At 60.0% G+C, this 53,446-nt stretch carries 50 protein-coding genes, 3 pseudogenes and 12 riboswitches; of the genes and pseudogenes, 40 read left to right on the top strand and 13 right to left on the bottom strand.

The window, feature by feature from the left end; genetic code table 11:
• Positions 1 to 401 precede the first annotated feature (401 nt).
• The gene (locus tag AWB81_RS23285; protein WP_062638962.1) at positions 402 to 695 is read left to right on the top strand and encodes a hypothetical protein; all 294 of its coding nucleotides are present in this window, start codon (positions 402 to 404) and stop codon (positions 693 to 695) included.
• Positions 682 to 900, top strand: a complete 219-nt coding sequence (locus AWB81_RS23290; protein WP_062638917.1) for a DUF2964 family protein — start codon at positions 682 to 684, stop codon at positions 898 to 900. Before AWB81_RS23285 ends, AWB81_RS23290 begins: the two co-directional genes overlap by 14 nt.
• 95 nt (positions 901 to 995) lie before the next feature.
• On the opposite strand, the gene AWB81_RS23295 is transcribed toward AWB81_RS23290, so the two are convergent.
• A complete protein-coding gene (locus tag AWB81_RS23295) occupies positions 996 to 1,292 on the bottom strand; it encodes a hypothetical protein (RefSeq protein WP_087135144.1) in 297 nt (98 codons plus the stop codon).
• A 380-nt stretch (positions 1,293 to 1,672) separates the two neighbouring features.
• A complete protein-coding gene (locus AWB81_RS44845) occupies positions 1,673 to 2,503 on the bottom strand; it encodes a hypothetical protein (RefSeq protein ID WP_144444165.1) in 831 nt (276 codons plus the stop codon).
• Between the two features lie 202 nt (positions 2,504 to 2,705).
• A riboswitch (Fluoride riboswitch) is annotated at positions 2,706 to 2,775 on the bottom strand.
• 139 nt (positions 2,776 to 2,914) lie between these two features.
• A riboswitch (Fluoride riboswitch) is annotated at positions 2,915 to 2,984 on the top strand.
• A gap of 29 nt (positions 2,985 to 3,013) precedes the next feature.
• Between AWB81_RS44845 and AWB81_RS23305 the strand changes: the two genes are divergently transcribed.
• Both AWB81_RS23305 and AWB81_RS23310 read left to right on the top strand, forming a co-directional pair.
• Positions 3,014 to 3,766: a hypothetical protein gene (locus tag AWB81_RS23305; RefSeq protein WP_144444166.1), complete on the top strand. Its 753-nt coding sequence runs from the start codon at positions 3,014 to 3,016 to the stop codon at positions 3,764 to 3,766.
• A 77-nt stretch (positions 3,767 to 3,843) separates the two neighbouring features.
• The gene (locus tag AWB81_RS23310) at positions 3,844 to 4,284 is read left to right on the top strand and encodes a hypothetical protein (RefSeq protein WP_062638921.1); all 441 of its coding nucleotides are present in this window, start codon (positions 3,844 to 3,846) and stop codon (positions 4,282 to 4,284) included.
• A gap of 28 nt (positions 4,285 to 4,312) precedes the next feature.
• Here AWB81_RS23310 and crcB (AWB81_RS23315) read toward each other — a convergent pair whose 3' ends face one another.
• On the bottom strand, positions 4,313 to 4,693 hold the full coding sequence (crcB, locus tag AWB81_RS23315) for a fluoride efflux transporter CrcB (RefSeq protein WP_062638922.1): 381 nt from the start codon (positions 4,691 to 4,693) through the stop codon (positions 4,313 to 4,315).
• Between the two features lie 95 nt (positions 4,694 to 4,788).
• Positions 4,789 to 4,853, top strand: a riboswitch (Fluoride riboswitch).
• A 215-nt stretch (positions 4,854 to 5,068) separates the two neighbouring features.
• On the opposite strand from crcB (AWB81_RS23315), the gene AWB81_RS23320 reads away from it, so the two are divergent.
• From AWB81_RS23320 to AWB81_RS23365, 10 genes and pseudogenes are all read left to right on the top strand, one after another.
• Entirely contained in the window at positions 5,069 to 5,449 is a 381-nt protein-coding gene (locus AWB81_RS23320) for a DUF190 domain-containing protein (RefSeq protein ID WP_087135153.1), read from the top strand.
• A gap of 105 nt (positions 5,450 to 5,554) precedes the next feature.
• Positions 5,555 to 6,349 (top strand): 2,3-bisphosphoglycerate-dependent phosphoglycerate mutase, encoded by a 795-nt coding sequence (locus AWB81_RS23325; RefSeq protein WP_235025880.1) that lies wholly within the window; start codon positions 5,555 to 5,557, stop codon positions 6,347 to 6,349.
• A gap of 34 nt (positions 6,350 to 6,383) precedes the next feature.
• Positions 6,384 to 7,676 carry a phosphopyruvate hydratase gene (gene eno, locus AWB81_RS23330; protein ID WP_062638923.1) on the top strand — a complete coding sequence of 431 codons (1,293 nt, stop codon included), beginning with the start codon at positions 6,384 to 6,386 and terminating at the stop codon, positions 7,674 to 7,676.
• Positions 7,677 to 7,865: 189 nt separating this feature from the next.
• On the top strand, positions 7,866 to 8,240 hold the full coding sequence (locus AWB81_RS23335) for a DUF190 domain-containing protein (RefSeq protein ID WP_062638924.1): 375 nt from the start codon (positions 7,866 to 7,868) through the stop codon (positions 8,238 to 8,240).
• Positions 8,241 to 8,284: 44 nt separating this feature from the next.
• Positions 8,285 to 8,355, top strand: a riboswitch (Fluoride riboswitch).
• A 178-nt stretch (positions 8,356 to 8,533) separates the two neighbouring features.
• Positions 8,534 to 9,475 (top strand): respiratory chain complex I subunit 1 family protein, encoded by a 942-nt coding sequence (locus AWB81_RS23340; RefSeq protein WP_062638925.1) that lies wholly within the window; start codon positions 8,534 to 8,536, stop codon positions 9,473 to 9,475.
• An 85-nt stretch (positions 9,476 to 9,560) separates the two neighbouring features.
• Complete coding sequence (locus AWB81_RS23345; RefSeq protein ID WP_235025881.1) at positions 9,561 to 10,160, top strand: hydrogenase; 600 nt, start codon at positions 9,561 to 9,563, stop codon at positions 10,158 to 10,160.
• 359 nt (positions 10,161 to 10,519) lie between these two features.
• Positions 10,520 to 11,386 (top strand): annotated as a pseudogene (locus AWB81_RS48800) (proton-conducting transporter transmembrane domain-containing protein); the annotation flags it as partial.
• A gap of 305 nt (positions 11,387 to 11,691) precedes the next feature.
• Positions 11,692 to 13,182, top strand: a complete 1,491-nt coding sequence (locus AWB81_RS23355) for a hydrogenase large subunit (protein ID WP_062638928.1) — start codon at positions 11,692 to 11,694, stop codon at positions 13,180 to 13,182.
• 12 nt (positions 13,183 to 13,194) lie between these two features.
• On the top strand, positions 13,195 to 14,073 hold the full coding sequence (locus AWB81_RS23360; RefSeq protein ID WP_062638929.1) for an NADH-quinone oxidoreductase subunit B family protein: 879 nt from the start codon (positions 13,195 to 13,197) through the stop codon (positions 14,071 to 14,073).
• On the top strand, positions 14,063 to 16,054 hold the full coding sequence (locus AWB81_RS23365) for a proton-conducting transporter transmembrane domain-containing protein (protein WP_062638930.1): 1,992 nt from the start codon (positions 14,063 to 14,065) through the stop codon (positions 16,052 to 16,054). Before AWB81_RS23360 ends, AWB81_RS23365 begins: the two co-directional genes overlap by 11 nt.
• A gap of 40 nt (positions 16,055 to 16,094) precedes the next feature.
• Here AWB81_RS23365 and AWB81_RS23370 read toward each other — a convergent pair.
• Positions 16,095 to 16,510 (bottom strand): annotated as a pseudogene (locus AWB81_RS23370) (HIT family protein).
• A 75-nt stretch (positions 16,511 to 16,585) separates the two neighbouring features.
• Positions 16,586 to 16,653, top strand: a riboswitch (Fluoride riboswitch).
• Between the two features lie 76 nt (positions 16,654 to 16,729).
• Here AWB81_RS23370 and AWB81_RS23375 point away from each other — a divergent pair.
• The 3 genes from AWB81_RS23375 (at position 16,730) to AWB81_RS23385 (ending at position 18,880) form a co-directional block, all read left to right on the top strand.
• Positions 16,730 to 18,046: a voltage-gated chloride channel family protein gene (locus AWB81_RS23375; RefSeq protein ID WP_062638931.1), complete on the top strand. Its 1,317-nt coding sequence runs from the start codon at positions 16,730 to 16,732 to the stop codon at positions 18,044 to 18,046.
• 25 nt (positions 18,047 to 18,071) lie between these two features.
• Positions 18,072 to 18,416: a DUF190 domain-containing protein gene (locus AWB81_RS23380; protein WP_087135145.1), complete on the top strand. Its 345-nt coding sequence runs from the start codon at positions 18,072 to 18,074 to the stop codon at positions 18,414 to 18,416.
• 77 nt (positions 18,417 to 18,493) lie between these two features.
• Positions 18,494 to 18,880 (top strand): hypothetical protein, encoded by a 387-nt coding sequence (locus tag AWB81_RS23385; RefSeq protein WP_062638933.1) that lies wholly within the window; start codon positions 18,494 to 18,496, stop codon positions 18,878 to 18,880.
• A gap of 118 nt (positions 18,881 to 18,998) precedes the next feature.
• On the opposite strand, the gene AWB81_RS44850 is transcribed toward AWB81_RS23385, so the two are convergent.
• On the bottom strand, positions 18,999 to 19,259 hold the full coding sequence (locus AWB81_RS44850; RefSeq protein WP_144444167.1) for a hypothetical protein: 261 nt from the start codon (positions 19,257 to 19,259) through the stop codon (positions 18,999 to 19,001).
• A 256-nt stretch (positions 19,260 to 19,515) separates the two neighbouring features.
• Positions 19,516 to 19,578: riboswitch (Fluoride riboswitch) on the bottom strand.
• Between the two features lie 194 nt (positions 19,579 to 19,772).
• Positions 19,773 to 19,835, top strand: a riboswitch (Fluoride riboswitch).
• A 316-nt stretch (positions 19,836 to 20,151) separates the two neighbouring features.
• Here AWB81_RS44850 and AWB81_RS23395 point away from each other — a divergent pair.
• The 5 genes from AWB81_RS23395 to AWB81_RS23415 all read left to right on the top strand — a co-directional run bounded on the left by AWB81_RS23395 (position 20,152) and on the right by AWB81_RS23415 (position 26,864).
• A complete protein-coding gene (locus AWB81_RS23395; RefSeq protein WP_087135146.1) occupies positions 20,152 to 22,068 on the top strand; it encodes an ABC transporter ATP-binding protein in 1,917 nt (638 codons plus the stop codon).
• Positions 22,058 to 23,593, top strand: a complete 1,536-nt coding sequence (locus AWB81_RS23400; protein ID WP_062638935.1) for a MutS-related protein — start codon at positions 22,058 to 22,060, stop codon at positions 23,591 to 23,593. Before AWB81_RS23395 ends, AWB81_RS23400 begins: the two co-directional genes overlap by 11 nt.
• The gene (locus tag AWB81_RS23405) at positions 23,590 to 25,125 is read left to right on the top strand and encodes a MutS-related protein (RefSeq protein WP_062638936.1); all 1,536 of its coding nucleotides are present in this window, start codon (positions 23,590 to 23,592) and stop codon (positions 25,123 to 25,125) included. Before AWB81_RS23400 ends, AWB81_RS23405 begins: the two co-directional genes overlap by 4 nt.
• A gap of 34 nt (positions 25,126 to 25,159) precedes the next feature.
• The gene (gene cfa, locus AWB81_RS23410) at positions 25,160 to 26,359 is read left to right on the top strand and encodes a cyclopropane fatty acyl phospholipid synthase (protein WP_087135147.1); all 1,200 of its coding nucleotides are present in this window, start codon (positions 25,160 to 25,162) and stop codon (positions 26,357 to 26,359) included.
• A gap of 163 nt (positions 26,360 to 26,522) precedes the next feature.
• Positions 26,523 to 26,864 (top strand): hypothetical protein, encoded by a 342-nt coding sequence (locus AWB81_RS23415; RefSeq protein WP_062638937.1) that lies wholly within the window; start codon positions 26,523 to 26,525, stop codon positions 26,862 to 26,864.
• Between the two features lie 66 nt (positions 26,865 to 26,930).
• Here the strand turns inward: AWB81_RS23415 and crcB (AWB81_RS23420) are convergent, their stop codons facing one another.
• Positions 26,931 to 27,335: a fluoride efflux transporter CrcB gene (gene crcB / locus AWB81_RS23420; RefSeq protein WP_062638938.1), complete on the bottom strand. Its 405-nt coding sequence runs from the start codon at positions 27,333 to 27,335 to the stop codon at positions 26,931 to 26,933.
• Between the two features lie 63 nt (positions 27,336 to 27,398).
• Positions 27,399 to 27,462, bottom strand: a riboswitch (Fluoride riboswitch).
• Positions 27,463 to 27,552: 90 nt separating this feature from the next.
• A riboswitch (Fluoride riboswitch) is annotated at positions 27,553 to 27,618 on the top strand.
• Positions 27,619 to 28,147: 529 nt separating this feature from the next.
• Here crcB (AWB81_RS23420) and AWB81_RS23425 point away from each other — a divergent pair.
• The 4 genes from AWB81_RS23425 to AWB81_RS23440 all read left to right on the top strand — a co-directional run bounded on the left by AWB81_RS23425 (position 28,148) and on the right by AWB81_RS23440 (position 32,711).
• Positions 28,148 to 28,498: an inorganic diphosphatase gene (locus tag AWB81_RS23425; RefSeq protein ID WP_062638939.1), complete on the top strand. Its 351-nt coding sequence runs from the start codon at positions 28,148 to 28,150 to the stop codon at positions 28,496 to 28,498.
• A gap of 117 nt (positions 28,499 to 28,615) precedes the next feature.
• Positions 28,616 to 29,635, top strand: a complete 1,020-nt coding sequence (locus AWB81_RS23430) for an IS110 family RNA-guided transposase (RefSeq protein WP_062638940.1) — start codon at positions 28,616 to 28,618, stop codon at positions 29,633 to 29,635.
• A gap of 391 nt (positions 29,636 to 30,026) precedes the next feature.
• Entirely contained in the window at positions 30,027 to 31,595 is a 1,569-nt protein-coding gene (locus AWB81_RS23435; RefSeq protein WP_235025882.1) for a DDE-type integrase/transposase/recombinase, read from the top strand.
• A 406-nt stretch (positions 31,596 to 32,001) separates the two neighbouring features.
• A riboswitch (Fluoride riboswitch) is annotated at positions 32,002 to 32,066 on the top strand.
• A gap of 285 nt (positions 32,067 to 32,351) precedes the next feature.
• Positions 32,352 to 32,711, top strand: a complete 360-nt coding sequence (locus AWB81_RS23440; RefSeq protein WP_062638942.1) for a hypothetical protein — start codon at positions 32,352 to 32,354, stop codon at positions 32,709 to 32,711.
• A 365-nt stretch (positions 32,712 to 33,076) separates the two neighbouring features.
• Here AWB81_RS23440 and AWB81_RS23445 read toward each other — a convergent pair whose 3' ends face one another.
• The 4 genes from AWB81_RS23445 to AWB81_RS23460 all read right to left on the bottom strand — a co-directional run bounded on the left by AWB81_RS23445 (position 33,077) and on the right by AWB81_RS23460 (position 37,858).
• The gene (locus AWB81_RS23445) at positions 33,077 to 33,523 is read right to left on the bottom strand and encodes a VOC family protein (protein ID WP_062638943.1); all 447 of its coding nucleotides are present in this window, start codon (positions 33,521 to 33,523) and stop codon (positions 33,077 to 33,079) included.
• 287 nt (positions 33,524 to 33,810) lie between these two features.
• The gene (locus AWB81_RS23450) at positions 33,811 to 35,130 is read right to left on the bottom strand and encodes a hemolysin family protein (RefSeq protein WP_062638944.1); all 1,320 of its coding nucleotides are present in this window, start codon (positions 35,128 to 35,130) and stop codon (positions 33,811 to 33,813) included.
• A gap of 102 nt (positions 35,131 to 35,232) precedes the next feature.
• The gene (locus tag AWB81_RS23455) at positions 35,233 to 36,213 is read right to left on the bottom strand and encodes a hypothetical protein (RefSeq protein ID WP_144444168.1); all 981 of its coding nucleotides are present in this window, start codon (positions 36,211 to 36,213) and stop codon (positions 35,233 to 35,235) included.
• A 181-nt stretch (positions 36,214 to 36,394) separates the two neighbouring features.
• A riboswitch (Fluoride riboswitch) is annotated at positions 36,395 to 36,458 on the bottom strand.
• 68 nt (positions 36,459 to 36,526) lie between these two features.
• Positions 36,527 to 37,858, bottom strand: coding sequence for an Nramp family divalent metal transporter (locus tag AWB81_RS23460; RefSeq protein WP_062638946.1), 1,332 nt, complete (start codon positions 37,856 to 37,858; stop codon positions 36,527 to 36,529).
• 262 nt (positions 37,859 to 38,120) lie between these two features.
• Positions 38,121 to 38,186, top strand: a riboswitch (Fluoride riboswitch).
• Between the two features lie 277 nt (positions 38,187 to 38,463).
• On the opposite strand from AWB81_RS23460, the gene AWB81_RS23465 reads away from it, so the two are divergent.
• From AWB81_RS23465 to AWB81_RS23475, 3 genes and pseudogenes are all read left to right on the top strand, one after another.
• On the top strand, positions 38,464 to 38,913 hold the full coding sequence (locus AWB81_RS23465) for a host attachment protein (protein WP_159938927.1): 450 nt from the start codon (positions 38,464 to 38,466) through the stop codon (positions 38,911 to 38,913).
• 79 nt (positions 38,914 to 38,992) lie between these two features.
• Entirely contained in the window at positions 38,993 to 39,613 is a 621-nt protein-coding gene (locus AWB81_RS23470; protein ID WP_062638948.1) for a histidine phosphatase family protein, read from the top strand.
• Positions 39,614 to 39,877: 264 nt separating this feature from the next.
• Positions 39,878 to 40,102 (top strand): annotated as a pseudogene (locus tag AWB81_RS23475) (transposase); the annotation flags it as partial.
• 312 nt (positions 40,103 to 40,414) lie between these two features.
• On the opposite strand, the gene AWB81_RS23480 reads toward AWB81_RS23475, so the two are convergent.
• Entirely contained in the window at positions 40,415 to 41,629 is a 1,215-nt protein-coding gene (locus tag AWB81_RS23480) for an MFS transporter (RefSeq protein WP_062638949.1), read from the bottom strand.
• Between the two features lie 95 nt (positions 41,630 to 41,724).
• Positions 41,725 to 42,270: a Chromate resistance protein ChrB gene (locus tag AWB81_RS23485; RefSeq protein WP_062638950.1), complete on the bottom strand. Its 546-nt coding sequence runs from the start codon at positions 42,268 to 42,270 to the stop codon at positions 41,725 to 41,727.
• A gap of 221 nt (positions 42,271 to 42,491) precedes the next feature.
• Between AWB81_RS23485 and AWB81_RS46925 the strand changes: the two genes are divergently transcribed.
• Genes AWB81_RS46925 through AWB81_RS23505 form a run of 4 tightly spaced genes read left to right on the top strand, consistent with a single transcriptional unit; the run spans position 42,492 to position 45,324 of the window.
• Complete coding sequence (locus AWB81_RS46925) at positions 42,492 to 43,046, top strand: Chromate resistance protein ChrB (RefSeq protein WP_327372394.1); 555 nt, start codon at positions 42,492 to 42,494, stop codon at positions 43,044 to 43,046.
• Positions 42,985 to 43,791: an endonuclease/exonuclease/phosphatase family protein gene (locus AWB81_RS23495; protein ID WP_062638952.1), complete on the top strand. Its 807-nt coding sequence runs from the start codon at positions 42,985 to 42,987 to the stop codon at positions 43,789 to 43,791. The genes AWB81_RS46925 and AWB81_RS23495 overlap by 62 nt, the downstream gene beginning before the upstream one ends.
• Before the next feature lie 21 nt (positions 43,792 to 43,812).
• Positions 43,813 to 45,135 (top strand): MFS transporter, encoded by a 1,323-nt coding sequence (locus tag AWB81_RS23500; protein WP_235025884.1) that lies wholly within the window; start codon positions 43,813 to 43,815, stop codon positions 45,133 to 45,135.
• Positions 45,136 to 45,324: a hypothetical protein gene (locus AWB81_RS23505; protein ID WP_062638954.1), complete on the top strand. Its 189-nt coding sequence runs from the start codon at positions 45,136 to 45,138 to the stop codon at positions 45,322 to 45,324. It begins immediately after the preceding gene.
• Positions 45,325 to 45,348: 24 nt separating this feature from the next.
• On the opposite strand, the gene AWB81_RS23510 is transcribed toward AWB81_RS23505, so the two are convergent.
• Positions 45,349 to 46,452 (bottom strand): IS5 family transposase, encoded by a 1,104-nt coding sequence (locus tag AWB81_RS23510; RefSeq protein WP_062638955.1) that lies wholly within the window; start codon positions 46,450 to 46,452, stop codon positions 45,349 to 45,351.
• Positions 46,453 to 46,508: 56 nt separating this feature from the next.
• On the opposite strand from AWB81_RS23510, the gene AWB81_RS23515 reads away from it, so the two are divergent.
• The 7 genes from AWB81_RS23515 to AWB81_RS23545 all read left to right on the top strand — a co-directional run.
• The gene (locus tag AWB81_RS23515; protein ID WP_087135151.1) at positions 46,509 to 46,964 is read left to right on the top strand and encodes an inorganic phosphate transporter; all 456 of its coding nucleotides are present in this window, start codon (positions 46,509 to 46,511) and stop codon (positions 46,962 to 46,964) included.
• On the top strand, positions 46,864 to 47,445 hold the full coding sequence (locus AWB81_RS23520) for an inorganic phosphate transporter (protein WP_200822537.1): 582 nt from the start codon (positions 46,864 to 46,866) through the stop codon (positions 47,443 to 47,445). Before AWB81_RS23515 ends, AWB81_RS23520 begins: the two co-directional genes overlap by 101 nt.
• 872 nt (positions 47,446 to 48,317) lie before the next feature.
• Entirely contained in the window at positions 48,318 to 49,667 is a 1,350-nt protein-coding gene (gene nhaA, locus AWB81_RS23525) for a Na+/H+ antiporter NhaA (protein WP_062638958.1), read from the top strand.
• Positions 49,668 to 49,739: 72 nt separating this feature from the next.
• The gene (locus AWB81_RS23530) at positions 49,740 to 50,057 is read left to right on the top strand and encodes a hypothetical protein (protein ID WP_062638959.1); all 318 of its coding nucleotides are present in this window, start codon (positions 49,740 to 49,742) and stop codon (positions 50,055 to 50,057) included.
• Between the two features lie 380 nt (positions 50,058 to 50,437).
• Complete coding sequence (locus AWB81_RS23535; RefSeq protein WP_062638960.1) at positions 50,438 to 51,031, top strand: DUF6932 family protein; 594 nt, start codon at positions 50,438 to 50,440, stop codon at positions 51,029 to 51,031.
• Entirely contained in the window at positions 51,024 to 51,998 is a 975-nt protein-coding gene (locus AWB81_RS23540; protein ID WP_144444170.1) for a hypothetical protein, read from the top strand. The genes AWB81_RS23535 and AWB81_RS23540 overlap by 8 nt, the downstream gene beginning before the upstream one ends.
• 1,263 nt (positions 51,999 to 53,261) lie before the next feature.
• Positions 53,262 to 53,446: CopG family ribbon-helix-helix protein (locus AWB81_RS23545; RefSeq protein ID WP_144444171.1), on the top strand; the 185-nt coding region annotated here is incomplete at its 3' end.

Below are 53,446 nucleotides of genomic sequence, written 5' to 3' on the forward strand. Positions count from 1 at the left end.
CACGCGTTCCATTCGCCATTCGAGGTCTTCGCTGCGACACTTGCCTCAGCGAGCCAACCTCAAGGCGCTAAACATTAAACCCCTTGTTGCGCTTCGATTTGAAACCGCCCTCGAGAAGTGACGCTCTCGCCGGCCGCGCGCCTTCTCGTACTCATTTGCGCTGTCGCCCGCATTCGTCCTTGGGGCGCGTTCGCTCGCGGTTCGACCGATATGCCAATGCGATTTCGCACTGTACTTAATCTCATCTTGATGCAAGTCAACTCGTGCGGAGGAAAAACGACGAGTATGGATTCGTTGGTGCAGGCGAGACCGACATTTTAAACGGCCAGATTGCAACGCGGAAGACAAGGTGGTCGCAGAGAAGCCCCGCGTTTATGTGGAGGCGTACGATGGGAATCGGGATGCAGATCGCGTACTTCGGGTTTTCCGGCTCGGCGGAAATCGAGGCGGAGGCCAGCGTGGAACTCGTACGCCTGAACCGCTTTTCGAAGCTCATAGGGGGCTGCCGTCTCGCGATCGAAGCGTGGAACGGCCAGCCCGCACGTCGCCTATACGACGCGCGGCTTGATCTGATCACGCGGGACTACGGACTCATCCCGGTCGAGCATTGCACCGACGAAGATCCGCACGTAGCGGTTCGCGGCGCGTTCGACACAGCTGTCCAAGTCCTTGAGAAAGGCCATGGTCAGCGTTGAAGATCGTATCGCCGTTGCGGCAGCCGCCGTATTTGTTTCGTTAACTGGAGTCGCCGCGGCGATTCATGTCCTGATGTTCGACCAGAGCAGCGCCAACCGGTACGGGGAGGCGGCGATCATGATTGGCGTTGTGGGCTTCGCGGTGCTGCTGAACCTGACGCCCAAAGACGGCAGGGCCAAGAGAGGAACGTTGCGAATGGCGTAGGGTCTCAACGCGCGTTCAGAGCCTCTTTCCTCGGCAAACCAGGCCTGTTCGGCCCTAGTACAACATCACCTAAATAACTTTAATAATTAGGCACGTTAATTATCGGGTTGCAAATACGGCTCCAGGAGCGTGACGACCAGCTGTGCCATCTTGTCGAGCGACCCGGCGCCTGGCAGAGGTTCCCAACGTCCACTATGGCTGCGAAAGGCCGCGCCATAACGATTACGGCCAAGCTCGGTCAGCCGCGCCACCACGGTCGGGTCCTCATCGTCCAGACGTTTGATCAGCAGGTGACGTCCGTAGGCTTGCGTGACGATCTGCTCATGGCCGAGCAGGCCGCGCAGTTGACGCTGCAGTTCGGCAGCGTAATGTTTGGTGGGTAAAGCTGGCATGCGTGCCAATGCGGCACGCGTCTTCCTCCTGCTGTGCGTTCAGCGCACCGGAAGTGGAACCCGTGCGGGGATTGAGCCCCGCAGCAGCAACCAGTGCCTCATCGACCAAGGCTCTCGCGCAGCGTTGCGCGCTGGTCGACGGAACCGGTGGTGGAATGTGCTGGCGTTCCAGCATTCCCGACATGACGCCGCGTGCATGACTGCAATGATCTGCGACGACCGCATGGCGCGCTGCCGTGACATCCGCCGTGTGGGCGGAAAATGGCGAACACAGTACCTCGGGGTCCAACGTACGCACGCATCGGTTGAGCAGGTCATCGATCAGCCGGAACGTACAGAGGACCCGCTCGGTGTACTCAGGAGGAAAGCTGCTGCGGCGATCAACGCCCATCGGAGCCTCCGGTATTCCTTGTCGGAGGCCGCTCCGGTAATGCGATCTCCTGCTCACCGGCGCGGCCGCCGCGTGAGCGGGTGGGCTGTTCCGCGGCCGCGTCTGCGGTCAGATCACCTAAGGGACCATCAAGCAGGCTGCGCCAGCCACTGCACCAGCCTATGGCTGCGATGAGCGCGCCGCGGTCCTCAGCGGTATCGGTACCCCGCTGTTCCCAGCGAAACGAATTGTCGAAACGGTCCATGTGCGACGAGATGTTTTTTACCAACTCGCGTTGTTCTCCTGCGCACTTTCCTCCATCGGCTTCCATCGCAGCAATGAGATGGGGCCGGCACAATGCCGCGGATCCGCTTCCAGAACATATTCCACAGACATGCGGTCGCCAGCCACTCCGGTTTTCGCTCGCGAACCGCGTGGCCGAACTCATATCCCGGCCCTGATCGAGCCGTTCGCGCGGGGCATTGCCGGGGGAGTGAGGGCCGTAACCGAGATCGCAGATGTGACAGGGGCCGGTCGTACGCAGGAAGTGAAGGGCGAGACGGTCGGGAATCAGACTGTGGATTCCTTCGTCACTCAGATGCTTCGCCGCCCGGCGCATCAGCTCGCTATAGAGGATCGTGCAGCCGTGTATCAGGTGGGGACGGAAGGACGATTCAACGACGAAAAACGCGAGGCTATGACGCGCGCATAACCCCCAGTGCAGGTGCAGGCGTGCACGCACATCGGCGTCCATCAGGCTGCCCTGAATGAACCACCACAGAAAGTCGACCTCGCCGTCCGAAAGAGGCGCTCCGGTTAGTGGCTTCGCTGCGGAATTCACGCGCCACTCCGCTGAACCGGGCGCGCCGCAGCACAAACGCCTTCTCCGGCGCCCGCCATATGGCATGGCCGGTAAATGGCGACCGGAACGGTAACCAGATCAATGGTGAAATTACTGGGGAAAAACATCAGATGCCGAGCCTGCAAAAAAACGCGCAAGCCCGGACGGGGACGCCAGAAATGCGCCTACCGTTCCCCGTCCAGGGACCGTAGGCATCATCAGTCGCAGGACTGCGACGGTTGGCTCGGAGGAATGCCATCTCCGCATCAATATTCCGATTCTATGACCGTCGGCAACATTTCGCAATTGGCTTCTGTATGGTCGCCCGAAAGCGGGGCGCCGCGATCTGGCGGAGTGCAGCGTCCCCCTAAAGCGCAGAATCCCCGGTCGATATCCCTGCTAGACTGCGGGTAATTTCACGGAGATGGCATACCTCCGATCGAACCGCCGGGCACGACCGGCTGATGATGCCTACGCCAGCGCGTCCCGACGCGCCGCGTAGGCTTTTTTATGCTCGCAGGTTCCGATATGTCGCAACCATTGTTCCCGTGTCAGCCGTTTTCCGATGGTGAACTGGCGTTCTTCAGGCGGTTTATCCGGCACCCGTCCACTGGCAGCAACGGCATGCTGGACTGTGCGATCGAGCGTTGGGGTTTTTGTCAGCGCCATACGCTCGGGCTGCTTGCGGTTTGCGCCAGCATTCCGCGCGCTGGACTGAATACCGCAGGTCTGCTCTATCAGCGCACGATACAGAATGCGATTATCGTCTTGCGACGCTGCGCATCGACAGACGTCAGTTACGGTCAATCCGTTTGCAGCGAAGAGCCCTGCCCGATGTGCGAGCTCGGACTGAACGAACACTCCACCGGACTGGTCCGGCGTGAATGGCTCACGCTGCCGCACAGTCTGGAGCGGCTGCAATCGCTCCTGAACGACAGCTTCGAACACTGGTCTCCTTTCGTTTGCAGTGCGTGTGTGAGTTCTGCGACCGGGCCGTTATGTAGAACCCATGCCGATGCGGCGCTGCTCGCAGGCGGCGCACCATTTGATGTTTCCGCGCTGGAGCGGCAGCTTGTCGCGCTCCAGGCGCTGGACCGGCACCTCCTGACCTATCTGGAAACTTTCCTGCCGGAGAGTGCCGGCGTCGACACGGGGGCAGGCGTCGCGGCACTGATCGCAGCGGCAGGATGGTGTGCCGGCTGGGAGATGGTGTCACTGGCAGTAGGGTACCGACTGGTGGGCGGCGCCGTGCATGGAGCGTGAATCCCGGCGTCTGGCGGTTCGCGCGATACAAATGCGCCCCGCTTGTGCCGGAGCCAGAAAACTTCAGGAGAAGAGCAATGGATGGCGTGGAAAACAGTGTTCGACGCGCACTCGCGGCTCACTTTGTCTATCTCGACGAGTTACTTGCGAAGACGCAGGCTGCCTGTGGGATTACCCGTACCAGCAGGCTGTTTTACCGGTATGAACTGGACGTGCCGCAAGCCGGACTTGCCTCGGTGCTGGAAGGTGTCGCCCGGTTCAGGCGGCATCTGGATGCGTTTGGCACAAGATGGGGGCTTGACCTGCCGGCTCAGCAGGTGCTTTCTTCGCACGCCCTCGCAGTCGACCTCCAGTTTCTCGATATAGCGCTCGAAGAGATGTCGCCGGCGACGCTTTCGGGGTATGGCTCGCTCGGAGAGGACTTTGTTCGGGAGTTTGAATCGCTGCAGAAAACGCTGCGCGGGGAGATCGGAGGCATGACGAACGCATTGGCGCAGGCTCACCAGCCGGATACCTGACAGGTTGTCGTGTGCCATCCGGGCCAGACTAAACCGTGAGCAACGAAATGGTGAGGAGACCGAGCGTTGTCATGAGCAGCGATCCACCGACGTGAATGACGATCTCCGCGAAAGCCCAGCCGAACCGTCCCTGCTGCATGTGGGTGGTGACCTCCGCAGAAAACGTCGAGAAGGTCGAGAGTCCGCCCATCAATCCCGTGAGGACAAACAGCTTCCAGTCACCGGACACGGAAGGATGCCTGATGAAGAACGCGATGGAAGCACCGATGATGTAGCCGGCACTCAGATTCGCGACGAGGGTGCCGATCGGGAAGTCGGGGTGAACGGCATTGAGCAGCAGGCCAAGGCGCCATCGGATCAGCGATCCCGTGGCGCCACCAAGCCCAATTGCGAAAAGTGATTCGACCATCGCGGGATTGACAGACAAGGGTGTACGGAAGATCGGACGTGTCGAAAAACATGGCAGCCCGACCCTTAACGCGAGTCAGCCACACCATGCTACACTGCCTGTGTGGAGATGGCATTCCTCCCTAACCGCCGCTCAGCCGGCTGATGATGCCTACAGATTCCTGGGTCAGGATGCTGTAGGTTTGTCCCGCAGCATTCTGCTCCCCGGATTTGAAAAACCTTTTTCAGGTCTGGCTTCGATGCATCCGCCTTCCCCAGTCCGTCTTCCCCGCTCGCAAGCAGACCATGTTCGCACCCGCTCATCGCGCAGGCTTGCGATTCTTTCAGTGCGCCTTGAGTGCTGGACCTTTACCGATTTGCCACGGAGGGCGCCGACATGAAGGGCAGCCAGCTCACGCTCTATGCAGCCAACCAGAGTCATCGCAAGGGACACAAGACGATAGTCGACTGGGTGCTCGACGAGGTCGCGAAGGCGGGCATTCATGGCGCAACGGTCACGGAAGTCAGTGAAGCGATCGACGCGCAGGGCAGGTATCACGCCGCACGCTTCATTGAACTCGCCGACCAGCCGGTCGCCGTGATGGTAGCCGCGCCCGACCCGCAGATAGATGCGCTACTCGAACGCCTGCGCCCGGCAGGGGTCCGTCTTTTCTACACGCGGTGTCCGGTGGAGTTCGAGGTGCTAGGTGAGCCTCCAGCACCTGCTGGACCCGCCGAACTCGCTGAACCCTCCAGCCCTGAGGGGGGAGCCGGGTGATGTCCCGACCGATGATCCTCAGCCGCAGACGCGGTTCTTGCTCCTGCAGCAACCGCGAGAAGACGACGTCGCAGCTATCGACCACCTTTTTATCGGACCGGAAGCATGAACATGCCTGGCAATAGCGCGCCGGGGGACGTTTCGTCCGGGATACGCTCGCCGCACACCGATCGCCGGGGCGCGCTTTCTCTGGTGCTCGTACGTCACGGCGAATCGTTATGGAACCGGGAGCACCGTTTCACCGGGTGGACTGACGTTGACCTCACGACGCGTGGCGAGCAGCAGGCGCGTCGGGCGGGGGAAGCCCTCGCACAGGAAAAGTGGACGTTCGATCTGGCTTTCACCTCCCTACTGAAGCGCTCCATCCGTTCGCAATGGCTGATGCTGGAGGCCCTCGATCAGGCGTGGCTCCCCGTGTTCACCGACTGGCGTCTGAACGAGCGCCACTATGGCGATCTCACCGCTCACACCCATGATGAAGTCATTGCCCTGCATGGGTCACAACGTGTGCTGGAATGGCGCCGTTCCTTTCGCGCGCGACCCCATCCGCTCCCTGAGAATGACCCTCGTGATCCGACTGGCGACCGGCGATATGAACGCGTCGGGCGGGCCCGTCTACCCCGTACGGAGTCGCTGGCCGACACCACGGTGCGGGTATGCGAGTTCTGGGAGGAGATGCTCAAACCCTCTATCCGCTCGGGTATGCGAATACTGGTTTGCGGACACGGAAACAGCCTTCGCGCACTCGTGAAGGTGCTCGACGATATTCCCGACGCAGAGATTGCGCATCTCGATATTCCCAACGGCATCCCGCTTGTCTACTGGTTCGACGCGGACGTGCGCCCGCTTGGCCGGTGCTTTCTCGACCTCCCGCATCCGGCAGAATCCAGCATCCTTTAACCCGGCGGTCCCCCCGCCTGACGGAGTTAGAACCATGGCCAGCCAACCTGCAATTGCAGCGCTTACTGCGGACGAAGTACTCGACTCACGCGGCAATCCCACGGTCGAGGTAACCGTGACGCTCGACGATGGCACGCTCGGGCAGACTACCGTCCCGTCGGGGGCCTCCACGGGCGAATTCGAAGCGGTCGAGCTTCGCGATGGTGACGCATCGCGTTACGGTGGAAAAGGGGTGCTCAAGGCAGTTGCGAATGTCAATGGTGAGATCGCCAGTGCGCTGAGCGGCCTTGACGCCCTGGATCAGCGCAGGATCGACGAGACGCTGATCGAGCTGGATGGCACGGAATCGAAAAGCCGGCTTGGCGCAAACGCGATCCTTGGCGCATCGCTCGCCTGCGCGCGAGCGGCCGCACAGTCGCAACGACTCGCGCTTTTCCAGTACCTCGGCGGGGCGGATGCGCATGTCCTTCCCGTGCCGATGTTCAATGTCCTGAACGGTGGCAAGCATGCCGCCAACGGCCCCGACGTACAGGAATTCAAGCTGGTACCCCTCGGCGCTCCGACATTTCGCGAAGCCTACCGGTACGGCGCAGAGACCTATCACGCGCTGCGCGACGTCCTCTCGGAAATGGGCGTATCGACCAACGTCGGCGATGAAGGCGGGTTTGTGCCCCAGCTCGAATCGAACGTCGCCGCCATGGATGCGATCATGCGTGCAATCGAACGTGCCGGCTACCGGCCAGGCGAAGACATTGCAATCGGCCTGGACCCGGCCGCCAGTTCCTTTTACGAAAACAGCGCCTATCACCTGGTACGCGATAACGTCACGCTCGCGACGCCGGAGATGATCGGCTACTGGAAAGCGTGGGCCGACGCGTATCCGCTGGTTTCGCTCGAAGACCCGCTAGCCGACAGTGACTGGTCGGGCTTTGCGCTGATTACGAAGGAACTGGGTGACAGGGTGCAGATCGTTGGGGACGACCTGTTTGTCACCAACCGGAAGTTCCTCAAGCGCGGGATCGAGGAGGGCTGTTGCAACAGCATCTTGATCAAGCTCAACCAGATCGGGACCGTCACGGAGACGATGGATACCGCACAGATGGCGTTCGGCGCGGGCTACAGCTGTCTGGTATCGCACCGCTCGGGCGAAACCCCGGACACGAGCATTGCGGATCTCGCAGTGGCATTGAACTGTGGGCAGATCAAGTCAGGCGCACCGGCCCGGGGAGAGCGTGTGGCCAAATACAACCGGCTGCTCGAGATCGAAAAAATGCTTGGAGATAAGGCGGTATTCGCCGGCGCCAGGGCGTTTGCGCATCCCCGCTGAGACGGCTACAAATTGGCGCTTTACTATGGCAAACCTTTGAGTGCATTGCACAATTTACCTGTCCGGGTAAAGGTGCATTAGAATGAAATACGGTCTGGTGAGCGGGGCGTCGCAAATCGCGGCGCCCGTTTCTATCGCCTCGTGACCGTGGTCTCCAACAAGGGAGGCCGCCCGTCAGGGGAGGTTCGCATGAACGGCTTTCTACTCACGTTCTATACCGAGCAGAATAAGCGGCACGGACACAGAACGATCTGCGAATGGCTGCTGCACGAGGTGAAGGAGCTGGGTATCCATGGCGCTACGGTGATCAGTGGCAGCGAGGGTATCGGCCACGCGGGTGCGCATCACGCAGCGCATATGCTCAAACTCAATGACCAGCCGGTCCAGATCATTCTCGCCGTCACGGAAGCAGAGGCACAACGCTTGCTTGACGTCGTCAAGGCTGAACGGGTGCACGTCTTTTATACCCGTTCGCCCATCGAGTATGGCCTGCTGGGGGTAGACGATCCGCAGCATCACCCGAAGAAGTTCTCGTTGTTTCACCGCAATCCGCAGGGAACATGAGCGGAGGGTGTGCAGATCGCGACGGGTCATCTATACTCGCAATGACACCTTGCGGAGATGGCATTCCTCCCTAACCGTCGTAGAGCAATCTGCGGCTGATGATGCCTACCAGGTCCCGGATGCGCCGGGCCGGTAGGGTCGTTTTGCCGGCTTCTGACTTGATGGCATCCCGGGCGTATGAACGCCACGAGGAAGCGAAGAAAAATGGGATGTGCCATCAGTTGCCAACTGTCACGTGAACGCAACGGGAGCGGCACGACTCCGCGCGGTGATGCGGCCGAGTGCACGTAAACATGCGTGACATTCTTCTGCAGATCGCGCAGGTGGTGACCGTCATTGCGCTTTCGCCTTTGCTGCAGGGCTTCATTCTGCAATGGGAGGAGCGGATCCAGCGTTCGCGCGGGCCGGGGCTTTTCCAGCCGTACCGTGACCTCTGGAAGCTGTTTCACAAGCAGCTCGTGGTTCCGGAAACCGCGTCATGGATTTACTGGGTCGCGCCGCCTCTTGCATTTACCTGCATGCTGACGGTCCCGATCCTGATTCCGGTACTCACCGACTTTCCGCTGCCGCTCTCTGACATGGGCGACATCCTCGGTGGCGGTCTTATTCTCACTCTTGGTTCATTCGCCATCATCCTGGCGGGCCTCGATTCGGGCAGCGCCTACGGGGGCATCGGATCGTCGCGTTCGGTCATGCTCGGCATCCTTGCTGAACCTACTCTCATTCTCGTTTTTGTGGGTATCACGCTGCTCGCCAAGGCGATGCTGCCCTTCGTTGTCAATCATCTGCTGGTGCAGAATCCTTCGGTGTACTGGAGTCCGGCTCATCTGTTTCTCGTGTTCGCATTCTTCGTTCTGCTGCTGGTCGAAACCGACAGGTTGCCGATTCATTCCAGCACGCATATCGAGGTCTACATGATCGAGGAGGCCCGGATCCTTGAATATTCCGGGCCTTTGCTGGGACTGCTCAAATGGGCATCCATGATGAAGCAGTTCATCCTCTACACCATCTTCTGCAACGTACTGACACTGCCGTGGGGGCTGTCGCAACATGGCACCGCGCTGGGTGCAGCCGGCGCGGCTGCAGGGCTTTTTGCGCGGATGCTGGTCGTCGTCATTGCGGTCGTCATCGTCGAGACCGCGCAGTCGAGACTGCGCTTTTTCCGGTACCAGGAGCCACTTGCCGCATCGTTCATGCTGGCGGTGCTCGCGATCGCTGCGAACCAGTTAAGGTGAAGCCATGCTACTAGCGCATCTGAGTCCCCTCGCGGCGTCGCTTTTCAGTCTTCTGGCAATTGGTAGCCTGCTTCTCGCGTTTGTCATGCTCGGCTCGCGCTGGCTGAAGGATTATCTGCTAGCGTTCACGGCCGAGTCATGGCTGATCGCCTTACTGTCTGGCACCGTTGGCTACTACGGCAATTACCACGAGCTCTATTACATCGCCGTACTGACTGCGGTATTCCGGGGCATGCTCCTGCCTTACCTGATCTGGCGGATCATCGTGCGCCTGGAGGTCGAGCGTGAACTGCACGTCGTGCTGCAACCCAGTTCGAGTCTCGTGGCTGGCGCCCTCCTTGTGCTGTTCGCCTTTGTCATTTCGAATCACCTCGGCAATGTGCTGGGTTTTGGGGGCACTGTCGTCGTTCTGGCGCTGACCGTCATGCTGTCGATGAAGCTGATCGGCTTTCTGATGCTGGCTGTCCGGCATGAGGCAATCAGTCAGGTGCTGGGTCTGCTGATTCTCGAAAACGGGATTTTTCTGGGTTCACAGATCCTGGTGCCAGGCATGCCGATGCTGATCGAGCTCGTGCTGCTCTTCGACTTGCTGGTCATCGTCGTGTGCTTCGGCGTCCTTGTGCGATACCTTGTCGCCCAGGTCGGCAGTACAAGCAGCCGCGAACTGCGGCGCCTGGTGGGGTGACCATGACCGCTGGCTTGATCCTCGTCATGGTTGCCGCGCCTTTCATCGCAGCACTCGTCAGTGTAGTGATCCGTGTGCGTCACCTCGGCGAATATGTGAACCTGCTGGCCGCTGCGGTCTGCCTGGGTGCGGCCTTGATACTGGCGTTCACGCGCGATGGTCCGCGGGAATTCCTCCACGGCTACGTGGTGATCGACGCGCTCGGCGCGTGGACACTTGTGTGCACCGCCATCGTCTACTTTCTTGCTTCGGTCTATGCAATCGGCTACATGCGGCTGCTCGCCGAGGAGCATGAACGGCTGCCGCAGTTTTACGCACTGTTTGCTGCGTTCGCCGGAACAATGGTCTGCGGTCCGTTGATGAACAATATCGGCGTGTACTGGATCGCAATAGAACTGACGACACTGGTCAGCACCTTTCTCGTCGGATTCGAAAAAGGGCAAGAGGCGATCGAAGCGGCGTGGAAATACATCATCGTGGTCTCAGCCGGCATCAGTCTCGCGTTGCTGGGTACGGTGCTGTTCTACTGGGCCGGCAGCCTCGTGATCGGGCCAACCTACGACATCACGTGGGGCGCGCTCAGGCATGCTGCGCCACAGATGAATCCCGCGCTCGTCCAGATGGCGTTTCTCCTTGTATTGGTCGGATATGGCACGAAGGCGGGGCTTGCGCCCATGCACACGTGGTTGCCTGACGCGCACAGTGAAGGTCCGGCTCCGGTGTCAGCCATGCTCTCGGGGGCACTGCTCAATACCGCGATGCTTGGCGTCGCGCGTTTTCTGACGATCACGGACGCCGCGAGTTCGTCCCTGTTGCCGCGCACCGTTCTGGTGGGTTTCGGTGCCTTTTCCCTTTTTGTGGCTGCGCTCTTTATCGTGCGCCAGCGCGGTATCAAACGGCTGATGGCCTATTCGAGCGTCGAGCATATGGGGGTGCTCGCGATGGGTTTTGGTTTCGGTGGTCCGCTCGCGATCGCCGCCGTGCTCTATCACATGCTGAATCACTCGCTGAACAAATCGTTGATGTTCTTTGGCGCGGGCAATGTGATGCGCCTGTTCGGCACCAAGGACATCGATGAAATCCGGGGCGTCTGGACGCGCTTTCCGGTCACGGGGGCGCTGTGGCTGGCCGGCGCGGTGGCCATTACCGGGGCGCCGCCTTTCGGACTTTTCGTGAGTGAATTCACGCTGATGCGCGCAGGGCTGGCGACACCCAATGCATGGGCGGTGTTCGTGTTGCTGATCCTGCTGATTGTCATCTTCATTGGCTTTCTCAACCACTTCCGGATGATGTATTTTGCTGCGCCCAGTGTGCAAGCGCCCCCGGCTGCCTCCCGTGAGGAGGAATCAGACATTGTGGAGCGACCTCCTGCGGTGCCTGCGTCGCCTGCAGGAGATCTTCAGCCCAGCGTGTGGATGACCTTGCCCATGTGGCTCGCATTGCTGCCCGTCCTCATCTTTGGACTCTGGTGGCCGCAGGGACTCTGGCATTTCTTCGAAACAGTAGCCGCTGATCTCGCGAGGAGTGCGCCATGAATAACTGCGCCCTGCAGACCATTCCGGCCCCCCGGCTCGGCAGAACCATTGATGAACTGCTAGCCGGCGGCGGCAGGATTCAGATGGCCTACGCGTGGTTTCCGGAGCCGGGAGGAACGCCGGAGCTTCGTTATATCGCGACCATACCGGGGCAACGCGAATTCGGGGCATGGCAGGTCAGCCCAGGTGATGCGGCCGTGCCGAGTCTGGCGGGCAAGTCACCGTTGCTCGGCTGGTATGAGCGGGAAATGATGGAACTGAGCGGCCTCGAGTTTTCCGGGCACCCCCAGCCAGAAAGGCTGGTCACTGCCGGCACACCATCGCTTGACGGATTGCCGCTCGGGCCCGCAGGCGAGTCAACCCTTCACGCGCATCGCACATTGAAGGCGCCGTCCCTGCCGCAAGTCTCAGGCAAGCATGTGCAACTGCTGCCTTTTGGGCCAATCCGCGCCGACGTGCTGGAGTCCGCGCAGTTCATTTTCTATTACATCGGTGAAGGCATTCTCCACTATCAGCCGAATCTTTTTCTCAAGCATCGCGGTATGGAGAAGCAGTTTGAGTCGCAGGATGCCATGGGCGGCGTCATCGTGGCAGAACGGGTGTCGGGCGTCGGCAGCGTCGCGCATGCGCTCGCATTCGCGCAGGCGGTGGAAGATGCCTGCGCATGCGAAGTCCCGCCGCGCGCCAGATGGATTCGCGTGGTCGCGGCCGAACTCGAGCGTATCTACAATCATCTCCATTACCTCGGACATCTGTGCCACACGACAACGCTGAAGGTTGGCGAAGCTGAAGGCAAGCTGCTGGAGGAGCGGGCCAAGCAGATGAATGCTCGCGCTTCGGGTAGCCGCTTTCTGCGAAGCGTGATCTGCCCCGGTGGCGTGCGGCGGGAGCTTGACATGCTCGCCGTTGCGGAAGGGCTCGACGCATTGCACGGCGAATTCGATCGCTACATCTCGCTCATCGAGCGCACGACAAGCCATGTCGATCGCCTGATCTCTACTGCGCCACTGAGCCAGCAGCTTGCCTTCGACCAGGGTGCGTCGGGCCCCATAGAACGGGCCTCGGGCATCGATCGCGACCTCCGGCGCGATCACCCGTATGCGGCCTACGATGAACTGAAGCCGGTGGTGGCGACGCACGCAGACGGGGATGCGTTCGCCCGGATGAAGGTGCGCATTGGGGAGTTACGCGCGAGCGTGGATCTGCTCGACAGGGCGACGCAGCACGGCGTAGACAGTGGCGCGCTCATAGCGCGCTGCGAACCGCCGCCGCATGGCGAAGGCGTGGGCTGGGCCGAGTCGCCGCGCGGGACGGTTCTTTACGCCGTGCACTTCGATGCCACTGGCCGGATCGCGCGGACGAAGATCAAGTCTGCGTCCTACTCGAACTGGAATGCATTCCAGTTCACCGCGAATGACAGCAACATGATGGACTACGCAATCAACGAGGCAAGCTTCGGCTTGACCATCGCCGGTTGTGCACGATAGTCGAGGGCACGTATGTCGCTATGGACATGGTTCGGTTTGCACTCTGGCAATGCCAGCACCGAATGGCCGCTGAAGGGCGAGGATCATGGACAGACGGGTTTGCTGGGCATGCCGCGCTATGACCCGGCGAGCTGCCGTCCAGGATGCGCCGCGTGTGCAGACGTTTGCATGACTCATGCGATCTCTTTCGTCGACACGCCAGTCGCAGCTCATGATGAGGTCGTCACACAAACGATCACCGGGGCTGGACGTGATCCGGCTGGTGCCGGGCAAACGCACAGCGCACCGGAAGTGGACTGGGGGCGCTGTATCGTGTGCCAGCGCTGTACCGAAGTGTGCCCAACGGGTGCCTTTCTGCCTTCTGACGACTGGGCGGTGGGCGTCGCGCGCCGTGAGGATCTGCATTGGGTGGCACCGCGCGCACAACTGCCAGAGCCGCGCGCTGATGCCCAGGACAGACGCCCCTTTCACCGTAGCCTGCATGTGCGCCACGTCGACGCGGGCTCGTGCAATGGCTGCGAATCCGAATTGCAGGCCCTCAATAATCCCTTCTACAACCTGCACCGCCTTGGCATTTTCTTCACGGCTTCGCCGCGGTTTGCGGACGTGCTGCTGGTGACCGGCCCCGTCACGCATGCAATGAAAGGGCCGTTGCTGGAAGCCTGGCAGGCCATGCCGGAACCGAAATGGGTGATCGCGACGGGTACATGCGCGGTATCGGGCGGCGTCTCGGGTGGCAACTACGCATGCGGCAATGGACTCGACGAAGTATTGCCGGTAGATATTTATCTTCCCGGGTGTCCTCCGAACCCGGCCGCGATCATTCACGCGCTGCTGATGGTACTGCACCGGGCGGAGCAACGGATGAAAGGAGGCCGCCTTGAGCGCTGATCTCATTGCCGCCGCTGCCGTCCTGTGGGGCCTGGCAGCGCTTGTTTCACTGTTTATCCGGCTTCCTCTGGTTGCCCGCGCGCTGCTGTCGCTTGGCTGTGTGGTGGCGGTCGTCGGATGTCTGGTGGCGTTGCCGCGGGCGCTAGCCGGCGCGAGTCTCAAGATATCGCTCGCATCGGAGGTTGTTACCTTTGCACTTCCGCCGGCAGCGCTCTGGCTTTTCGGATTCGGGCTGGTTCCGGCTGCCTTCGCATGCGGGCTGGGGTCACCGCTCGGACGGCGCCCCGGAATCTGGACTGCCGGTGCGGCGTTCAGCCTGCTCGGTGCGCTAGGCGTCTTCGGTCTTCAGGACGCCATGTCGATGCTCGTCGCCTGGGAGGTGATGAGTCTCGGTGGCGCACTCATGCTTGCAGGCGAGCACGCCAGCGACGGCGACGGAAAACCGGTGCTTTTCATGCTGGCGCTCCTCGAAGTCGGTGCGGTCGCCCTGCTGTTCGGCATGCTGCTGCTCGGTCATGCGGCGGCCTCGCCGGGGTTTGACCGGTTCGAACTGAATTCGACCGCGATCCCGGGTCCGCTCGCGTGGATCGTCGGCATTGCGCTGTTGATCGGATTCGGTGCCAAGCTCGGGCTGATGCCCTTCTACGAATGGTTTCCGCGCGCCTATGGGGCGGGCAGCGGGGCGACCGGTGCGCTTTTTTCTGGTGTCGTCCTGAATGCCGCCTATTTTGCGTTAAGTCGCGGCTGGAACAGCTGGCTCGGAATGGCGACTGACAGTTCGGCTGCCGGAGGTCTGGGCATCGTTGCGATCACCATCGGCGTGATCAGCGCAATTCTGGCCATTCTTTTTGCGTTTCAGCAGGATGACTGGCGCACATTGCTCAGCTATTCGTCCGCGGAGAACGCATCGGTCGCCGTGGCCATGCTGGGTGTCACGGCACTTTTCCGAAGCGACCAGCTCAACGAACTCGCGGGTCTTGCCTGGACGGTCGCGTTGCTGCATCTGGCGGGACATTCGGTATCGAAGGGCGCGCTCTTTCTCGCGGCCGATGGCGTTCACGCGTCGTCGGATTCGTACGATATCGTCCAGCGCGGGTGGATCAAACGGGCTGGCTTCCTGTTTGGTCTGGGCGCGGTGTTCGCCGGCATGAGCCTCGCGTCCGTTCCTCCGCAGGCCGGGTTCGTCAGCGAGTGGTATGTCTTCCAGACGGTTTTTCAGGGGTTCCACCTCGCGGCATTTACCGGGCGTCTGGCGCTTGTTCTGGCGGGCGCCGGTCTTGCGCTCGCGGCAGCCGTTTCGCTCGCGACGTTTGTCAAGCTGGTCGGGCTGGGACTGCTCGGCATTAACGACGTCGATTATGTGCGGCCAATTCCGCGGCGCTGGACGGTAGCGGTCGGCGTACTCGGGATCTGCATTCTGGCCGTCGCCGTGGGCGCACCGCTCTGGCTCAACGCGCTGGCCACAGGCTCGCAGGCCATCTTCGGCGCCAACAGTCCGCATGCCATGGTGGCCGGCTGGCTGCTGGTGCCGCTCACCGACAGGTTCGCCTTCATCTCGCCATCAAAACTGATCATCGTGATGCCGTTGCTGGCGCTGCTGCCGCTGACCCTGCTATGGGCGGTCAGGCGGCGCTTTCCTGTGCGGCGCTCCGCGGTCTGGTATGGCGGCATGAAGGAGGGGCGCGACGCGGTGACGACGCCGTTGACTTTCTCGAATGCGATGCGCACGTTCTACAGTTTCATCTACCAGCCGACGATGAGCACGGAGCGCGAACACGAAGTGCGGGAATATTTCATCAAGCGACTGGTGTTCTCGCATGAGGTGACCGACATTTTTGACCGGCACCTGTTCGTGCCGGCCACCCACGTAGTCGAGTGGTGCGCAGAACGCCTGCGCGCACTGCAGTCGGGCAACCTCAACTTCTACCTTGCACTCATCGGCGCCCTGCTGATTGCGATCCTCGCCCTGACGCTTTTCTAGCCGATCACAGGCGGCTCCGGTACCGGGTCCGCATCCGGCCTCAAAGCTCCCGCCGGATTCGTTCGGCCAATGCTTCCAGGTCGGCGGCGATGGCGGGCACCTGCCCGTGCGGCCGCAACGGCACGTCTTTCCACCGCGGGATGACGTGAAAATGCACGTGTGCCACGGTCTGTCCGGCGGCTTCTCCGTTCAGTTGTGCGATCAGCAGACCGTCCGGCTGCAATGCGGCGCGAACCGCTCTCGAGACCGTCCGGACGGTACCCATGCACGCGGCGGCCGCTGCTCCGACAGATCGAAGATCATCGCCGCGGGTTCCTTCGGAATCACCAGGACATGACCGTCGGCCTGGGGCATGACGTCCATGAATGCCAGCGTATGAGCAGTCTCCATAATTCCGACGTAGGGAGCTTCATCGTGAAGAATCCGGCAAAAAATGTTCGTTGGATCGTAGGTCATAGTCAGTTTTACGCCACGCTATGGGATGTCCGTCGCAATAACATTGTTGCGCTGCGAAAATATTTTCGCTTACAATCGCTCCCCGGAGATGGCATTCCTCCGAACAACCGCCGGGTCGACCGGCTGATGATGCCTACGAGTTCCTGGGTGCGGGAGGTCGTAGGCCGTCTGTAGTGGCGTCCTGCCACCCAGGTTTGATATCTGTCAAATCTGGAAATCATGAAGCGTCTTCAATCTGTCGAGCAGTTTGCCATGGTGCCCTATCTCGGGCGATGGCTGCTACTCTCATGTCTACTCGGCGCGCTGGCTGGTTCAGCGTCGGCTTTCTTTCTCTTCTCCCTCGATCTCGCGACGGACACCCGAACTGGGCATCCCTGGCTACTCTGGCTTCTTCCCGTTGCCGGTCTGATGACAGGCTGGGTCTATCTCCGCATTGGCAAACCGGTGGAGGGTGGCAACAATCTGCTGATCGACGAGGTGCACGATCCGCAGAAGATTGTGCCCAAGCGGATGGCACCCCTAGTCCTCGCCGCCACCGTGGTCACGCACCTTTTCGGCGGCTCCGCGGGCCGCGAGGGTACCGCTGTGCAGATGGGTGGTGCACTGGCTGACCAGGTCACCCACCTCTTCGGGCTCGATAACGAGGACCGGCGCATTCTCCTGATGGGTGGCATTGCCGCCGGATTCTCCTCGGTCTTCGGCACGCCGCTGGCCGGCGCAATCTTCGGACTCGAGGTACTGGCGATCGGCCGGCTCCGTTATGACGCGCTTCTCGCCTGTCTCGCCTCGTCGGTCGTGGCCGATCAGGTATGCCGGTTGTGGGGCATCCATCACACGGTCTATTCGATCCCGTTCCTGCCGCCGGTCACAGCGCTTGGTCTGGGCTCGTCCGTTGTGGCGGGGATGCTCTTCGGCGTGGTCGGCATGCTGTTTGCCGACTCTACCCACGCATTGTCGGCGCTGATGAAACGCAAGCTCACCTGGGCGCCGATGCGTCCGTTTGTGGGCGGCGCCGTTGTTGCCATCATGGCGACGCTGCTGAATGTCCCGCAATACCTGGGTCTCGGGATTCCGACCATTGAGGCGGCGTTTCGCGGCAACCTGCCTGTGTACGACTTCGCGGGGAAATTCGCCTTCACCGTTGTTACGCTGGCCTCGGGTTTCAAGGGCGGCGAGGTAACGCCGCTGTTCTATATTGGTGCGACGCTGGGTAATGCGCTTGGTCATGTGCTGGCGTTGCCGGTTCCTGTTCTCGCAGGTCTAGGTTTCGTCGCTGTCTTCGCAGGTGCGGCCAACACGCCGATCGCCTCCACGATCATGGCGATGGAACTGTTTGGCGTGCACATTGGCGTCTACGCGGCGCTCGCGTGTGTGGTGAGTTACCTGTTCTCGGGGCATACCGGCATTTACCGCTCCCAGCGGGTGGGTCACTCAAAGCATCTGTTCCTGCCGGAAGGTATCCGCCTCGCCGATATCCCTGCACTTCGCCGTGCAAGGCGAAAAAGCGTCGCCGTCGCCGCTGCAGTGCAGTCGTAACCCATTTACGAAACCACTATCCATCATGAGCAAGCTGATCTCTTTGCGTCTCTATTTTCATCATTCGGCAAAGGCGCGCCCGACCCGGTTGTGGCACCGCGTGTCCCGTCCCAGCATGGCGCGCCACCTGCTTACCCACGCCAAGCTCGCCGGTATCGACCAGGCGCTCCTTCACCGCATACAGGCGGGATTCATCAAGGGCGACAGGATCCATCACGAGCATGTCGAACATGTGCACCATCGTTTTCCGCACTGTATCGAACTGATCGACCTGGAAACGAAGGTCCGCGATTTCTGGCATCGCCATGGCGGTGATCTCGAAGACGTCCACGCCGTGTTCCTGCCTTGCGAGAAAGCGACGGTAGCCTGAGGTCATCCGGAACAGCATATAAAAGACGGCGGCGCAGCGTGCAGGTGTTGCGCCGGAACGTCTGATGGAGACAGAAGATGTCAAACCGGGCGGGTCGTGAGAAGCGCCGGGAAGCCAGGCGTCGGCAGACTGCGATTCGTGTACAGGGGGAACTCAAGCTGCTCGGCCTGTCCGTCGCGCTCAGCACCCTGCTTGCATTCGTGCTGGCCAACGTCATGCCGGATCTGCCACACGGGCTTGCTGCATTCACGAGTTTCGGCGCATTGACGACATTGCTTGCAGCCGGCTGGATAAGGCATGACGCTGGCCGGGCATTCCGGTTCGCTGCAGAGAACCGCTATCTCGGTCTCGAAGGCAATCCTCCACGGGTCATTTCAATCGCACAGGATTGCCCGAAACGGTGGCTGGTATTGCTCCATATCGAGTTGAATCCCGGTCTGATCAGCCGTTCGCCTCTTGCATGAACGCAGAGCGGTCCGTGCGGGACCGCCCGGAGGAGACGGACGCGCATGGTCTCGATGCGCAATGGCGTCCGCGTTGAAAACAACTGTGCAGTCCTCTGTTTTCAGACTGCTACGATGATCACACGGAACTTTCATCCTCAGAGGTGACCGGTTGCCGGTCACGATCAGAAATCCATCGGTCGAGTTTCGTCCTGATCTTTTGCAAAGCAGCGCCAAGGAGGTCCAGAGAAAAGATCTCTGAATAATTCTCGAGCGGGCCAGCCGCTCCGCTCTTCATATCTCGGGTCGTGATGCGGACGTTCACCAGATCGTCATCGCGACGTGTTACATCAACGAGAACAAAATGTCCGCGATAGATACGTTGATGTCGTCCGTTCATATGACGGTGCCGTTGAAGACGGAAGTGGCGACGACCTGCTCGACTGCGCGAGCGGTCATCCGTGGCGTACGTGCCGTGCTCGTAAGTCTTTCGTGCCGGTATGAAACCGGAGGGTACCAGGCGACGCCGGGCAAGGCTGAGTTGGTCATCGCATGGTTCAGGCGGGGCGGCTTGCCAGGCAGCATGACGATATCCGGGGTACGAATTTACGGGGCCGGACGTCGGGGGCTGGAAAATAATCCTGCCTCCCGGGTCGGGACGCGTAGGCATCATCAGCCAGCAAAGGCGGTCAAGGGAGAATGCCATCTCCACGAGCATTTATTCTAGCTGCCGTCCAGATCGATCGCAAACTTCATTCGGCGCGCACGGCACTCATTGTGGGTGCCATCAGGTCCGGATTTTGCGCGCCTCACAGACATTCAGTGTTTCGGCAGAAGAGAAATCATGTGTCCGGCTCAGGCCGCAGTTTTTCAGGCGCAAAGGTTGTCGCAGGCCGGAAGCAACTATAGAATGGTTTTCAGCGGAGATGGCATTCTCCCTTAACTGCCCGTTCGGGCTAATGATGCCTACAGGCCTGGAACAGGCGCTGTGGGCTCGTCCGTCAGCTCTCTATCGCACAACGTTGCGCTCATCGCGACGCTGCGGCCTTCCAGTGTTTTCAACAGCGGCAACAACCTGAATGACGTCGGGCGTGGCGAATTTCGCCTCCGATCCGGTGACTGGATGGTTGCAGGCGCGTGACAGGCGAGAGCGGATACATGTCAACCGGTACTCAGGGCAGCGCATCGAGTTGCGGTGAGAACGCGTGCGTATTATGCGCGGCGCAGAGGGTCTGTGCCCATGGCGGCAAGCGGTCCAGCTTCCGGCTGGTTCCTACCAGAGGGGATGTCCGATGAGCGTCGGCCATATCTGGTACACGCGCTGGTCACCGGACAGGAGAAAGGCGGCTTCCGATCCGGGTGTGGAGGCGCTGGGCGCGTTCGCCCGTCGGCCAGTCAGTCTGCTGCTGCGCTACATCGCGCGGCATGGTCTATCGCATGCGCTTATCCTGTTCAGTATTGTCGCGGCAGTCGGATGTGCGCTCGCGTCCCAGTATGCGGTCAAGAGCCTGATTGACTCACTGGGCGTGGGCCGCAGTCATCCATGGCTGGTGGAACGCGCGTTCATTGTTCTGGTTGTACTGATTTTCGCGGATAACCTTTTCTGGCGGATGGGCGGCTGGATAGCGGCACGGGCATTTGTTGCGGTCACGGGAGACATCCGCGAAGATCTTTTCGCCTATCTGGTTGGTCACGCACCCACCTACTTCGCAGACAAGCAGCCGGGCATGCTGTCGAGTCGCGTGAGCGCGACCGCCAACGCTGTATATACGGCGGAGAATACCGTCGCATGGAATGCGCTTCCGCCCTGTCTCGCGGTGGTCGGCGCTATCGGCATCGTGGCTTCGGTGGATCCGTTGATGGCCGCCGCCCTCGTTGCGGTATCGCTCGCACTCGCGACCGCGCTCTTCTGGTTTGCGCATCGCGGCTCAGCGGTTCATCAGACGTTCGCCACACGTGCGGCCTCAGTGGATGGCGAACTGGTAGATGTCATCGGCAACATGGCTACTGTTCGGGCCTTTGGCGCGACGTGGCGCGAGCATCGTCGCTTTGATGCCTATATCGAACTGGAGACGACCTCGCGTCGCCGGAGTCTTCTGTACCTCGAACGGCTAAGGCTTATGCATGCGGTGGTGACCGCCATGCTCTCCGCCGGGCTGCTCGGCTGGGTCCTATGGCTCTGGAGTGACGAACGCGCGACGACCGGGGACGTCGTGCTGGTCAGCTCGCTCGGATTCACCATTCTGCATGGCACGCGTGATCTTGCCGTTTCCCTTGTTGACATCACGCAGCATGTCGCGCGACTTTCGGAAGCGGTCCGCACTATTCTTGCGCCCCGCGGCCTGCAGGAGGCAGCCGATGCTGTGGCACTCCAGGCAGAGCAGCCGGGAATCGAGTTCGACGACGTGACCTTCGCTTATCCGGGACGCCGGCCAATCCTCGACGGATTCAGCCTGCGCATAAAGGCAGGTGAACGGGTCGGGATGATCGGTCCTTCGGGCACGGGAAAGACTACGGTGCTCGCCCTGCTTCAGCGTTTCTATGAGCCGCAGCGCGGTTCGATCCGGATCGGCAGTCAGGATATCTCGAAGATGACCCTGAACAGCCTGCAGGACGCACTGGCGGTCGTTCCTCAGGACGTCTCCCTCTTTCACAGGTCGCTGCTGGAAAATCTGCGGTACGGGCAGCCCGACGCGACGGAGGAGCAGGTGCACATGGCCGCCCTTCACGCGTCGTGCGCCGATCTGATTGCCTCCATGCCGGAGGGTTTCGATACGATCGTCGGCGATCGCGGCGCGAAACTTTCCGGGGGACAGCGTCAACGCATTGCAATCGCCAGGGCGATTCTGAAAAGCGCCCCGATTCTTCTGCTGGATGAGGCAACGTCTTCGCTTGACAGTGCGTCGGAAAGTGCCATTCAGGCCGCCCTCGAACGGCTGATGCAGGGCCGCACCGTGCTCGCGATCGCGCATCGCGTGTCCACGCTTCAGAATTTCGACCGGATAGTTGTGGTTCATCGGGGCCGCGTCATCGACGAAGGCAGTCCGGCTGAGCTCGCGTCACGGCCCGGCATGTACCACGACGTGATCGCAGGGCAGATGCAGCGGGCCACGCCACGGCGGCGCACTGAGGGTGACGTCATCGCGCGGCGCCGGGCCGGCCGGCAACCCGGAATGGTAGAGCGACTGGGAGAGAGAAATGACATTTGACAGCATCCTGTTCAGGGACGCTTGTGCGGCCGATGTAGTGGATGCCACGAGCGAGCCGGAGTTTTTTGGCGATCTGAATCTCGACCAGATCATCGATTCGGTCGTTCATGGCCGCGATGACTACAACCTCAAGCCGTTCTTCTATGTGGCACTCACCGACGTTGAATCTGTCGGCTACCGTCACGAGATCATGGGCGATCTCGAGCGCAACGAAATCGTCTCGGCCATCAACGCTTTCGCTTCGCAGATGCGGGCGATGCGTGTGCAGCTTGCGGCCGCAACGAAGCTGTATTTCCGGTGGCAGAAGCGCCGGTACTTTCTTGACGGTGTCCAGGTCTACTGCGGCGCGATAGCGGCACTCGCCCAGGATCTCGAGACGGCGGCTCCGCGTTCGCCAGGCCTCGCGGCGTTCCTGGGATACCTGAAGGCCTATGCGAACGGGCGCGAGTTCGTTGCGCTGAAGGAGGAAGAGGCGCGCATCCGTGATGCCCTGGGGCAGGTGCGGTATAGCATACTCATCAAGGGTAATGCCGTTACTGTACGCAAATATGCAGGCGAGATTGACTACAGCGAAGACGTCCAGAAGACCTTCGAAAAATTCAGGCAGGGCAAGGTCAAAAGCCATAGCACCGACATGCGGGATTCTCCTGACATGGACCATGTCGAGGCCAACGTACTCGACTTCGTCGCGCAGCTTCATCCGGAGGTCTTCGACCCGCTTGAAGTCTTTTGCAACGCTCAGGCCGGTTTTGTCGATTCTGTCATTGAACGGTTCGACCGCGAAGTCCAGTTCTATGTGGCCTACCTCGAGCACATCTCGCGGCTCAAGGAAACGGGTCTGTCGTTCTGTTATCCCGAGATGCTTGACGTGTCCAAGGAGATCCGCAGCGTGGATGGGTTCGACCTTGCGCTTGCGGAAAAACTGCGCCGCGAGGAAGCCCGCATCGTCTGCAATGATTTCTATCTCGAGGGCAGCGAACGGATCATCGTGGTAACCGGCCCGAATCAGGGCGGCAAGACCACCTTTTCGCGTACCTTCGGGCAGCTCCATTATCTCGCCGCCGTGGGATGGCCGGTGCCGGGCCGTGAAGCAGGACTGTTTCTCTTCGACCAGATCTTTACACATTTCGAACGGCAGGAAGACATGAAAAACCTGCGCGGCAAGCTGCACGATGACCTCTTCCGGATTCACCGCATTCTCGGACGTGCGACCACCCGCAGCATCATCATCATGAACGAGATATTCAGTTCAACCTCGCTAAAGGATGCGCTCTATCTCAGCCAGAAGGTGATGGGCCGCATCATGGACCTTGATGCGTTATGTGTGTACGTGACATTCATTGAAGAGCTTTCGTGTCTCAGTGCCCAGACGGTCAGCATGCTAAGCGAGGTCCAGCATGACGCGATTGCGTCGAGAACGTTCAAGGTCCTGAGGCGTCCGGCAGACGGACGGTCCTATGCGCTGTCGCTCGCGCGTCAGTACCGGCTGACCTATGACCAGCTAACGGAGCGGATCGGATCATGAAAGCCCATCTGATGTACAGGAACCAGGATTTCCTGCTAACGGGCGACCTGCCATGGGGCGCCGACATGCTCATTGCGGATCTGGAGCTGAACACGCTGTTCGCGGCGATGGCCGCTGGCGACGCCTTCCTGCTCGACGTCGTGCGCAAGGCGATGATGACGAGTCTTCATGACCCGCAGCAGATCGTCTACAGGCAGGACGTGCTGCGTGACTGCGTGGCAAACGCGTCGACGGTTCGTGCGCTCTACGGCGTTGCCGTGGAAGCGATCGAGATCGAGAGGAAGAGTTACTTTGGCTTTATGAGCCGTTATCCCGCGGCGATATTGAGTAGCGCGCGCGAACTGATGCAGGCTTTCATCTCGGTGCTTGTCAAACTCCGGCAGATTGCCGACCAGTCGGGTGGTGACTTTCAGTCCGAAGGATTCAGGACGTTTTTTACCATGCTCCAGCACGAGCTGGGCGACGACTATTTCGAGACGCTCGACGATCACCTGAAAGAGTTGCGATTCAGGAACGGGACGCTGATCAGCGCCGCGCTCGGGAAGGGCAACAAGGGCGTTTCCTACGTGCTGCGCAAGCCCAACGAACTCGACCGGAACCTGCTGAAAAGACTCTTCGAACGCAAACCTCCGTCACTGACTTTCCATATTGCGGACCGCGACGAAGCGGGCGCCAGAGCGCTATCGGAACTTGAGGCGCGCGGGATCAATCTTGCCGCCGACGCGGTCGCCCAGGCGGCCGATCACGTGCTGAGCTTCTTCCGCATGCTGCGCACCGAACTGGGCTTCTATATCGGCTGCCTCAATCTGGGTAATGAGCTGGCAGCCAAGGGGCAGGGCGTGTGCTATCCACAGCCGCTGCCGCTAACTGAGCGCCAGCATCGCTTTGAAGGACTATATGACGTCTGCCTGTCGTTACGCCTTCAGACTCCCGTTGTACCTAACACAATCGATGCCGATGGTGCCGAACTGGTAGTCGTCACTGGAGCCAATGAGGGCGGGAAATCAACCTTTCTGCGCAGCATTGGACTGGCGCAGATGATGATGCAGGCCGGAATGATAGCTGGTGCCGGGTCGTTTCGTGCGAACGTCTGCAAGAGTCTTGTCACGCATTACAAGAGGGAGGAAGACGCATCCATGACGAGCGGGAAGTTCGATGAGGAGCTGGTGCGCATGAACCAGATTGCGGACCACATCGTTGCCGACTCGCTCATCCTCTTTAACGAGTCGTTCGCCGCAACCAACGAACGCGAAGGCTCTGAGGTGGCACGGCAGATTGTTCGGGCATTGCTTCAAAGGCGGGTCAAGGTTTTCTTCGTCACGCACATGTACGAGTTTGCACACGGCATGTACGACACGATGAAAACAGGGGCCGTTTTTCTGCGCGCAGAACGACGGGAAGGTGGCGAGCGGACCTTCCGCGTATCGCCCGGGGAACCGCTTGAAACCAGTTACGGCGAAGATCTGTACGAGAAGATATTCACTGAGGACGCACACGCGAAGGAAAACGAAAGACCCGTGGCAGAAGCGTGAGATCGGGAAACTGGCGCATAACCAAGGAGAAAACATGTCAACTACGAACATGGAACGCTCTACCGAAGCATCGAACAGGGTTGAACCGGTCGGACAATTGCGAGCAGGCACACCGACCGCGGCTTACCGGCTCGTCGAAGAGATGCTCGCGCAGGCGGATATTGAAATTGGAGGGGAGCGTCCGTGGGACATCCGTCTGCTCGCTGATGGCGTTCCTGAACGCGTGCTCGCTCAAGGCAACCTGGGCTTGGGCGAGGCGTATATTGAAGGACAGTGGGAATGTGAAGAGCTCGACCAGTTCTTCGCGCGGATCATGCGTGCCCACATCGATGAGAAGATTCGCCCCTCCCGGCTCGTGTTCCATGCCTTGCGCGCGCGGCTTCTGAACCGCCAGACGGCACGGCGTGCGTGGAAAGTCGGGAAAGTCCACTACGACATTGGCAACGCATTCTATGAAGCGATGCTTGACAGCAGGATGACCTATACCTGCGGCTACTGGTCAGCGGGCGCCCACACGCTGGAAGCCGCGCAGGAAGAAAAGCTGGATCTGATCTGCCGCAAACTCCAGCTCAAGCCCGGAATGCGACTGCTGGATATCGGGTGCGGGTGGGGCAGCCTGATGGGCTTTGCAGCAGAGTACTACGACGTGCAATGCGTGGGTGTCACCATTTCCCAGGAGCAGGCTGAATGGGGGACGCAGCGTTACGCGGGAATGCCAGTTGAGTTCAGGCTTCAGGACTACCGCACGCTCAACGAGCGGTTCGACCGCATTGCGAGCGTTGGCATGTTTGAGCATGTCGGCGCGAAAAATTACCGTATCTACATGGAAGTCGCGCATCGGTGCTTGGAGGATGATGGTCTCTTTCTCCTGCACAACATCGGAAAGAAGCGTCGACAGTCGACGCCGGATCCGTGGCTGGACCGATATATTTTTCCCAACGGCGAACTGCCCTCGATTGGCCACATTGGGGATGCTGCGGAGGGCCTCTTTGTCGTTGAGGACCTGCATAACTTTGGCGCGGACTATGACCGGACACTGATGGCATGGCACGCGAACGTTGAAGCCGCATGGCCTCAGTTTGCCCAACAGATGGGGGAGCGCTTTCACCGGATGTGGCGCTACTACCTGTTGTGCTGCGCCGGTGCATTCCGCGCGCGCGATATCCAGCTCTGGCAATGGGTCCTGTCGAAGGAAGGCATCGCGGGCGGCTATCGGCGTCCAGCGGTGCGTTAGGCGCGTAGCCTGTGCGAGGAGCCATTTGTCCGTGGGCCGGCTGCGGCAACCGCCAGTGAACCATCAGCGCCCGATGCGCGGGCGATGTTCGGACACGCGCAGCCGGCTCTGTTTGACGCAGCAGCGGCGCATGACTGATGCGCCTGCAACTTATGGACGTTGCATGAAGCGTGATGACCGGATACGGATCAGGGCGAAGGCGACGGTCTTCGCGGTTGCGCTATGCGTGACCGAAGGGCTCGCTTTCATTCTGTCTGCTGTCGCGAGACTATTTGACGTCGTCGCGTCGTCTGTCGAGTTTGGAATTTTCGGCGCAGTGACGACGGTACTGGTTGCCGGGTGGCTGCAGATGGATGCGCAACGCGCCTATGTCTTCGCGGACAGGAGTGGATTTCTGAACCGGGATGAAACGCGTAGCAGAGTGAAGTCCGTCAGGGAGGACTGCCCGAAGTTCTGGCTTGTCGTTCTGCATCTGCAGTTACATCCGGAACTCATGGACACGTAGCGCGGCGACCGCGCATTGATCGCAAGCTGGATAGCAAAGAGGCGCGTGCCCGGGAAAATCATCCCGTCAACGTGCGATGGAAAGCCGGCTGACGGCAGCAACAGCGGTGACGGTTGCGATGCCCAGTGCGGTCATCACGAGCGACGCCGACACATGGATCAGAATCTCGCTGGCGGCCCACTTGAGCTTGCCCTGCTGCAGGTGGGCGACGACCTCGGCAGAGAAGGTGGAAAACGTCGACAGACCACCCATCAGGCCGGTGATAACAAACAGGCGCCATTCGACAGGAATCTCAGGAAGTCTGCCGAAGAAGGCGATGGCAAGGCCGATGATGTACCCGGCGATGACGTTCGCGGCGAGCGTGCCCAGCGGCAGGTCTGGAAAGATGGCGTTCAGCCGCACGCCGAGAAACCACCGGAAGAGGGAACCAAGAGCGCCGCCGATGGCGACTGCAAGAACGGATGGATACATGCGATGCGCCTCAAAAGATAACGTGACACGAGCGGACAGTCCGGTCAGTGACTCTCGCTCAGGGCGTTTTCAGGCATCATCGGCTCTGGGGGAGCGGTTAAAGGAGAATGCCATCTCCAGCCGCGATTTTATCATCGACGTGTCTCACGTCAACCTGCGGAGCATCTTCCCGGACCTGCCGTTAGCGCTCGTGCATACGGGCATGCCGCGTGTTACTCTCTGGCGAGGAGATGGCATTCTCCTTAACTGCCGCGCATGGGCGGCTAATGATGCCTACGGATCCCGGAGTGGAGACCGTAGGCGCGCGCCAGAACGTTCTGCACCCGGTTGCCCCACAATACCAGGTGCTCACGTGACCCCCATCCAGACTTCGCGAGCCAGCGCTTCGTCCCTGCGGCGAGTCAATGCGCTTCGCGGCACACTCAACTCCCGGATTCCTGTGTCATCACTGCGGCCGCACGCACGCTCCGCGCATGCAGGTCTGCGCGGCATCGAACCTGTGAAGCTGCCCCTGGTTGTAAAGCCGATGTCACGCCGTTCCAGAGAGGACATGGCGACAACAGCGATGCAACGACGCGCACGCACGAATGGTAACTGGGCAGTCTCGCGTATCTTCCCGTGGGCCGCCGGGATGCATCTGCCGGTGCGACGCATCCTGTGCGCGGGCGGGCGGATGTTTGAATTCCTCATTCCATCCCATCCCGGAACCCGAAGGTCGCGCGAGATGCGGTAGCGCGATGCATTGACGTAACCCGCATGGGGCGACCATGCGGGCACGGAAGTGTTGTGGGTTCTTTGAAGCGAGGCAACGAATGAGGAAAAGCCAGAGTATCGATTTGCTGTTCGGTCATCTGCCGCCGGGTGAGGATGTGCCTGCGGAACTGAATGCCATCATCCGTCTCTCCGGGCGAAGCACGGCAGTCAGCTACGAACCTGATGAGAGATCTAACCTTCTACGCATCAGGTGCATCCCGGGGAGCGGCCCGCGTTTCCGGCAAAACTACGGATTCGTGCCTGGCACGCTTGCACAGGACGGCGATCCGCTGGATTTCGTGGTGTTTGCACCGTTCCCTCTTGAACGGCTATCAGTCGTCGCCTGCCGGCCAATCGGCATGCTCTCCGTCGTGCGCCATGCGACAACTAGAGAACGACAAATGGAATGAACGCCCCCACCTACCAGGTGGGTGACGCCGAGGAAGTGGACCCTCACGGGCCGACGTCATTAAAGTGCCCAAATGGAAGATCATTGAGATCTTCACAGGCTAACCGGAGGGTCCGAAATGAAGTATACGACGGTCGGGGTGGACATCGCGAAGAACGTCTTCCAGCTTCACTGGGTGGATGCCGGCACGGGCGAGATTGTGAACAAGCAACTGAAACGCGCCGCATTCCTCGAGCATTTTGCGAATCGCGAGCCTTGCCTCATCGGAATGGAGGCTTGCGGCGGTGCCCAGCATTGGGCACGGCGATTGATGGAGATGGGCCATCAGGTCAAGCTGATGCCGGCGAAGTTCGTCAAGGCTTTCAACATCGGCAACAAGAACGATCCTGCCGATGCTCGTGCGATCTGGATGGCCACGCAGATGCCGAGCAAGCCCGTCGCTGTGAAGACGGAAGCCCAGCAGGCCGTATTGGCGCTGCATCGGTTGCGGCAACAGAAGATCAAGTTCCGCACGATGCAGATGAACAGTCTGCGGGGCTTGCTGACAGAATACGGCGAGGTGATGGCCAAGAGCCGCGCCGCGCTAGATAAAGCGATTCCCGGGGTGCTGGCGAGGCTATCCGAGCGTCTACCGGCGATGCTGATCGACTCGTTACGCGAACTTTGGAATGACCTTGATCGACTCGACAAACAGGTCGCTGACATTGAACGACGTTTGCAGACGTGGATGAAAGAGGACAAGGCATGCAAGGCAATCGCCGCGATCCCCGGCGTTGGCCTGCTGACGGCGACGGCCACTGTTGCGACGATGGGTGACGCGAAGGCATTCAGGTCCGGACGGGAGTTCGCCGCGTGGCTCGGTCTCGTACCAAAGCAGATCGGCACAGGCGGGAAGATCCAGCTATTGGGTATCAGCCGGCGCGGGGACACGTATGTGCGGACGTTACTGATCCACGGAGCACGCAGCGTGCTCTTCCATGGCAAGCACACCGGATCGTGGGCTGAGCAGTTGCAGAAACGGCGACCATCCAACGTGGTGACCGTAGCACTTGCCAACAAGATGGCCCGAACAATCTGGGCAGTTCTCGCACATGGCACGCCGTACAACCAGGGGCACGTCAGTGCACGACCGGCTTGATCAGTAGAACCGTATGGAAGATTGAAGCTTGCAGGATGACGTCGAAAGGTTGCGTTGGCAATCGAGCGTGATGACAAGACAGGTCGGACCTGAACTCGCTAAGCCTGAAAGATAATTTGAGCGCGTAGCTCGTGCGACAAATGAGGAGCGAGTCAGCGGATTTCATCGGGGCCCGCAGCGTATGAGGCCGCAATGAGGCCGCATATAAAGCTGCAACCTATCCTGTCGACGCAACACGCAAGAAGACCTGGCGCATCGGGGGCGTTCATATAAATTATCTTGGCCGGCGCATTGACTCAGGTTATTTGTTACCAGGCCCGGGTTGTTGCCTCATGTAATTTGCTACCTTCCAGACGGCTGGCAGGGGCGACTTATGACGAGGCGACTCAGCATGGCGACAAGACGGGAATTGATTAAGGCGATCGGCGAGCGTTACCGACGTTCGGACCGGAGCGGCAAACGCCAGATTCTGGACGAGTTTCTCAAATTGACGGGCTATCACCGCAAGCACGCGATCCGCGTGCTATGCAATGAAGCGCGGGCGTCGAAGGCGAGGCCTGGTCCGCCTCGCCGCTACACCGACGAAGTGCGTGAGGCCCTGATAACGCTCTGGGAAGCCGCCGACCGAATCTGTGGGAAACGGCTGAAGGCGGTGATTCCGACGCTGGTCGAATCGATGACCCGGTATGGTCATCTGTCGTTGTCAGACGGCTTGCGCGAGAGGCTCCTAGACATCAGTGCGTCGACCATCGACCGGCTGCTTGCCGACGTTCGTGAACAGGCCTTCGGTGGTCACCGCAAGCGTGCCGGAGGAGTTGGAAGCGCGATTCGCCGCGCCGTTCCTGTTCGGACCTTCGCCGACTGGAATGACCCGCTGCCCGGCTATCTGGAAATCGACTTCGTCGAGCATTGCGGCGGAGTCAAGATCGACGGCGACTTTGTACACAGCCTGGTGATGACTGACATTGCGACCGGCTGGACCGAATGTCTTGCGATGCCATTCCGTAACCACGCATTCGTCATTGAGCACGTTGAGCGTGTACGGGCTGCGCTGCCATTTCCACTGCGTGGTCTCGACAGCGATAACGACACCGCCTTCATGAACGAAGCCGTGTTCGACTTCTGCAAAGCGACCGGCATCGAGTTGACGCGTTCGCGCCCCTACAAGAAGAACGATCAGGCATGGGTCGAGCAGAAGAACGGTTCGATCGTGCGGCGGCTGGTGGGATACGGCAAACTGCGCGGGCTGGAGGATACGGAAGCGTTGGCCTCGCTGTATCGGGTCTCGCGACTTTACATCAACTATTTCCAGCCGTCGTTCAAGCTTAAGTCCAAGACACGCCACGGGGCGCGCGTAACGAAGCGCTATGAGGCGCCACTGACGCCACTCGAGCGCGTACTCCGTTCACCCTCTGTCCCTGAGGCGACCAAACTGGCGCTGCGAGAGCAGTTCCGCTCGCTCGATCCTGTCGACCTCTTACGCGGTATGCGCGAAGCGCAGCGACGTATCGCTGCATGCGCCGCCACAGAAATAGCCGCAGCAGACGTCACGCCAGAATGCGACGCGACGATAGGTGACTTTCTGGCGGGTTTGGCCACGGCGTGGCAGGCGGGCGAAGTGCGTCCGACACACCGCAGAAAGGCCACGGTCCCACACGACTGGCGCACACGTCCTGATCCGTTCGAACACACATGGCCGAAGATACAGCAATGGCTGGAAACGGAGCCCGCGATCACCGCGAAGCAACTGCAGAACCGGCTGATTGGGATGGCGCCGGCGATGTACTCAGGCGCCCAGCTCCGGACGCTGCAGCGACGCGTTGCAGCATGGCGATCAAACCGCGCGAGGGAGCTGGTTACCAGAATACTCGGTGAGCCCGATGCGATGGAGGCTGGCGCCGCTACGCAGCGCCAGCCTCCATCGCAGAACAACCCAGAGGTGACGATTACCCCGGAGTAACATCATTCCGTGAGGCAACACGGGCGGCCATCGTAATTGACAATCTACAGACAACAGAGGAAAAGACTATTGCTATGGTGTCCGACAGGATTTGCCCCGCATCCGCACCTGTGCAACGTCTGCAGGACCTGGGTGATTACGCGCTGGCGCAGGTCAAGGCATTTTGTGAGAGCTATTGCGGAGTTGGACCCAGACGAGGCCGTCCATTGCGGAGAATGGGACAATGTTCATGCTGCGCAGCGCGTCATTCTGGGCGCTGTAAAGTCGTTCGAGGACAGCGCCCGTTGCATGCGTCGGTGAACCTCTTTCCGGAAAATCTGACGCATGCTGAACTATTGAACAATTCACCGGAACGGTTTCGCCAGTTGGCATGAGTGCTTGCGGCACCATGACAAGAAGCGGTATCCTTCATCCAGGAGATGGCATTCTCCTTAAACGCCAGATCAACTGGCTGATGATGCCTACTGTTTCGTGCACGACATGGCACGACGATTCACTTCAGACAGTAGGTGCAAAAATGAAAACCCTGTTACGCCTCGTCCATCTTGCCGTCCGGCTTGTACGACCAACCCCCACACGCTTCGACCTGCATCGACCCTCCGTCGGACGCGGCTTCTTCGCCGGACTGTCTCCCGTACCGGTCAGCGTGCGCCGCACGCAGCGGTCAGGATTGCCCCGCGATCCCGCTTAGCTCAGTCAGGGGCAGCGCTGCGCACATTGGCTGCCCCCAGGAGTTCGATGTAGAAAGGAGACGAAATGCAACAGCAATCCGGAAAGGTTGTAGGGCCATCGAGCCAGAAGCTGAAACTGGCTAACGCCCGGGAACGGGGCACCGTGCTTGGCCCGATTGGAGATATAACACAGCGAACTGCCCCAGAGAGCGGCCCCGATCCGTTGAAGGAAGAGATGCGTTTTTGTGACTGGGCGTTCTCCGGGCTGGGTCACGTCACGGTCTTCAGGTTTTCAGAAGGGGGCTTCATGCTGCTGGCAGAAAACGGCCAGCGGGCGCGGGGCGATACGTTGGTGGTGGCGCTTCTTGCCATGCTCGAGCGGCAGGGGCTGAACAACCCTCGGTTGATATATCCGGAAACCGGGAGTGCGAGTCGCGCAGCATGAATATTCCCGTAGCGCGGTCTGCGAGACCGTGCTACGGCTCGCAGCGCTGCAGCAGGGTGAAAGGCTTGCGCTTCCGATTTTCACACTTTCACACGTCGCGCGGGAACACTGCCAGTCCAGTACCGCCTCGACGTTGTGAACGGATAAGGATGCTGTCGTCGCGGAATATGTGTATTGGGTGCCGCGCAATCGACGGCAGCACAATTGGGTTGCGTGACCGGTACTTCATGCGGGATATCGCCGAGCGTTACTTATCGCCCGCGTAGAATCGCTACGAACCTGTGGGCCATATCGACCTTCAGCACGGCGCCCGCAGGTGCAGGATGACCCCGACACCCCCGAGCGTGAGCGCCAGCGTTCGCGTGTCACGCCGACTCCGGCACGCCGAAGATATTGATAAAGTTACCTTCCGGATCGCGGATCACCGTTGATATCAGGGTGGTCGAGAGTTGGGACTCAGCCCACACGATGCCCACGTCGTGCGTTCTTAATACTGCCATCGCCTCACCAAGATTCTCACTGCGTAATACGATAGCCTGCCAGCCAAGTGTGGCGGGGTGTCCTGGCGGTTTCGTGTGGTCAGCCGGATGCCGCGGCGCCCCAGGAAGTGACACAAGCTCAAGCCGAAAACCCGCGCCGCTGAGCGTGGCGTAGTCTGCGCCGACCGCGTCCAGGCGTCCTCTTTCAATGGCTTCGAAACCCAGTACGGTCACGTACCACGTCACCATCTCGTCCAGGCTCTCGACGGCCAGGGCGATATTGTTCAGACTCAGGCCGCGCGCTGCTGGCAGTTGTAATTGCGGTTCGTTCATGATCGGTATCCTCTCGGAGGCTGTCCGCTCAGTACACCGGCGCGGTACGCAGAACGCGGAAGGTGAATTGCCTGGCCGCAGCGTCGCTCGGTAGGAGCGACGGTTTGCCATGAAGGTGAAATATGCCTGCGAATCTGGATGCATTGAGTCCGGGGCGGGGTGGATTCGTAGCTGCACCGGCTTTGCAGCGTGGAGCGCATTTCGCACCGCTACAGGGCCGCTGGTGGACGTGATCGTGCATACGGCACGCACGCGCTTTGATCGACCTGTGATATGTCGCCCCCACGTTACGTCTCCTTCGTGTTCTTTCTGCTGCCGGAGGGGGGAGTGAGTCTTAGTTGCAGGATGCTCCGTGCATCGACCTGGACGACCTCAATTGTCCAGTTGCTGATCGTGAGCCGTTCACCCTGTACCGGCAGGTGCTTCAGATGGGCAAGGACGAGTCCCGCCACGGTCTTGTAGGTTGGCGGCTCAGGATCTTCAATTCCAAGATACTCTGCGAGATCATCGGCGGGCAACTGGCCGGACGCCAGATAACTTCCGTCAGGCTCCTTCTTAATCTGGGTACCGCCGCCTCGATGTCGCTCGGGCTCCGGAACATCGCCGGCAACCGCCTCGAGAACATCGGTCAAAGTGACGACTCCCACGACGGTCCCGAATTCGTCGACGACAAACAGCATCTGGGCCCGCGCACGCTTCAGGGATCCGAGTAGCTCAAGGATTGACGAGTGTTCGGCGACGAATACCGGTGGCTGGCAAAGCGCTTCGAGGTCAAGTTTCGTGGAGGACATCACTGTCCTCAGGATTTCCTTTTTCGCTGCGACGCCCAGAGGGCGATCAACGTCGCGTCCCTGCGTGACGATGAGTTTGGAACAGGGCGACTCCGCGATGCGCCTGTTCAGTTCCTCCTCGGACATCGCGCCGTCCACCCATTCCAGTAGCCGGCGCGGCGTCATGATTGTCCGGGCACTCCGAACGCGGAGCTGCAGAATGCTCTCCAGCATGCTGCGTTCGGCTGCCTGGATTGTGCCGGAGCGCAACGCCCCCATGATCACGCTACGGATCTCTTCGCCGGTCGTTGAATCTTCAACCTGCGCCTCTACGTGCAGCGCTTTGAGCAGCAGGTCGTTGGAGCGGCCAAGCAGCAGGATGAACGGGCGCGCGAGCGTCATGGTCCACTGCAAGGGCCGCGCGATCAAGGTGGCCCACCGCTCGGGTGCGGCGAGCGCCACACGTTTGGGCGCCAGTTCGCCAAAAATCAGCGTGAGATACGTTGCAACAAGCACGGCGATGAGAGTGCCAGCCGAAGAGGCGTAGGGCGCGATACCAGGAAACTCAGAGAGCGCGGAGGTGATCGATGAGATGAACGCATTGACGCAGAACGTGCCCGCGAGAATGCTGGTTGCCGTAATGCCGCACTGGACCGCAGAGAGGAAGGCGCCCGGTTCCTGCTTGAGCGAAACGGCGAGCTGGGCGTTGGAACGGTGCCGGTTCGACAGGGCATCGAGCCGGGCGGGACGGGCCGCAACGAGTGCCATTTCGGCAACGTTGAAAAACGCGGTCAGCGCCACGAAGAAAACAAATAACAATATCTGGACGGATAGCATCCGGTTTCTCCTCAGTTCACGCGCGGCATCCGGCAAGCCTGCGGGTTAGGGGCGAACAGGCATCAGGCGCGGCGGCTTCTGTCGATGCCCGCGCCTCGCAACCTATCCGCCGCCAGGCAGGCGCACATCGACGAGGATGCTATGCACCAGCACAAGGATGAACCCGGCGAAAAGCAGTCCGCCTGCCTGCCAGTCCATCATGCCAATCGCCTGGTGCCATCCGAAATGCACGCACAGTGCCAGAGCGGCCGTCCACAGGCAGACCTCGACGGTGGCCAGGACATTTCGCGAACGCGTGCTCGCGGGTATCCGGCTCAACCTAGGCGAGGATATGGCATCCAGCGGGGTCGGTCGCGGATATTTCGGCTCTCCGTCGTGACAGGTTTCGATCAGCCAGTACGTGGTAACCAGATAGGCTGCGACCAGCGCCCAGAGCACCGAAGCGGGATGGCGCCATTCCAGCGCCAGTATTTCACTTATCTGGAATGAGCCAAGCGCCGCAAGGAGCGAACCTGCAATGATGCGCAGAATCGAGTTGGTGGCCACAACGCGTCTGCCGGCGAGGCCAATGGCGATCCAGCAGGAGACGAGCAGCAACGCGACCGACACCGTCATCGACGCCCTGACCGGCTGGTCGCCATTATTCAATGCTGCAACCAGAACTCCAGCCGCCAGTCCGGTCAGTGGCCAGGTATCTCTGCGATGTCGCATCAGTGAGGTGCTGGACAGGTCCGGCGGCGGATAGTGCTTGAGCGGCGGGACAAAGCTCGTCAACGAGGGACGCAGGTGCAGGCCGGTAGAAAGCAGAATCGCCGGCCTTAACCATGCGATGCCCACGATCAGCAGTAGCAGCGCTGCACCCAGATCTGTCGCGGAACGCGGCATTCTCTCCGGCAGTTCAAGGCGCGCGTATTCGAGTACCAACGCTATGACGATAGCGATGCCAGTGGAGGCGCATGTGAGCCGAACCAGATCGCGACGGGTTGTAGCCGTGCGGCGGATTGTGCAGAACAGCCAGCTTATGCCGGCAACCAACGCCGCCGCTTCGATAAGAGGCTCGACGATCATCAGTGGGCTGCTCATACACTGGCCCGCGCATCGATTGACGCACGGGATAAATCTGCCACGCCCGAACGGTCGGCATAGTTGGGGCCGCCTGCCCCGCCAGTCATCAAAGAAACATCCAGAATCATGAGAAGTGTCCGGTTCTGCAACCTAGGCGAACCCGGACAAGGCGACGGCACGTGAGCCTACGTCCCATCCGGGAGGCGTAGGCATCATTAGCCGGGGAGGCGGTTATGCGGAGGAATGCCATCTCCGTATGGCTATTCTATCGGTCCGGACAGCGGGCCGCAAATCCCGACCTTCGGGACCAGCGATGAGCCAACCCGTGGAGCTAACCCTGCAGACCGGGAATCCTGATGCCGCACATCTGGAGAAGTAGCAACACGTTTAACGTGAGTACCAGCAACGCTGAAACGATCGTCAGGGCTCCTGTCACGAAGCCGTTGCGGTACTGGCCCATGGTGGTCCGTCGGCAAGTGAACCAGACCAGCGCGACAACAGGAAAGGGAAGCGCAAAACTGAGGATGACCTGACTGATTATGAGCGCCTGCGTCGCATTGATTCCGAGTGCGACAACGACGAAACTGGGGACCATCGTGACCGCACGGCGCAGCCAGATCGGAATGCTGAAGCCCACGAATCCTTGCATGATCATCTGACCGGCGGCGGTGCCCACGACCGAACTCGACAGACCGGAGGCGACAAGCGAGAGGAGGAAAACGCCAGCCGCAGCCTTGCCTAGCACTGGCGCAAGTGTGTGATAGGCCGACTGGATCTCGGCGACTTCCGGATGTCCTGCGTGAAAGGCGCCGGCCGCCGTCAGGACCATCGCTATATTGATCAGCCCCGCGACCGCGAGCGCGATCGTGACCTCGACGTTGGAATAGCGTAACAGCCTCGCTCGTTCCGATTCGTTTCTGACCGGTGCGCGGCTCTCGGTGAGTCCGGAATGAAGGAACAGCGCGTGCGGCATGATGGTCGCGCCGATGATGCCGACGGCGATCGTCAGGGCGCCACTGTCCGGCAGTTGCGGCACAACCATGTGTGGAAAGGCTGCCCGCCAGTCGATTGGCGTCACAAAGAGTTCGACGAGATAGCACAGGCCGATGACACCGACCATGGCGCCGACCATCTGCTCAAGCGGACGGAACCGATTCTTCTGGAATAGCAGAAAGCCATTGGTCGCGATGCCCACTACGACCATCGCGACAAGTAGGGGAACGTGCAAAAGCAACGAGAGCCCCAGCGCGCCTCCAACAAACTCCGCAAGATCGGTCGCCATGGCCGCGACTTCGCTGATTACCCACAGCAGCAGAACGAGGCGTTTGGGAAAGTGCTCGCGGCAAAGTTCAGCGAGATTGCGCTCGGTGACAATCCCAAGTCTGGCGGCAAGCGACTGAAAAAGCATGGCAATGAGATTGGCGACAACGACCACCCAAAGCAACGCATACCCATATCGCGCACCCGCCTGAATGTTGGTCGCGAAGTCGCCCGGATCGACATAGGCGATGGAGACCACAATCGCGGGCCCTGCAAAGGGGAGAAGTAGCGCAATACCATGACGCCGTCCTTCGAGCGCCTCGCGGATCGCGACCGTGGCGCTGTCGGTGAGCGGTTTGGCAACCGGACGATTCTCATCATTGTCGCGCGCCCGGTTGTCCATACCAGGAGTTCCTTGTTGCTGTCTGGGAATCCTCGCTGACCGAGCAAGGGTTATGCCCATCTGGTCGTCCAATCGGTCGTGTGGGTCTTCGTACGGTCTGCCCGGCGGGTGGCCTCTCGTGCCGGATGAACGGCGGGCTCGCCTTTGGAGGATACCCGCGAAAAATGTGACGCCGACACCTCGCAGCAACAGGCTGACGCTCTTGTAATTTTCCGTGGTTGACTCGGCAGGCTACTTGCGAAGGCGTGCCGCCAACGGTATCCTGAATAAAGGAGATGGCATTCTCCTTAAACGCTGGCACCGTCCAGCTGATGATGCCTACTGGAGGCGCCTTCGGGCGCCAGGCAGTCGCCCTACAGTAGGTATCACCATGTCCTTTACTCCGCACGTGATGCGGCCGTCCCCAGCGATGTTTCGTTTTCGCCTGTCTGCCATGATGACAGGTCCGCCTGTCTCGTCATCGACCAGACGGCCGCGGGCATACTCCCTGTACCCCAGCCGGTTTCGGATTTTTAGGCGTGCGTCATGAGCAGGCCTGACGGATGGGTAGATGTTGCGCCGTCTCCTGTCAGGGCGCAAAGGATATGTTCCGTGAGGATATCGAGATGAAAAAATCGATCTGGATTGTTGTGGCCAATCAGGCAGTCGCAAGGACATTCGAAACGAAAAGTGCTTCAGGGCTGATCGAGGAGAAGACTTCGGCCATTCACCCCGCTTCGCGATTAAGGGAAAAGGATCTGGTGAGCGATGAGCCGGGGCGCACATATGACCGGTTCGGAGCAGGCCGTCACAGGGCGGATCCCGGCAGCTCGCAGCACGTGCATGAGGCAGAGGGTTTTGCGGCCGAAATTGCCACAACACTGAAAGATGCTGTGTCGAAAGGTTTGGTCGGTACGGTGATCCTCGTTGCACCTGCCTCGTTCCTTGGGGAGCTTCGCAGGCAACTTGATCCGGTTACCCTGCAGCATGTGACACTTGAAATCATCAAGGATCTCGTTCATCTGGATGCACAGGAGATCAGAAGCCGTCTCCCGGAATTTCTGCCAAGACACTGAAGGGCGAACGCTGGATGGGATGCGGGGGTGGCAGGACCGGCCCGTGGAGCCGTCCATCCTTCATAAATAAGGAATACTTATGCGCGTTATTCTGACCCGCCACGGCGAGGTCGAGGGAATCGATCCTCCCCGTTTCCGCGGCCGGATGCAGCTCGCCCTCACGGACCTCGGTCGCCGCCAGGCTCAGGCGCTGGCAGATGCTCTGGCGACGCGATACCAGCCTGCGGCGGTCTACACCAGTCCGATGCAGCGTTGTCGTGACACTGCGGCGGTGATTGCGACGGTGTGTGGCGGATCTGCCTACGTCCAGCCGGGCATGGACGATCTCGACTACGGCCAGTGGCAGTGGAAAAGTCATGAGGAAGCCCTGAGAGAATTTCCAGACGAATTCACCCTGTGGAAAACCGCGCCTCAGTGGATGCGTTTTCCGGGTGGCGAGTCGCTGCAGTCCGTGGCATTACGCATTGCCGACGCGATGCGTGACCTGCTTCAGTCTTTTGAAGACGAGACGATCGTTCTCGTTGCCCATGACAGCGTCAACCGGGTGCTTCTGACGCAGGCACTTGATTTGCCTCTTTCGGCTTACTGGCATATCGGGCAGGGACCGTGCTGCATCAACGTGCTGGATGTTTATGCGGACGGCAGGACCGTCGTGCATAGCGTCAATGAAACCGCTCACCTGGCAGGACTCATGTCGTAGGGCACGAGAGGGAACGCACGGGCGACGATTCCACGAAACACACACCAAAAAAAGCTGGCTGACAGGGGGAGACCACGGCTCGCAGGCGATATCTGATTATCTTCCTGATGTTTATGGTGATCTTTATCAATTACATGGACCGGGTGAACTTTTCAGTATCTATCCCGGCGATCCGCCAGGAGTTCGGCCGAATACTTCGGTGCTGTCTTCCGTTTTGCTTTGTCGATGTTTTCCATTTCCTCATTCCCTCAGGAGTTGAGGTCTCCGGAAAACCCGGTGCGCTTCACGAACGAGAACACGAACGGTCTTCTGCGGCAGTACTTTCCAAAGGGCATAGACCTGTCTCGGTGGAGCGCTCGAGAGATCCAGGCCGTTGCAAATGCACTGAATTCCAGACCCCGGAAAACGCTTGGCTGGAAGACACCTGCCGAAGCTCTGGACGATTATCTAAAATCTGTTCAACAATCGAGTGTTGCGACGACCGGTTGAATCCGCCTGTGCATGAGCGACGCCGATGGCGACCGGCAGCATCTGTCGTCGTCCTGTGCCCGCCCTTTACAGTGCGACTCACGCACCTTCATGGCATCGAGATAAATTAGAAAACTGTGTCGCGCTGATCAATCCGCAATGTACCGTTTTGCCATTCTCCTACGGATCCATTGTAGCGAGCGGGCTGTGAGTTTGCATGTTTCCGTCGTCGCGCGTGGCAGTCCACGTGAAGCGGAAAGAGCGCAGCGCCGGACGCGCTTGCATACGCCATAGTGAAACGGAGCCGACCTCCGTGGCCCCCAATCGGATGCATCACGTGCCGTCTGGCGAGGTCGCCGCCTGCCGCCCCACCCACACGAATACCGGGATTGCCAGCAGTTGTGAAACCATGCAGAACGCTATCGTCCAAGCGATTGAGTGGTCATAGATCAAGCCGATAGCGGCACTGCCGATGAACCAGAAGATACCGTATCCCGCAGTGAACAGCCCGAACGCTGCCGCTCGGTGCCCACTTGGCACCATCGGTGTGACCGCCGCGGGAATGATCGATTCATGAACGCCCATACCCATGCCCCAGATCGCTACGCCAGTGAGCGCGACCCAGAAATTGCCGAGGAAAGCCAGTGGCGCAAAGAGAGTGGCAAGCAGTGTCAGGACGATCAACACCCGAAACCCATACCGGTCGAAGAGGCGACCGAATAGCAGCGAAGATGTGCCACTGACGGCCATCGCCACCGAGTAAAAGACGGCGATCCATTGCGTCGACGCCGTGCCCGTGTGGGAAAAGTGATACGCGAGAAGCGGATAGTCAGTGAAGCCCACTGCTACCATACACGCGCCTGAAAGATAGGCCCAGAACCGGGCCGAAAAGCGCGCCGGGCCGCCGCCAGATGCCTGGCTCTCGTCCAGGTCCTGTGGGCGGGGATACATCAGACGGGCGATCATCAGAAAGATCAGATTCAGGGCGGCCGGAACGAGCAACACCGTGAAGCCGAGCCGGTAACTGCCATGATAGGAAAGCACGGCTGCCATCAGCAGCGGGCCGAACATTGCTCCGAACTGGTCGCAGGCCTCGTGGATTCCGAAGGTCCATCCATAACCACCGATGTGCTTCGCCGCATGAGAGAGCATGACATCGCGAGGCGGATTGCGGATGGCGCGTCCAACCCTCTCCAGGATGATGAAAAGCGCAGCACTCTGCCAGGTATGGGTAAATGAAAGCGCTGGCACCGCGCACATCTGCACCAGATATCCGACGATCGCGGTGGGCCAGAAGCGACCCGTCGCATCAGCGAAGCGCCCGGAAAAATAGCGCAATCCGTAGCCCGCCAGCTCACCGAAGCCTGTGACCACGCCGACCACAAAGGCGCTCGCCTGCATTGAGGCAAGAAAAGGTCCGAGAATGCTGCGCGAGCCTTCGTGGGTGAGGTCGGCAAAAAAGCTCAGAACACCGATCAGCAGCACAAAGCGCATCGCCACGCGACTGGCAGGCGTACTTTCCTTTGAGGAGTCCTTTGGAATGCTCATAAGCAGACGATTTATTGTGGTCGTTACGCGCTTATCGTTGACGCCAGCGCGGGGACGCCCGGCCTGGCATCGTGCGCAAATGCGGCCGGTGCTGGTCAGCGGTTTTCATCATGGGACTCAAAAACACGCTGTGCATACGCTTCCAGCAGCGCCTCGCATTCCTGAAGACGTTTTTGGGCTTCGGCTGCGAGCGGCGCGCGATAGAAATCCAGCTTGCCAATTTTCTCCAGCCACGACTGCAGCTTTTTCAGGTCGACGTCGTTCTCTTCCAGTTCCGCGTAAGTGAAATGGTTAGCAGCCGTTTCCTTTGCAATTTCTCCCTCGAAGTCCTTGCACTTGTCGAGAAACTCGACGTACTGCTCATCGCGGTCCGCCTTGAAACGCCCAAGCACCTTCTCCTCCTGCGCGCGATCGAGCGCCACCGTCTCGAGCAGCAGGGACTCGCCGCTCATCTCGGCGATCTCGTTCTCGATGATTTTCAGACGTCGTACATGATCGTCGGTTCGGGGCAGCAGACAGACACCGTTTTGCAGGTAGACCGCGCCCATCCCCTTAAGTCGGCGCCAGAGGGCGATGCGTTTCTTTGCTGGCTCCGCGGGAACCTTGTAGGTGAGAAGCAGCCAGTTCTGGGTTGATTTCATGTAGCCAATTATAGGGTAACCGCCGTTACATTCAAACCGAACGGAATCGCCATGAGTGGACGCCGTACCGCATCATAATTTTTTCATCGGTTATATTTGAAATGTAACCACTGTTGCATTATGATTGTTCGAATGAGGGGACAAAGCTTGCTGTTGCATACATACAAGGTGCCCTCCGAACCGACCTAGAAGCGCATTGCGCTGTTGCGCAAGCTCAAGGCATGGGGGCCGCCTATCTACAGAATGGTGTCTGCCTGCTCCCCAAGACCGGCGAACACACGCGAGGCTCAAGATCATCGAGAACGAGATCAACGAGATGGCCGGCGAATCCGTGCTGCTGGAAACGGTCAGTCGGCTTCGACCGTGCGCAAGAGGACAAGGTGCTTGGGCGTTTCAAGGCGGACCGCGATGAACAGTACGTCGAGTTTCTCGACAAGTGCAAGGACTTGGGGGCGGAGATCGCCAAGGAAACCGCAGCCAACCACTTCACCTACGCCGAGCTGGAAGAGAACGACGTCGATCTCAAGAAACTCCAGACCTGGCTGGAAAAGATCGTCAAGCTTGATTTCTACGGTGCCACCGTGGCATCCGAGGCGGGAGAGCGGCTCAAGGGGTGCGAGGCTCTGCTCGATGCGCACGCCCAGCGTGTGTTCGAGGCCCATGACGAGAACCGCGGCTTCGCCCCACAAACTGCAGTAGCACCGAGGGATATCCATGACTACATTGACCGTTCTCACCTACGACACGCTGTTCGCCGGCCGCGACGGCGGCACTGACCGCCGCGCCCGCGCCCAGATCGAACTGCTCAACGAATATCGGCCCGATGTCTTCCTGATGCAGGAGGCCAAGGGTTTCAATGCCAGCGGCGGTGTCTGGCTCTACGCGCTGGAGCAGCAGATCGGCATGCGCGGCTTCCTGGCCATTGCGCCGCGCACCGGACAGAACGTCGCCATCTTCATCCGCGAGCCACTGAAGCCACTGAGCTTCGATGTCGATGGGACGCACTTTCACCATGCACTGGCCACACTTAAGGTGGCTGTGCCCGGTAGCGATCAGCCCATCACCTTTATCAGTGCGCACCTGTGCCCTAACGGCCCCGAGGTGCGCCGCCGCGAAGCGGCCTACCTGGCCGTACAGGCGGCCCCTGATCCGTTGACGCTCGCCACCGGCGATTTCAATTCGGCGTCGCCGCACGATCCCGAGCCGGAGGACTGGGCCGCACTTGCGGCCCATCACCGAGCCCGCTACCTGGCTGAAGACCTGGAGGGTCTCGATCGCAGTGTGCTCGCCCATCTGGAAGCGGCGGGCTGGGTCGACCTCGGCCATCAGCTGGATTTCTCACGGGTGCCCACCGTACCCACGACAGCGTACCGCAATGTTGAGTTCGCCACCATGCGCTGCGACTACCTGTTGGCCTCGGAGACGCTCGCCAACCGGGCACGCAGCTATCAGGTCATCCGCAACGACATCACCGATGCGGCGTCCGACCACTACCCCGTGGTCGCCACGTTCGAGGTGTAGCCATGAACAGAGACACGTACCATGTATCTGCCGACACTGGCCGAGCGCGTCGGCCTGAAACCGTCGCAACGAAGGAATCAGCCAATGACTGAAAGCAACGAAGTCGCGTCGCCAGCCGCGCCGGACGCTCCTCAGAAAAGATGGCTCAATCGAACCGTCGCCGGTGCGGGGGTCACCAGCGCCCTGGGCGACTTTTGCTACGAGACAACGACAGTCATCCTGCCCGGTTTCCTGGCTGTGCTTGGTCTCCCCGCAGCGGCGCTCGGCACCATCGAGGGCATTGCTGATGCGGTCGCCAGTTTCGCCAAAATGGTCTCGGGCTACGTGGCCGACAAGCTGGGGCATCGCAAGCTGCTTGTGATTGCCGGCTACGGCCTTACGCCACTGGGTCAGATCTGCCTTGCACTCGCACTGGGATGGCCGCTGCTATTGCTGGGCCGGATCATTTCGTGGTTCGGCAAGGGCCTACGCGGGCCACTACGGGATGCGATCGTGATTCAGGCGGTCAGCCCGGAAACCCGGGGGCGCGCCTTCGGTTTTCATCGGGCCGCGGATACCGTTGGCGCGGTACTCGGCCCCCTGCTGGGTGTGGCGTTGCTGGGCTGGGCGGAAGCACTGCATTGGAGTGACGCCTCCGGGCCGTTCCGCTTCGTACTGTGGGTGTCTGTCATTCCCGGATCGCTAGCGGTACTGAGCTTTATGGCATTCGTCAGGGACTCGCGGCGTTCACCCAATCCTGCGCTCAAGTTCTTCAGTTCCCTGCGCGGCCTGCCTCTCCGGTTCAAGCGTTATCTTGGCGCTGTTGGCCTCTTCGGGTGCGGCGACTTTTCGCACAGCCTGCTCATCCTCGCGGCCACACAACTGATGACGGCATCCATGGGGGTGGTGCATGCGGCACAGGTGGCCGGCCTGCTTTACGTCTGGCGCAACGTCGTCCAGGTGGTGACGTCTTACCCCGTCGGCGTGGTGGCCGACCGGCTGGGTCACTTGCCGGTGCTGGTCGCAGGCTACATGCTCGGCGGATTGACGGCGGCTCTCACCGCGCTCGCGTTCTGGGTCGGTGTCGATAGCGTAATTTTGCCGGGTGTCGTCTTCTTCGTCGCCGGCTTGTATGCAGCCGTCCAGGAGACGCTGGAATCGACCGTGACAGCCGAAATGGTGCACGTCGACATGCTGGCGATGAGTTACGGCGCGCTCGGTACCGTCAACGGCGCGACCAAGCTGATTTCCAGTACAACGGTAGGCGTGCTGTGGACCGCAGGTTCACCCGTTTGGAGCTTCGGGCTGGCCGCCCTGCTGATGGCAGGCGGAGCACTGGCCATGGTGCGCGTGCGGAACGGTTGAATGGAAACCGGGCTGACGATGGGCATGGTTCTGTCCGGCCTGTTCTTCGGTTGGACCATCGGATCGCACTATCAGGTTGCTGAAATACATGTCAGCAGAAGCCGCGTTCCTCTAACTGCGCGGCTATTGCGACGATCTTTTCGCATTGTGCAATTGCAACGCGCCTTCAACGTCTTTGCGACGGTTTGAGGCTCGGTTTTGATGTCGTTACCGTCATTTGCGCCACGACGGACGGACTTGCCCCAGTGAGCGCATGCGCACCAGGTTGTATGCGGCCATATTCAAAACGAAGAGGTGGTCGACTTTCTCCAACCCCCGTACCATCACTTGGCGCATCCGACCGACGGTCTTCACCCAGCCAAAGCCTTGTTCGATCAGCTTGCGCTTTTGCTGCGAAACGGCATAGCCCACGCTGCAGGCTATCGCATCAGGCACCGCTGAACGCCGCCCTGAGGTGTTTTGCGCTACATGCGGGGCGACCTTCATTTCCCGGCAGGCTTCGATGAATTCCTTCGCGTCGTAACCCTTATCGGCGCCTACGGTGATTTCGACCTCAGCGTCTGCCACTTGCCGCGCATCGTTGATCATGACCTTGGCTGCTTCGCGTTCGGCATGTCCGTCAGCGCAGCTGACTCGGGCGTTGACCACCAGACCGTGGCGGTTGTCGCTCAGCGTGTGGCCCATGAAACGCAACTCGCTGGCCGTCTTGCCTTTGCGATAAAGCCGCGCATCGGGATCGGTCTTGGATTGGTGCGTCTGGTTGCTGCGCTTGCTGCCTCTGAAGTCGCCGCTACCGTCATCATGGTCTTTGTCTTCGCCATCCTTGCGCACAAAGCTCTTATGTCCGGCCCACGCCTGGATCAGCGTGCCGTCCACACTGAAATGCTCGCCCGACAACCAATCCTTCTGTTGCGCGATAGCCAGCACTTCGTTAAAGAATTCAACCACAGCATCATGCTTAATCAGACGCTCGCGGTTCTTCGTGAACACCGTGGGCACCCATACCGCATCATCCATCGCCAGACCAATGAACCAGCGAAACAGCAAGTTGTACCGCGTCTGCTCCATGAGCTGACGTTCCGAACGAATGCTGTACAGCACTTGCAGCAGCATCGCTCGCAGCAACTTCTCTGGCGCGATGCTCGGCCGACCACCCTTGATGTCGGCCTCGTACATGCCGGCGAACAGCCGATCCATCTTGGCGAGCGCCTCATTCACCATGAAGCGAATCGAACGCAGTGGATGTGACGCCGGAACGAAATCGTCCAGCTTGCGCACGGAAAACAAACTCTCGGTGAACGTGTCGGCGCCGCGCATGATCTCTTGGGGAGCGAGTGAGGGGTCTCATATCAACGCCTTAGCGGCCTTCCACGATGACGCGCGCTACTGGTATTTCAGCAACCTGCTATACCGGTGCCACCATGGGCATGGCCTACGGCACGGGCGTCATCAGGAAGCCAATGACAGCACTCCTGCTCATCGCTTTCTTTGTCGTTCTCGGCGCGACGTTCGAATGCCACAATGTGGTCACGACAGTCGGCACCCGGATTATCCCAGGCCAGTTTATGACGCCGCTCGGCGCCATGGTGATGATGCTCACCGCCGCCGTCGTGACGGCCGCCAACACATGGATGAAGTGGCCGGTCTCCACCTCGCAGCTCGCCTGTTGTTCGGTTGATCGGGGCCGCTTTGGGCATGGGTGCTCCCGTGAACTGGCGCACAACGGTCGTGTTCCTGTTCATCACCTGGATCGGCACCCCGATCGCCAGCGCGCTGCTCGGATTCATCCTGACACGCATCACCGATTCAGTCATGCGCGGGCGCGCTGAATCGCACACGAGAATGCTTCGCTGGGGATTGCTGGCCGGCTGCTGCTACGCGGCCTATACCTTGGGCGCAAACAATACCGGCAATGCAGTGGGAGTGTTCTACGGTCTGAAGCTAGTCACTGCGGTGAAGGCGGGATTCGTCGGCGGCATCGTCATGGCTGTCGGCGCCATGACCTGGGGCCGGAGAATCCTCGAAAAAGTTGGCAAAGGCGTTGTGGAGCTCGACCTGAACATGGGGTTCGGCGCCAAGCTGGCCCAGAGCATCACGGCCCACGCGGCAGCGGTCCTCGGCTATCCGACCTCGATGAACCAGGCGCTCATCGGTGCGGTGGCCGGTGCCGGTGGGGCCAGAGGATTGAGGACCCTCAACCGCAGGGCACTGGCCGAAATCGTCTTCTCCTGGTTCTTCACGCCGATCCTCGCCGGGCTGCTGTCCTTCCTGATGTACGTCATATTCTCCCGGGCACTGGGTATCCGTTGAACAATGGACCGCTCACACGGTCCGATAAAGTCCGTCATCCGCAGAGGATATACAGGACCGGGGCGATGCGAGAGCCTAGTCGGGTAGCAGCAACGCATCGCTGCGTCGCCCCCCCCTTCTATGAGCAGTAATTCGTCAAGGCCGCTTACGCTCAATCACCATACTGTCCTGCAGATCGAGATATCCTGAACGAACGTGGCATCCCTTCGGGCACGGGTAGGCCCTTCAATGGAAAAAAGGTCGCACGCCTGCAGCGCAACTACTGTCTGAAGCCACGCTATGATTGACCGTGCCTCGATTTCACCTACAGCAGGAATTTTGCTTTTTGAACGTCTGCACACCTCTATCGATTGCTTCACTCCAGCCGACTATGAGGCCAGGTTGATCGCTGCATGACTTGCTCTACGGGGAAACAAGGCATGATCAACCAGCTCGGCGATCATCCTGACGGCTATCTCACCTACTCGTCGGATGGCCGGATGCTCGCGTTCTTTGTGTCTGGCGATCAGCCACGACCGCGGGAATGAGCGAATGAGCACTCCGACGAAGAGCGAATCAGGCTCCATAAATCGATGCTTGCGTATGGCGGAACGTATGGCGTGTCGCCCGGGAGGGTTGTGCATCCCGATCGCTGCGCCACGCAAAGGGCATCGACTGCCCGATACTCCTCGCACGGGCACGACCGGCACCACGCACCCCTTCGGAGAAAATTCCCGTACTGAATGTCCGATTGCCGAGCCATAGGGGAGCGTTGCCTACGAGCCGGCATATGGAAAGCATTGTGTAAAATGTAGCAAGGGTGTTAGCTGCATGCCGCAGCGGGACAGGCTTATCGCGCTGGTCGGGCCGCCACGCGGGATCTGACACGCCCAATGCGACTGAACGACTTCTCACGCCCGCTTGCCCGTCCCAGCCACATCGCGAACAAAGCCTTCACGGCGCTCGAACACTTCCTTCATGTGGAAGCAGCGGGCGGCATCATCCTGCTCATCGCTGCCGCCATGGCGCTCATCTGGGCAAATTCTCCACTTGGCGGGAGCTATCACGCATTTCTTGAATTGTCGCTGAGCCTTGGCCTGGGCGGATATCAGTTCTCAAAGCCCGTGCATTTCTGGATTAACGATGGGCTGATGACCGTATTCTTCTTGGTCGTCGGCATGGAAATTCGACGGGAAATCCACGCCGGCTCGCTGAGCGATTTCAGGCAGGCGGCGTTACCCCTGGCCGCAGCCGCAGGCGGCGTCGCGGCGCCGGCGCTCATCTATCTTGCAGTGAATCACGGTTCGGAGGCCTCTCACGGATGGGCTGTCCCGACGGCAACGGACATCGCATTCGCGGTCGGCGTGCTCGCTCTCCTCGGGCGCTCAATACCCGGCAGTGTGCGGGCCTTTCTGTTGACGCTCGCGATTGTGGACGACGTCATCGCGGTACTGATCATCGCAGTGTTCTATTCGGCAGGACTCGATTACAGCGGATTCGCATTCGCAGGAGCCGGTATCGTTGCAGTCGTCATTATGCAGCGGCTCGATATCAGAAGCGCAACGGCCTATATCGTTCCCGGTGCAGTCATCTGGATGGGTTTGTTTTTCAGCGGCGTGCACCCGACGCTTGCCGGTGTTGTCCTCGGGCTGATGACGCCAGTCGTGGCCTCCCGCGGACGCGAGCGCGCACTAGTCGAACTCTCGGAAGCCGCCGATCATGTGCGAGAAATCGACGTCGAGAGCTCGCATGAGTTCGATCGGTTGGAAAAGCCGCTGCACACGCTGCGCGTCGCACAACGCGATCTCCTGCCGCCGGTTGTGAGAGTGCAATGGGCGCTTCATCCGTGGGTGGCATACGGGATCATGCCGCTCTTTGCGCTTGCCAATGCTGGCGTGCCGCTTGACGGCGTGGATCTTTCAAACCCCGATACCTCGTGGATCATGTTCGGAGTCGCCATGGCGCTTGTGGTCGGCAAACCCACCGGAGTGTTTCTTACCAGCTGGATTCTGGTCAGGTCAGGGCTTTGCCGTTTGCCCACCGGCATGTCCTGGCGCGGAGTCAGCCTAGTTGCGTTGCTTGCGGGTATTGGCTTCACCATGTCCATTTTCATTGCCACACTCGCATTTTCCGGGCAGGGCGTGCTGGACGCGGCCAAGCTGGGTGTGCTGCTTGGCTCGTTTGTTGCGGGAAGTGGAGGACTGATCTGGGGGCTGTATTGCTCACGTCAGAGGCCCAACTGACCACGCGCAAACGTGGACCTGCCGTGTAGAGTGAGTGTGGTGATCGCAAGCACGCGATAGGGATGGGGCGCTTTGATCGCGGCCCTCGGTCTGTCTTCGATCGCGAACGCTGCAATAATTGGCCCGCAGCAGGGCGCTTACGTCTGGGCGCTGGACGTCACGGCGCCTAACGCCCAGCACAATATGTTGATCGGCTCGTTGGACGTGACCGATCAACATCTGCGGCGGCGGGAGCCGATCGTCCTTCACTCCGTTCCACTTGCGCTGAATCGCCGCCGCTTAGTCGCCATGGTTGAGGGCTTGGATGACGTCGCTCTAGACCCAATGTATTGGCGTAGCAGCTCGCTTCTTTCTCCGGGAAAGAACTCGGTGAAGGAGGATTTTACATAAATCTATCAGCGAACGAACGTTCGATCAGTAAGTCTGTTGCGATTCGCAGCGCTTCCTACCACGTGGTAATAACTGCGGTCGTCGATCGCAGCATTTGTGCCCTACGTTTGCCTAATCCGCCATGCTTTGTCGGGGTGCAAATTTCTTACCTTTTTGTTGCAAGAGGCTTCAAAACCGGATGGATCTGGTAATTGTTTCGTTGATTATTCGATTGCGAGCGTGATAATAGGAATTATCATCAGTTGCGAATCTTCTCGTCTGGATTCTCGCCGCTCGCATTCATCCCCAATGTGTGGGGCAGCGTCCACGGCGCCGCTTTCATTCCAATGGCCGGTCAGCGTGGTTCTTGCGATAATTGGAGATCGATAAAAAAGGCCGGGATGAACGTGCTTCCACGATTCAACGCTTCGATGGTGTTGCCGCCGTTCACTGGCGACGAGCCCACCGCACCGGCGACAATGTCGCCATACCGGGCGCAAATGCTCGAGTTCACGCAGCAGTTCGCGACCTCGCAACCGCGAGCGACGATTCTCGAGGGGTTGATCCACTATCGAAAAGCACTCAGGAGCGCAGGAATCGTGGACGCGTTCCAGTGGATGGATGGGAGCTTTGTCGAAGATGTCGAACAGTCACGCGGGCGACCGCCGGGCGATATCGATGTGGTGACATTTGGGTCGCGGCCGCAGTTCGCCGATGCCGCCGCGTTTCAAGCTTGGATTGCGGCCCACGCGGAGTTGTTCAAGCCACGGGAAGCGAAACGGCTTTACAGTTGCGACGCGTATTTTGTTGACTTGGGGAAACGACCGGACCTTCTGGTTGACGACACGCGCTACTGGTTCGGGCTCTTCTCGCATCAACGAGAGACTGCCCTATGGAAGGGAATGGTGCAGATTCCGCTGCTATCGGACGATGATCAGGCACTGGCCTATCTTCAGAACCTCGTGTTTGACGAGCAAGGCGACGACGATGCTTAGGAAACTCAAAATTGACGCATTGAAAGCCGACCTGTCTGCGGTGGAGGCGATGCTCGCCTCACGCAGCGAAGCAGACGACCCGATCGGCTGGTACCAGTTCTCCTCGCGCAAGGAAGAGATCGAACTGGCGCTCGACGAAGCCGTGGCCCGACCGCAACCGCATGCGGAATTGGGCATTTTCTTCGGCGGCGCCCCGGTTCAGGGGTCGCGTGGCATCAACGCGGATTTCGCTGGCAAGGCGCTCGAGGATCTGCAGGCACTCGTATCGAAACGCTTTTCGGGTCGTGAATTCGGCCGACTGGCGCAGCGGGGGCCCGTCCCGCGCATCGACAACTCACAGATGCTAGTCACGAATATCGTGCGCGGATCGGTGGGCTTCGTGCTCGAGGAGTCGGGTGCCAATGCGCAGATGGTCGAGACCCCGCTGAAGGCGGCCGTCGACGAGATCGCCGATATCCTTTCGAGGGTGGGCGCCGATGACGAGGCAGTATTCGATGAGGCGGCGACCGAACTGGACGAGCGGATCCTGGTCACGCTCAAGCAATTCTTCCAACGTCTGGACGAAAATGGCGCCACCATGCGCGTGGTCGATGGTACTCGTGATTTTCTGCTTGATCGCCATGCCGTTGCGCGTGCGCGCGAGCGCACGCAGGCCATGGAGATCGCCGAACGCGACGAAGAGATGACTGGCACGTTGTTTCTGTTGCCCGACTCAAGGCGATTCGATTTCTATACGCCGGTGAACAGGGGCGACGGTGTGCTGAAGGGCACGGTGAGTGCTGCCGTCATGCGGCAAATTGAAGGACAGCCCGAGCTTGGGCAGGCTCCTATCGATCCGCGTGCCATCCCGCAGACGTCATGGCGCGTCGAGATTAAAACTCGTGAGCTGCGCGAACGCAACAGAGCCCCTCGCCAGGTGCATACACTGATGCGGCTCGTCGGACCGGTCCTCGAGCCACCGCGCTAGATCAGGACCTTGCGGTGTGTTGCCCCAAACGTGCGCGCTGCGCGCCGAGGCCGGCGCTGTGCGTTATTCAGTTCAACACGTTCTGCATCTAGTTCGGCGTGCTCCTGCTTCACGCCGCGCTGTTATCTGGCAGGGAAGGGCCGCCGAGTTTAGCCACGCGTCCGGTCACATAATTTGACATAAAGACAATTAGCGCATTTTAATTAGTGCTCCTAATGGGTGTTCCTTCTGCGCGTGGCGGGACACCGAGCGCGTCGAGAGCAGCATCATTTCACACGAGCGTCGGTACCTTGTCTTCGCACGAAGTTCGAACCGACATAGAGATCAGGGATAGTGTTGGCGCGTGTGGTTTGCGTTCACAATCTAAATGCGATTGCGGTTGACGCGCTAAGCAATGATGTGCTTCGGCAGCACGACCATCTTACGGGTGTTTGGCGCGCGGCCTTTGCGCAGGCGGAAGCGGTGAACCGGATAACGTGCCCGCCGCCGCGCCAACCGTGTAGAAGACGGCGTCTGCTGCAGGAAACCTTTCCTCAGTCGTGGATCTTGTCGGGCCTGCGCACCGCACGCGCGTGCCTTGAACAATCTTCGTCATTGCGCCGTTCGCATTGCGCACGCACGTTCAGGCCACCGCTTCTTCGTCGGAATGTTTTCACCTTCTTCTTCGAGTGCCGTTCGCACCTCTTCGCGAAACCTCGCGTCGTAGGCCGGCTTCTTCCCCGGTGTCGTGCCCGCCAAACGCTGGTTCGGTCCAAAATCTTCCCATGTCCAACCTCGTTCGGTATGTGCTTCATTACCGCGCGCGGGTTGACGCGTCCCCGCTCAAGCTTGCAGATGCGTCGATCACTGCGGCAGTTATGTAAGGCCGTCATGTGGCCCTTATGGGCCGCCGGTGGAAAATTGATCATGCAGGAAAGAAAAAGAGTGCTTGTCGCTGTCGGCGATCCCGATCGACTGTCAGTTCGTTGCCCAGTCGCTGTCGTCGCCCTACCACGTGGTAGATCTTTAAGATTCGCTACAGCCCCACCCGCGTCGTTGCGCAGAAGCTGGGACCGCGCAAAAGAATCTGCGACTAATCTCCACGTTCGCGCAACAAAACTAATCTAAAGCGTGATGATACGAATTATCAGGCATGGAGCGTCGCGGAAAGGCGGCGTTGGCGGCCACCGAACTCCGGAGTGCGCGCGCCGGCGCGCTATCTGAGAACACATGCGGTTTATTGGTCTACAATAATTCCTATTGGACAATCGACGGAGACGAAACATGGTGGCAGAGACCAGGACGTTGACGGCACAGGTGCCCGTCGAACTTGCTCAGGAAGTAGATGCGTTGTCGGAGCGTCTTGAGCGGCCCCGCCAGTGGATCATCAAAAAGGCGCTGGTCCAGTTCCTTACTCGCGAGGCAGAGAAGCGACGCCTGATTCAGGAAGGTCTGGATGACGTCACCGC

Source organism: Caballeronia arationis (assembly GCF_001544975.2).
In the GTDB taxonomy this organism is placed as follows: domain Bacteria; phylum Pseudomonadota; class Gammaproteobacteria; order Burkholderiales; family Burkholderiaceae; genus Caballeronia; species Caballeronia arationis.

What these genes read in the sequence shown, in the direction of transcription:
- AWB81_RS23285 (WP_062638962.1), top strand. Translation starts at nt 402, where the DNA reads ATGCAGATCGCGTACTTCGGGTTTTCCGGCTCGGCGGAAATCGAGGCG.
- AWB81_RS23290 (WP_062638917.1), top strand. Translation starts at nt 682, where the DNA reads ATGGTCAGCGTTGAAGATCGTATCGCCGTTGCGGCAGCCGCCGTATTT.
- AWB81_RS23295 (WP_087135144.1), bottom strand. Translation starts at nt 1,292, where the DNA reads ATGCCAGCTTTACCCACCAAACATTACGCTGCCGAACTGCAGCGTCAA.
- AWB81_RS23305 (WP_144444166.1), top strand. Translation starts at nt 3,014, where the DNA reads ATGCTCGCAGGTTCCGATATGTCGCAACCATTGTTCCCGTGTCAGCCG.
- AWB81_RS23310 (WP_062638921.1), top strand. Translation starts at nt 3,844, where the DNA reads ATGGATGGCGTGGAAAACAGTGTTCGACGCGCACTCGCGGCTCACTTT.
- crcB (WP_062638922.1), bottom strand. Translation starts at nt 4,693, where the DNA reads ATGGTCGAATCACTTTTCGCAATTGGGCTTGGTGGCGCCACGGGATCG.
- AWB81_RS23320 (WP_087135153.1), top strand. Translation starts at nt 5,069, where the DNA reads ATGAAGGGCAGCCAGCTCACGCTCTATGCAGCCAACCAGAGTCATCGC.
- AWB81_RS23325 (WP_235025880.1), top strand. Translation starts at nt 5,555, where the DNA reads ATGAACATGCCTGGCAATAGCGCGCCGGGGGACGTTTCGTCCGGGATA.
- eno (WP_062638923.1), top strand. Translation starts at nt 6,384, where the DNA reads ATGGCCAGCCAACCTGCAATTGCAGCGCTTACTGCGGACGAAGTACTC.
- AWB81_RS23335 (WP_062638924.1), top strand. Translation starts at nt 7,866, where the DNA reads ATGAACGGCTTTCTACTCACGTTCTATACCGAGCAGAATAAGCGGCAC.
- AWB81_RS23340 (WP_062638925.1), top strand. Translation starts at nt 8,534, where the DNA reads ATGCGTGACATTCTTCTGCAGATCGCGCAGGTGGTGACCGTCATTGCG.
- AWB81_RS23345 (WP_235025881.1), top strand. Translation starts at nt 9,561, where the DNA reads ATGCTCGGCTCGCGCTGGCTGAAGGATTATCTGCTAGCGTTCACGGCC.
- AWB81_RS23355 (WP_062638928.1), top strand. Translation starts at nt 11,692, where the DNA reads ATGAATAACTGCGCCCTGCAGACCATTCCGGCCCCCCGGCTCGGCAGA.
- AWB81_RS23360 (WP_062638929.1), top strand. Translation starts at nt 13,195, where the DNA reads ATGTCGCTATGGACATGGTTCGGTTTGCACTCTGGCAATGCCAGCACC.
- AWB81_RS23375 (WP_062638931.1), top strand. Translation starts at nt 16,730, where the DNA reads ATGAAGCGTCTTCAATCTGTCGAGCAGTTTGCCATGGTGCCCTATCTC.
- AWB81_RS23380 (WP_087135145.1), top strand. Translation starts at nt 18,072, where the DNA reads ATGAGCAAGCTGATCTCTTTGCGTCTCTATTTTCATCATTCGGCAAAG.
- AWB81_RS23385 (WP_062638933.1), top strand. Translation starts at nt 18,494, where the DNA reads ATGTCAAACCGGGCGGGTCGTGAGAAGCGCCGGGAAGCCAGGCGTCGG.
- AWB81_RS44850 (WP_144444167.1), bottom strand. Translation starts at nt 19,259, where the DNA reads ATGAACGGACGACATCAACGTATCTATCGCGGACATTTTGTTCTCGTT.
- AWB81_RS23395 (WP_087135146.1), top strand. Translation starts at nt 20,152, where the DNA reads ATGAGCGTCGGCCATATCTGGTACACGCGCTGGTCACCGGACAGGAGA.
- AWB81_RS23400 (WP_062638935.1), top strand. Translation starts at nt 22,058, where the DNA reads ATGACATTTGACAGCATCCTGTTCAGGGACGCTTGTGCGGCCGATGTA.
- AWB81_RS23405 (WP_062638936.1), top strand. Translation starts at nt 23,590, where the DNA reads ATGAAAGCCCATCTGATGTACAGGAACCAGGATTTCCTGCTAACGGGC.
- cfa (WP_087135147.1), top strand. Translation starts at nt 25,160, where the DNA reads ATGTCAACTACGAACATGGAACGCTCTACCGAAGCATCGAACAGGGTT.
- AWB81_RS23415 (WP_062638937.1), top strand. Translation starts at nt 26,523, where the DNA reads ATGAAGCGTGATGACCGGATACGGATCAGGGCGAAGGCGACGGTCTTC.
- crcB (WP_062638938.1), bottom strand. Translation starts at nt 27,335, where the DNA reads ATGTATCCATCCGTTCTTGCAGTCGCCATCGGCGGCGCTCTTGGTTCC.
- AWB81_RS23425 (WP_062638939.1), top strand. Translation starts at nt 28,148, where the DNA reads ATGAGGAAAAGCCAGAGTATCGATTTGCTGTTCGGTCATCTGCCGCCG.
- AWB81_RS23430 (WP_062638940.1), top strand. Translation starts at nt 28,616, where the DNA reads ATGAAGTATACGACGGTCGGGGTGGACATCGCGAAGAACGTCTTCCAG.
- AWB81_RS23435 (WP_235025882.1), top strand. Translation starts at nt 30,027, where the DNA reads ATGGCGACAAGACGGGAATTGATTAAGGCGATCGGCGAGCGTTACCGA.
- AWB81_RS23440 (WP_062638942.1), top strand. Translation starts at nt 32,352, where the DNA reads ATGCAACAGCAATCCGGAAAGGTTGTAGGGCCATCGAGCCAGAAGCTG.
- AWB81_RS23445 (WP_062638943.1), bottom strand. Translation starts at nt 33,523, where the DNA reads ATGAACGAACCGCAATTACAACTGCCAGCAGCGCGCGGCCTGAGTCTG.
- AWB81_RS23450 (WP_062638944.1), bottom strand. Translation starts at nt 35,130, where the DNA reads ATGCTATCCGTCCAGATATTGTTATTTGTTTTCTTCGTGGCGCTGACC.
- AWB81_RS23455 (WP_144444168.1), bottom strand. Translation starts at nt 36,213, where the DNA reads ATGAGCAGCCCACTGATGATCGTCGAGCCTCTTATCGAAGCGGCGGCG.
- AWB81_RS23460 (WP_062638946.1), bottom strand. Translation starts at nt 37,858, where the DNA reads ATGGACAACCGGGCGCGCGACAATGATGAGAATCGTCCGGTTGCCAAA.
- AWB81_RS23465 (WP_159938927.1), top strand. Translation starts at nt 38,464, where the DNA reads ATGAAAAAATCGATCTGGATTGTTGTGGCCAATCAGGCAGTCGCAAGG.
- AWB81_RS23470 (WP_062638948.1), top strand. Translation starts at nt 38,993, where the DNA reads ATGCGCGTTATTCTGACCCGCCACGGCGAGGTCGAGGGAATCGATCCT.
- AWB81_RS23480 (WP_062638949.1), bottom strand. Translation starts at nt 41,629, where the DNA reads ATGAGCATTCCAAAGGACTCCTCAAAGGAAAGTACGCCTGCCAGTCGC.
- AWB81_RS23485 (WP_062638950.1), bottom strand. Translation starts at nt 42,270, where the DNA reads ATGAAATCAACCCAGAACTGGCTGCTTCTCACCTACAAGGTTCCCGCG.
- AWB81_RS46925 (WP_327372394.1), top strand. Translation starts at nt 42,492, where the DNA reads ATGGGGGCCGCCTATCTACAGAATGGTGTCTGCCTGCTCCCCAAGACC.
- AWB81_RS23495 (WP_062638952.1), top strand. Translation starts at nt 42,985, where the DNA reads ATGACTACATTGACCGTTCTCACCTACGACACGCTGTTCGCCGGCCGC.
- AWB81_RS23500 (WP_235025884.1), top strand. Translation starts at nt 43,813, where the DNA reads ATGTATCTGCCGACACTGGCCGAGCGCGTCGGCCTGAAACCGTCGCAA.
- AWB81_RS23505 (WP_062638954.1), top strand. Translation starts at nt 45,136, where the DNA reads ATGGAAACCGGGCTGACGATGGGCATGGTTCTGTCCGGCCTGTTCTTC.
- AWB81_RS23510 (WP_062638955.1), bottom strand. Translation starts at nt 46,452, where the DNA reads ATGCGCGGCGCCGACACGTTCACCGAGAGTTTGTTTTCCGTGCGCAAG.
- AWB81_RS23515 (WP_087135151.1), top strand. Translation starts at nt 46,509, where the DNA reads ATGACGCGCGCTACTGGTATTTCAGCAACCTGCTATACCGGTGCCACC.
- nhaA (WP_062638958.1), top strand. Translation starts at nt 48,318, where the DNA reads ATGCGACTGAACGACTTCTCACGCCCGCTTGCCCGTCCCAGCCACATC.
- AWB81_RS23535 (WP_062638960.1), top strand. Translation starts at nt 50,438, where the DNA reads ATGAACGTGCTTCCACGATTCAACGCTTCGATGGTGTTGCCGCCGTTC.
- AWB81_RS23540 (WP_144444170.1), top strand. Translation starts at nt 51,024, where the DNA reads ATGCTTAGGAAACTCAAAATTGACGCATTGAAAGCCGACCTGTCTGCG.